Below are 56,686 nucleotides of genomic sequence, written 5' to 3'. Positions count from 1 at the left end.
CTGCCACGCGGCATGTGATCAGTCGCGCATCTGCCCTGGGGCGATGACTTCACGCGAGCCGTTGGTGTTCATAGCAGTCACGACGCCGGCATTTTCCATGGATTCGATCATGCGGGCGGCGCGGTTGTAGCCGATTTTCAGTTTGCGCTGCACTGCGGAGATAGAAGCACGACGACTTTCGAGCACGAACGCCACGGCTTCGTCGTACAGCGCGTCGGTTTCGGCATCATCGTCGCCACCGCTGCCGCCGTCGAAGCCGCTGCCAGCTTCTTCAACGCCCGCGAGGATCTCGTCGTTGTATTCCGGTGCGCCGCGCAGCTTCCAGGCTTCCACCACGCGGTGCACTTCGTCATCGGACACAAAGGCGCCATGGACACGAATCGGCAGGCTGGTGCCCGGCGGCATGTAAAGCATGTCACCGTGACCGAGCAATTGCTCGGCGCCGCCCTGGTCGATAATGGTACGCGAGTCGATCTTGCTGGAGACCTGGAACGCCATCCGCGTCGGGATGTTGGCCTTGATCAGACCCGTGATGACATCCACCGACGGACGCTGGGTAGCGAGAATCAAGTGAATACCGGCGGCCCGCGCCTTCTGGGCGATACGTGCAATCAGTTCTTCAACCTTCTTGCCGACGATCATCATCATGTCGGCAAATTCATCCACCACCACCACGATGGTTGGCAGCTTGGTCAGCAGCGGCGCTTCGTCGTGAATGCTTTCGCGCTTGTACAAAGGGTCAGTCAGCGGTGTGCCGGCGTCCTGGGCTTCCTTGACCTTGGCGTTGAAGCCCGACAGGTTACGCACACCCATCTTCGCCATGAGCTTGTAGCGGCGCTCCATCTCGGCGACGCTCCAGCGCAGTGCGTTGGCGGCGTCCTTCATGTCGGTCACGACCGGGCACAACAGGTGCGGAATGCCTTCGTAGATCGACAATTCCAACATCTTCGGGTCGATCATGATCAGCTTGGCGTCATCGGGGCCGGACTTGAACAGGATCGACAGGATCATCGCGTTCACACCCACCGACTTACCGGAACCCGTCGTACCGGCAACCAGCAAGTGCGGCATTTTCGCCAGGTCAGTAATCACCGGCTTGCCGCCGATGTCATGGCCCAGGGCCAAGGTGACCGGCGATTTGAAGTTGTCGTATTCCGGGGTCGACAGCACCTCGGAGAAGCGCACGATCTGGCGGTCTTCGTTGGGAATCTCGATACCGACGGTGGTCTTGCCGGGAATCACTTCCACCACCCGCACACTGGTTACAGCCAGGGAGCGCGCCAGGTCTTTCGCCAGGTTGGAAATACGGCTGACCTTGACGCCAGCGGCCGGCTGGATCTCGTAACGGGTAATGACCGGACCTGGGTGGATCGAATCCACGGTGACTTCGACGCCGAATTCCTTGAGTTTGATTTCCAGCAGGTGGCCTACGGCCGCCAGCGACTCCGGGGAATAGTTGAGCTGTTTCTTTTCGGCCGGGTCGAGAATCGAGATCGGCGGCAAGGTGCCTTCGACGGCGCTGTCGACAAACAACGGCGCCTGCTTCTCTTTCTGCACACGTGCACTGGGCTCGGGCGCCTTGGCCGGCGCTGGCGTAATCACTGGCGGCACCTGCTTTTCGCGGTCCGACATGTGCTTGCTCAGGGCCTGTTCGCGTTCGATCAGGCGCTCCTTGACCTTGGCTTGCTCACGTCGGTCCGGTGTGCTCGGGGCCACCACTTCGTTGACACGGGTATCGACCTCGCGCAGTTGCGCAACCATGCGTTTGCGATCAACCCGGGCCGACCACCAGCGGTTGGCGGCGCCCTGAAACAGCTCGAGCAGGTCGAGTGTGATCTTGCCGGTCACGTCCATCACCTTGAACCACGACAAGTCGGTGAACACGGTAAGACCAAACAGGAACAGCGCGATAAACATCAAGGTGCTGCCCTGGATATTCAGGGTCTTGCGCGCCAGGTCGCCAAGGCTTTCGCCCAGCGCCCCGCCCGCGCCCGCCGGCAGGCCGGTGGGTGCGTGGAAATGAATGTGCGCCAGCGCCGCGCCGGAGAGCACCAGGAACACCAGGCCGATCAGGCGCCAGGAGAACAGCCAGCCGCTCCACTGCCACGGCTCGTGACGCTGGCGGAAGATCTGCCAGGTCTTGATCGCCAGCAGCAGCGGGAAGATGTAGGCAAAGTAGCCCAGCACCATAAACAGAATATCGGCGCTGTAGGAACCGGCGGGGCCGCCGAAGTTCTGCACGTCTTCGATCTTGCTGTTGTGGCTCCAGCCCGGATCGTCCTTGCCATAGGTGAGCAAGGCCATCATCAGGAACAGGCACAGGGCGCCAATGGCGATCAGCGCACCTTCCTTGAGTCGGTAGTGCAGGTGCTGACGCCAGGCCGGCACGACTGCTGCTTTAGGTGTTGCGGCGGATTTCTTCAAAACGGGTCTTTTCCTGCGCCTTTAGCGCGTCCATCTGTTGAATGACTGCAAATACTGCCCAATCCGAGCAGCTGAAAAATGAACGAGCGTCGTTGAATCTACTTTTTAACACCGGATGATGGATCGATGAAATGACGATCACGCCATAATGGCCACATTGTACGGGTTTGCGTCGGCGATGCCACGTACTTGCCCTTCACCCGGCAGCCTAGACAATTGAAGCGTCACAGCCTGTTCAATTTGAGCATGCATTGCCTTTGCTGACAAAGGCTTATGAGCTGTATTTAGCAAACCAGGCAAGCTTGGCCATTGGCCTCCACGGCACAGACCCGATTACGACCGCGCCTCAGGCGTAGAGTTGCAGAAACACCCGCTCACGCTAATACCGTTCAATGCCCTATTCGGGCTGGCCCCACAGCGCTGTGTCGACAATAATCAGCACTCTTGCGGCAGGCGACTCACCTGCCACTCCCCTCCCCTTCCGTAAGCCTGGATGCCATGCTGACCTGGTTGCAACGCGACTCCCTGACTTTTCCGCCACTGGCCAAGGCCATGCGCGAACCCAATGGCTTGCTGGCCGCCGGTGGCGACCTGTCGGCCGAACGACTGGTCCAGGCCTATCGCCATGGCTGCTTTCCGTGGTTCTCTGAAGGCCAGCCCATTCTCTGGTGGTCTCCAGACCCGCGCACGGTGATATTCCCCGACGAATTGCATGTTTCACGCAGCCTCGGCAAATTATTGCGCCAGCAGCGGTATACCGTGACATTCGACCAGGACTTCGCCGCCGTCATCCAGGCGTGCGCCGCGCCGCGCAGCTATGCGGAAGGCACGTGGATCACCGAGGGCATCCAGAACGCCTACCTGGAGCTGCACCAGCGCGGCTACGCGCACTCGGTGGAAGTTTGGGATGAAGGGCAGTTGGTCGGCGGCCTTTACGGCCTGGCGATGGGCCAATTATTTTTTGGCGAATCCATGTTCAGCCGCGCCGACAATGCCTCCAAGTTCGGCTTTGCCACACTGACCCGTCAGCTACAGGCCTGGGGCTTTGTGCTGATCGACTGCCAAATGCCCAATGATCACTTGCACAGTCTTGGCGCCCGCGCCATACCGCGCAGTGATTTCGCTGAGTTCCTGCGCAACCATTTGGACCAAAGCAGCTCTGGACCGTGGGTTTCCTAGGCGACTTCCTTGCACCTGGCTTACACTTATTTCAAAGCTTATCCCGAGGGTTGATCATGACCGAGCTGGCGCGCTTGAAGTTTTATGCCACTCAAGCCCACTCCTGCAGCTATCTGCCCGACGAGCAGGCCACCACGCTGTTCCTCGACCCCAGCCAGCCCATGGATGTGCATGTGTATGCCGACCTTTCAGAGATGGGTTTTCGGCGCAGCGGTGATCACCTGTACCGTCCGCATTGCCAGAACTGCAATGCCTGCGTACCGGCACGCATCCCGGTCGCGCAGTTTTTGCCGGACCGCAACCAGAAACGCATCCTCAAGCGCAATGCCGACCTGACAGTCACCGCCACCAAACCGCACTTCAGCGAAGAATATTTCGATCTTTACCAACGCTACATCGAGCAGCGTCATGCCGACGGCGACATGTTTCCGCCCAGCCGTGATCAGTTTTCAACATTTCTGGTGCGCGACTTGCCCTTCTGCCGCTTCTACGAGTTCCGCCTGGACGGGCGCCTGCTGGCGGTCGCCGTAACCGACCTGCTGCCCAACGGCCTGTCGGCGGTGTACACCTTCTATGAACCCATGGAAGAACGTCGCAGTCTCGGGCGTTTCGCCATTCTCTGGCAAGTCGGTGAAGCCCTGCGTCTGGAACTGGAAGCGGTGTACCTCGGATACTGGATCAAGAACTGCAAAAAGATGAACTACAAGACCCAATATCGGCCCATTGAGCTACTGATTAATCAAAGATGGGTAACGCTTAACTAGAACCCCTTGGCTTGAACACCCTTTTTCGGGCACAATGCACGCCGCTTTTGCCTGGCGCAGTTGCACCGGGCCATTCACTGGATACCGAGGGCTTTACTGCATGTCGAAAGAAGACAGCTTCGAAATGGAAGGCACTGTCGTCGACACCCTGCCCAACACCATGTTTCGTGTGGAGTTGGAAAATGGGCACGTCGTAACCGCGCATATCTCCGGCAAGATGCGCAAGAATTACATTCGTATTCTTACCGGTGACAAAGTGCGCGTCGAGCTGACGCCCTATGACTTGAGCAAAGGGCGCATCACTTACCGCGCTCGTTAATCAAGTCAATACAAGACGCCCGGTTATGCCGGGCGTTTTTGTGTGCGAGCTATTTGCCTGACACTGCAAACCCTGTGGGAGGGGAGACTTGCTCCCGATAGCGGCAGGCCAGTCAATATATTCAGCGACTGACCCACCGTCATCGGGAGCAAGCCCCCTCCCACATTTGATTTTCAGTGGTTGGAACAGACAGCAAAAAGGCGCCTTTCGGCGCCTTTTTGCTGTGTTGCAGTCAGCTATCAGGCCATTTCGGCCGTGGTTTCGAACTCGAAGGTCAACTCGCCATCCTTCAAGTCGATGTGTACCACACCGCCATGATCGGAAAGCTCGCCAAACAGGATCTCTTCGGCCAGTGGCCGCTTGATCTTGTCCTGGATCAGACGCGCCATTGGGCGAGCGCCCATTGCCGAATCGTAGCCACCCTGTGCCAGCCAATTGCGCGCCGCGTCTGTCACGTCCAGCTGCACGCGCTTGTCTTCCAACTGCGCTTGAAGCTCGGTAAGGAACTTGTCCACCACGCTTTTGATGACCTCATGGCTGAGGCGACCAAACTGGATAATGGTGTCCAGACGGTTGCGGAACTCCGGCGTGAAGCTCTTCTTGATCACTTCCATCGCATCAGAGGAGTGATCCTGATGCGTAAAGCCGATAGAGGCTCGCGCAGCGGTTTCAGCACCCGCGTTGGTGGTCATGATCACGATGACATTGCGGAAGTCCGCCTTGCGCCCGTTGTTGTCGGTCAGGGTTCCGTGGTCCATGACCTGCAGCAGCAGGTTGAAGACTTCCGGGTGGGCCTTCTCGATTTCATCGAGCAGCAATACACAATGCGGCTGCTTGGTGATCGCCTCGGTCAACAGACCGCCCTGATCGAAACCCACATAACCTGGAGGCGCACCGATCAGGCGCGACACCGTGTGGCGCTCCATGTATTCGGACATGTCGAAGCGCACCAGCTCGATACCCATGGCCTTGGCCAACTGCCGCGCCGCTTCGGTCTTGCCGACGCCGGTAGGGCCTGCAAACAGGAACGAACCGACCGGCTTGTCCGGCGACTTGAGGCCCGCACGCGACAACTTGATCGCAGTGGACAGCGCGTCGATGGCCGCATCCTGACCAAACACGGTCAGCTTGAGGTCGCGCTCCAGATTACGCAGCAGCTCTTTGTCGGAACTGTTGACGTGTTTTGGCGGAATCCGCGCGATCTTCGCCACGATGTCCTCGACCTGAGGCACGTCGATGCGTTTCACGCGTTTCTCGACCGGCTGCAGGCGCTGGTAGGCCCCTGCTTCGTCGATCACGTCGATCGCCTTGTCCGGCATGTGGCGATCATTGATGTAGCGCGACGCCAGCTCAGCAGCCGCACGCAACGCCTCATCGGTGTACTCGATGCCATGGTGCGCTTCAAAACGCCCCTTGAGCCCGCGCAGGATGCTGATGGTGTCTTCAACCGAAGGCTCGGACACGTCGACTTTCTGGAAGCGACGCGCCAGGGCGCGGTCTTTTTCGAAGATCCCGCGAAACTCCTGGAACGTGGTCGAGCCAATGCAGCGGATATCACCCGACGACAACAATGGCTTGAGCAGGTTGGAGGCGTCCATCACCCCACCGGATGCCGCACCGGCACCAATGATGGTGTGGATCTCATCGATAAACAGGATCGCTTGCGGGCGTTTTTTCAGCTCGCCGAGCAGCGCCTTGAAGCGCTTCTCGAAATCGCCACGGTACTTGGTCCCGGCGAGCAACGCGCCGAGATCAAGGGAGTAGACGACGCTGTTGGCCAGCAAGTCAGGCACCTGGTTATCAACAATGCGCTTGGCCAGGCCTTCGGCGATAGCGGTTTTACCCACGCCAGCCTCACCCACCAGCAACGGATTGTTCTTGCGACGACGCGCGAGGATCTGCGCTACACGCTCAACCTCAAGCTCACGCCCCACCAGCGGATCGATCCGCCCCTGGCGCGCCAGTTCATTGAGGTTACTGGCATAGGCATCCAGTGGATTGCCCGAAGAAGAAGACTCACCGCCCTCGTCGTCCTGCATATCCTGCTCACCCTCGGAATGATCGCCGTGCCCAGGCACCTTGGAGATACCGTGGGCGATGTAGTTGACGACATCAATACGGGCAACGCTCTGCTGTTTCAGCAGGAACACTGCCTGGCTTTCCTGTTCGCTGAAAATCGCCACAAGCACGTTGGCACCTGTGACTTCACGCTTACCGGAGCTCTGTACGTGGAACACAGCACGCTGCAATACCCGCTGAAAGCCCAGCGTCGGCTGGGTCTCACGGTCCTCGTCATGCACGGGGATCAGTGGCGTGGTGGAGTCGATAAACTCCTGCAGGTCATGCTTGAGTTTGTCGAGGTTGGCGCCGCACGCACGCAGAACGGTGGCGGCAGCTTCGTTATCCAAAAGTGCCAGCAGCAGGTGTTCGACGGTCATGAATTCATGACGCTTCGAACGAGCCTCCTTGAAGGCAAGATTGAGAGTGACTTCGAGCTCGCGGTTTAACATAGCTTCACCTCATACCCAAGTGGTCGGCGTTAACCGTCCTTCTCGATTTCACAGAGTAGCGGATGCTGGCTTTCCCTGGCGTACTGGTTGACCTGCATGGCCTTTGTCTCGGCGATGTCGCGGGTAAACACTCCACATACTGCCCGTCCTTCTGTGTGAACGGCCAGCATTACCTTGGTCGCCAACTCGCGGTTCAGGTTAAAAAACACCTCGAGCACTTCGACCACGAAATCCATCGGTGTGTAGTCATCATTGAACAAAACCACCTTGTACATCGGCGGCGCCTGTAGAGCAGGCTTAGCCTCCTGAACAGCAATGCCTGCAGAACCGTCGTCATCGTGTTCCTGATCCGGGCGATCCTGATTGAATGTTAGTCGAATCTGGCTGATTGCATGCATGGAAAGAAAGGTTCGTCAGTGGTTCAAATACGGTGATGGGGGCGACCTGCCGGAATTTCAACTCTGACTATACGGTCGCCTTGACTATCGGCGAATCGGTGTTACAACCAATAGAACCCACAGTGGGTAAAAAAGGTCCGTGCAGTCAACCTTATTTATTCGGGTTAGGACGGATAAACTGGATGATACTCCAGTGATGGAGTCTGGTGCAGAGGGATATGGTATGTCTGGCGTCAAGATCAATGGCAAGGTCAAATGGTTCAATAATGCCAAAGGGTTCGGGTTCGTTAACGCGGAAGGAAAACCCGAAGAAGATCTTTTTGCGCATTACTCGGCAATTACCATGGACGGCTACAAGACACTGAAAGCAGGTCAAGCGGTGAGCTTTGAAACCATTCAGGGACCGAAAGGACTGCACGCAGTGAAGATCGAGGCAGTAAAAACCGAAGTACACGAAAACCCCGCAATCCCAGCGGCTCACAAAGAAAAGACAGTAATGGCCTGATCCGCCACTGAGCCTGCAGGTTGCAATAAAAAAACCGGCCACCTCAATCCACTTGAGACGGCCGGTTTTTTCTTGCCTGCTGTTTACATGTGCGAAATCAGCGCATCACCAAAGCCCGAAGACGACACCAGCTTGGCGCCCTCCATCAGGCGCTCGAAGTCATAGGTCACGGTCTTGGCCGAAATAGCACCATTGGTGCCCTTGATGATCAAGTCAGCCGCCTCCGTCCACCCCATGTGCCGCAGCATCATTTCTGCCGACAGAATCAATGAACCGGGGTTTACCTGGTCTTTGCCTGCGTATTTCGGTGCAGTGCCATGGGTGGCTTCGAACATTGCCACGGTATCCGACAGGTTGGCCCCCGGGGCAATACCGATACCGCCCACTTCCGCCGCCAAGGCATCGGAGAGGTAGTCACCGTTCAGGTTGAGGGTCGCGATCACATCGTATTCGGCCGGACGCAACAGGATCTGCTGGAGCATCGCATCGGCAATAGCGTCCTTGACCACCACATTCTTGCCGGTTTTCGGATTTTTGAACTGCATCCACGGGCCACCGTCGAGCAGTGTCGCACCGAACTCTTCAGCCGCCACTTCGTAGGCCCACTCCTTGAAGGCACCTTCGGTGAACTTCATGATGTTGCCTTTGTGCACGATCGTCAGCGAGTCGCGGTCGTTATCCACGACATACTGCAGGGCTTTGCGCACCAGGCGCTTGGTACCTTCCAGGGACACTGGCTTGATGCCGATGCCGCAGTCCTGATCGAAGCGAATCTTGGTGACGCCCATCTCTTCTTTCAGGAACTTGATCACCTTGATCGCTTCCGGCGAACCGGCCTTCCACTCGATACCGGCGTAAATATCCTCGGAGTTCTCGCGAAAGATGGTCATATCGACATCGCCAGGCTTCTTGACCGGGCTGGGCACGCCTTCGAACCAACGCACCGGGCGCAGACACACATACAGGTCGAGCTGTTGACGCAGGGCCACGTTCAACGAACGAATGCCGCCGCCAACCGGTGTGGTCAGCGGGCCCTTGATGGAAACCACGTAATCCTTGACCGCATCCAGGGTTTCCTGGGGGAGCCAGGTGTCCTGGTCGTAAACTTGAGTCGCCTTCTCGCCCGCATAAACCTCCATCCACGAGATTTTGCGCTTGCCGCCGTAAGCCTTTTCAACAGCTGCATCGACCACCTTGATCATCACAGGGCTGATGTCGACGCCAATACCGTCGCCTTCTATATAAGGGATGATCGGTTGGTCAGGAACATTGAGAGAATGGTCTGCATTGACGGTGATTTTGTCGCCGACTGCCGGAACCTGAATCTTCTTGTATCCCATGCTGAACTCCATCTATGGATTGAACATCTGGCTGCGTTCGAGCCTACTCCAGATAAATGGCGACCGAAACCTCGCGCCAGGCTCATTTGCATCGAAAACAGCATATTTGGTCGCCTACAAGCTTGAAAGCAAAGGCAAAATCGCCAATCTTGAGCACATCGTGCGACTTTGGTCGCAGTCCGGGCCCTGCGACCTTTAGACCAATGGACGACTCACCTTTTGTATGAAGGCTCGGCGTAAGCATAGCGACCTATGTATAATGCCGCCGCTGACCCAAGAGTCACGACAGCTGACCGCTCTAGACAGTAGCCTTCAGCCAGAAAGCAGGACTATTACAATAGTCCACCCGCTTGACGCTCGACTGATGCAACCCAACATCACCGCGAAGAAACCTCGACATTTCGCTCATGGATGACTTTGAACGAACGCGCTCCACCCGGCGCATCTCGAGTTTCTGCGCACGCTTTCAGCAAAGAAGAGAGTTAATCCGAATATGCCCACCCGCTCGAAGATCATCTACACCTTCACCGACGAAGCACCAGCCCTCGCCACCTATTCACTGCTGCCTATCGTAGAGGCCTTCACCGCTTCCGCTGATATTGCCGTGGAAACCCGCGACATCTCCCTGGCCGCGCGCATCCTCGCAAGCTTCCCCGAGCAACTGGGTACCCAGGCTGTCCCGGACCACCTCGCCGAACTGGGCGACCTGGCCGTTACGCCTGAAGCCAACATCATCAAGCTGCCTAACATCAGCGCCTCGACCCCGCAGCTGCAAGCTGCGATCAAGGAACTGCAGGCCCAGGGCTACGCCCTGCCGGACTACCCGGAAACCGTAACCACCGACGCGGAAAAAGAAACCCGTGCACGTTACGACAAGGTCAAGGGCAGCGCCGTGAACCCGGTCCTGCGCGAAGGCAACTCCGACCGCCGCGCACCGCTGTCGGTCAAGAACTACGCCCGCAAGCACCCGCACAAAATGGGCGCCTGGGCTGCGGACTCCAAATCGCACATCGCTCACATGAGCAACGGCGACTTCTACGGCAGCGAAAAAGCCGTACAGATCGAAGCCGCTGACGCTGTGAAGATCGAGCTGATCGCCAAAGACGGCACCGCGACCGTACTGAAAGAAAAGACCTCGGTACAAGCCGGCGAGATCATCGACACGGCCGTGCTGAGCAAGAAAGCCCTGCGCAGCTTCATCGCCGCTGAAATCGAAGACGCCAAGAAACAAGGCGTGCTGCTGTCGGTCCACCTGAAAGCCACCATGATGAAGGTCTCCGACCCGATCATGTTCGGCCAGATCGTTGCCGAGTTCTATAAAGATGCCCTGGCCAAGCACGCTGTCGTGCTGGAGCAGATCGGCTTCAACCTGAACAACGGCATCGGCGACCTGTACGCTCGCATCAAGGCACTGCCTGCCGACCAGCAAGCACAGATCGAAGCTGACATTCAGGCGGTCTACGCCGCTCGCCCTTCCCTGGCGATGGTCAACTCCGACAAAGGCATCACCAACCTGCACGTGCCGAGCGACGTGATCGTCGACGCCTCGATGCCGGCAATGATCCGTGACTCCGGCAAAATGTGGGGCACCGACGGCCAGTTGCACGACACCAAGGCGGTGATCCCGGATCGCTGCTACGCCACCATCTACCAAGCCGTCATTGAAGACTGCAAGGCGCATGGCGCTTTCGACCCAACCACCATGGGCAGCGTGCCAAACGTTGGCCTGATGGCGAAGAAAGCCGAAGAGTACGGCTCCCACGACAAGACCTTCCAGATCAAGGCTGACGGCGTCGTGCGCGTCACCGACAGCAAGGGCACCCTGCTGATGGAACAGGCTGTTGAAGCCGGCGACATCTTCCGCATGTGCCAGACCAAAGACGCACCGATCCAGGACTGGGTCAAACTGGCCGTCAACCGTGCCCGCGCCAGCAACACCCCAGCGATTTTCTGGCTGGACCCACAGCGCGCTCACGACGGCGTCGTGGTTGAGAAAGTTCAGGCTTACCTGAAAGACCACAACACCGAAGGCCTGGACATCCGCATCATGTCGCCGGTCGACGCGATGAAGTTCACCCTGGAGCGTACCCGCAAGGGCCAGGACACCATCTCGGTGACCGGTAACGTACTGCGCGACTACCTGACCGACCTGTTCCCGATCATGGAACTGGGCACCAGCGCCAAGATGCTGTCGATCGTACCGCTGATGAACGGCGGTGGCCTGTTCGAAACCGGCGCCGGCGGTTCGGCTCCCAAGCACGTGCAACAGCTGGTTGAAGAGAACTTCCTGCGCTGGGATTCCCTGGGCGAGTTCCTGGCCCTGGCCGCTTCCCTTGAGCATTTGGGTGTGACTTACAACAACCCGAAAGCCCTGGTGCTGTCCAAGACCCTGGACCAGGCCACCGGCCAGTTCCTCGACAACAACAAGTCGCCATCGCGCAAAGTCGGCAACATCGACAACCGCGGCAGCCACTTCTACCTGGCGCTGTACTGGGCTCAAGCCCTGGCCGCCCAGACCGAAGACACGGCACTGCAAGCGCAGTTCGGCGAGCTGGCTAAAACCCTGAGCGAACACGAGGCGACCATCGTTGCCGAGCTGAACGCCGTACAGGGCAAGCCAGTGGACATCGGTGGCTACTACGCGCCGAACCCGGAGCTGACCAGCAAAGCCATGCGCCCAAGCAACACCCTCAACGCGGCCATTGCCAAGTTGAAGTAAGGTTGTAAGGATGCAAAGAAGCCCCGGCCCCGTGCCGGGGTTTCTGTTTGTGCCCACTGCGCTTTTCGCTGAAGAAACCGGATTAAAATGTAGGAGCGGGCTTGCTCGCGAATGCGGCGTGCCAGTCGCCCGATGCATATCTGATGCATTGCATTCGCGAGCAAGCCCGCTCCCACACTGACTGCAATCCTGCCCAAAGACCGCCCCGCACCATGAATCGAGGTTTTGAATGACCTGGCAACCCCACATCACCGTCGCCACCCTCGTCGAAGACAACGGCCGCTTCCTGATGGTCGAAGAACTCAAGGGCGGCCGCGCCGTGCTCAACCAGCCCGCCGGCCACCTCGACCCGAACGAAACCCTGACCGAAGCCGCCGTGCGCGAGACCCTCGAAGAAACCGGCTGGGACGTCGAAGCCACCGGCATTGTCGGGATTTACCTGTACACCGCCCCCAGCAACGGCGTGACCTACCAGCGCGTGTGCTTCACCGCCAAGGCCCTCAAACACCATCCGGAGTATCAACTGGACGACGGCATCATCCGCGCCCGCTGGCTCACCCGTGACGAGCTGATGGCCGTGCGCGACGACTGGCGCAGCGAACTGATCATCCGCTGTATCGATGATTATTTGGCCGGCCAGCGCCACAGTCTCGAATTGATCCGCCCTTCTCTTTAGCCTTGAGGGCTTGGGCCTGATAGAATCGCGTCCTTTTTCAAGACACCCGTTGAAACCCTATGCGTGATCCAGCCCCTTCTGACACACAAAAGAAGCGCGTCATCGTCGGCATGTCCGGCGGCGTGGATTCTTCCGTTTCCGCCGTTCTGCTCATGGAGCAGGGTTATGAGGTGGAAGGCCTGTTCATGAAGAACTGGGAAGAAGACGATGGAACGGAATATTGCACCGCCATGGACGACCTGGCGGACGCCCAGGCCGTGTGCGACAAGATCGGCATCAAGCTGCACACCGCCAATTTCGCCGCGGAGTACTGGGACAACGTGTTCGAGCACTTCCTGGCCGAATACAAGGCAGGCCGCACGCCGAACCCGGACATCCTGTGTAACCGCGAAATCAAGTTCAAGGCGTTCCTCGACTACGCCATGATCCTCGGCGCCGACCTGATCGCCACTGGCCACTACGTGCGCCGTCGCGACATCGAGGGTCACACCGAACTGCTTAAAGGCCTGGACCCGAACAAGGACCAGAGCTACTTCCTGCATGCCGTCGGCGGCGAACAGATCGCCAAGACCCTGTTCCCGGTAGGCGAGCTGGAAAAGCCCGAGGTGCGCAAGATTGCCGAGAAACACGGCCTGGCCACCGCCAAGAAAAAGGATTCCACCGGGATCTGCTTTATCGGTGAGCGCCGTTTCAGCGACTTTCTCAAGCAGTACCTGCCGGCGCAACCGGGCGAGATCAAAACCACCGAAGGTGAAGTCATCGGCCGTCACCATGGCCTGATGTACCACACCATTGGCCAGCGCCAGGGCCTGGGTATCGGCGGCTTGAAAGACGCCGGCGAAGAGCCGTGGTACGTGCTGATCAAGGATCTGGAGCACAACGTACTGATCGTCGGCCAGGGCAATGAACACCCACTGCTGTTCTCCGGCGCCCTGCTCGCTTCGGAGATCTACTGGGTCAACCCTGTCGACTTGAGCACTCCGCGCCGCCTGACCGCCAAAGTGCGCTATCGCCAGAGTGATCAGCCCTGCACCCTGGAAAAAACCGCCACCGGCTATCGCGCCACCTTTGATGACCCGCAACGCGCGGTCACTCCTGGCCAGTCCGTGGTGTTCTATGACGGCGAAATTTGCCTGGGCGGTGGCGTGATTGAAGTCGCCGAGCCCTGGAGCAACCCGGCATGAGCCCGACCCAGGAGCAATTGACGGCACTCGGCGGGGTTTTCCTCGCTGCCGTACTGGTCGACAAGATCGCCAAGACCGGCCAGGTCACCGAAGCCGGCCTGACCTGCATGCTCGGCAGCTTGCTGATCCGCGACCCCAAGGACACCCTGGAAGTCTATGGCGGTGACGATTTGGCGCTGCGCGAAGGTTATCGCGCGCTGATCGGCGCCCTGGAGCGTGACCCGAGCACCTTGCAGCGCGAGCCATTGCGCTATGCGCTGTCCATGCTCGGCCTTGAGCGCCAACTGGCCAAACGCGAGGACATGCTCGAAACCATCGGCAAACGCCTGCCGCAGATTCAGTCCCAGGTGGAACACTTCGGCCCGGCCCACGAAAACGTGATCGCCGCCTGCGGCGCGCTGTACCAGGACACCTTGAGCACCTTGCGCCAGCGAATCCAGGTCCATGGCGACATGCGCAACCTGCAGCAACCCAATAACGCCTCGAAAATCCGCGCCCTGCTCCTGGCCGGTATTCGCTCGGCGCGGTTGTGGCGGCAATTGGGCGGCCATCGTTGGCAACTGGTGATCAGTCGTCGCAAATTGCTCAAAGAGCTTTACCCGTTGATGCGCAACGAATAAGTCGCACCGACAGGCCATTTTCAAGCCGTTACGCGTAATACGCCGGTCAGTTGGCAACGGACCGGCGGATTTTTTCATGTATGATACGCGCCCCATTTCGTTGCCCGACTGTCCGAGAACACCCCATGCAGCTCTCTTCGCTCACTGCGGTTTCCCCTGTTGACGGCCGCTACGCCGGCAAAACCCAGGCCCTGCGCCCTATTTTCAGCGAATACGGTTTGATCCGTGCTCGTGTTCTGGTTGAAGTGCGCTGGCTCCAGCGCCTGGCCGCTCACCCCGCCATCAGCGAAGTGCCGGCGTTTTCCGCCGAAGCCAACGCTGCACTGAACACCCTGGCGGAAAACTTCTCCCTGGAGCACGCCGAGCGTGTGAAAGAGATCGAGCGCACCACCAACCACGACGTCAAAGCCATTGAGTACCTGCTCAAAGAGCAGGCGGCCAAGCTACCGGAACTGGCCCAGGTCAGCGAGTTCATCCACTTTGCCTGCACCAGCGAGGACATCAACAACCTGTCCCACGCCCTGATGCTGCGCGAAGGCCGTGATGACGTAATGCTGCCGCTGATGCGCCAGACCGCCAACGCTATCCGCGAACTGGCCATCCGTTTCGCCGACGTGCCGATGCTGTCGCGCACCCACGGTCAGCCGGCCTCGCCGACCACCCTGGGTAAAGAGCTGGCGAACGTGGTGTACCGCCTGGAGCGCCAGATCGCCCAAGTCGCCGCCGTGCCGCTGCTGGGCAAGATCAACGGTGCCGTAGGTAACTACAACGCGCACCTGTCGGCCTACCCTGAAATCGACTGGGAAGAAAACGCCCGCGCCTTCATCGAAGACGAGCTGGGCCTGGGTTTCAACCCGTACACCACTCAGATCGAACCGCACGACTACATCGCCGAGCTGTTCGACGCCATTGCACGCTTCAACACCATCCTGATCGACTTCGATCGCGATATCTGGGGCTACATTTCCCTGGGCTATTTCAAGCAGCGCACCATTGCCGGTGAAATCGGTTCCTCGACCATGCCGCACAAGGTCAACCCGATCGACTTCGAAAACTCCGAAGGCAACCTCGGTATCGCCAACGCACTGTTCCAGCACTTGGCCAGCAAGTTGCCGATTTCCCGCTGGCAGCGCGACCTGACCGACTCCACCGTACTGCGCAACCTCGGCGTAGGCTTCGCCCACAGCGTGATCGCGTACGAAGCCAGCCTCAAAGGCATCAGCAAACTGGAACTCAACGCGCAGAAAATCGCCGCCGACCTGGATGCGTGCTGGGAAGTATTGGCCGAGCCGATCCAGACCGTGATGCGCCGCTACAACATCGAAAACCCTTACGAAAAGCTGAAAGAATTGACGCGCGGCAAGGGCATCACCTCCGACGCGCTGCAAACTTTCATCGACGGCCTGGATATGCCTGCCGCCGCCAAGGCCGAGCTGAAATTGCTCACCCCGGCCAACTACATCGGCAACGCGGTGGCGCAAGCCAAGCGCATCTGATTTAGCGCAAGCCCTCTTGAGACGCCCGGCCGCGCCGGGCGTTTTTATTCCTGTCTTAAAAGTGCTTTTTTTCAATAGGTTACACATGAATCCTGATATTCCTCTTCAACTTCTGGGCGGCATCACGGCACGCGAATTCCTGCGCGACTACTGGCAGAAAAAACCGTTGCTGATTCGTCAGGCCATCCCTGATTTCGAAAGCCCGATCGATGCCGACGAACTGGCCGGCTTGGCCCTGGAAGAAGAAGTCGAATCGCGCCTGGTGATCGAGCACGGCGAGCGCCCATGGGAACTGCGTCGCGGCCCCTTCGCCGAAGACGCCTTCAGCACCCTGCCTGAGCGTGAGTGGACGCTGCTGGTGCAGGCTGTCGACCAGTTCGTGCCGGAAGTGGCCGAGCTGCTGGAGCACTTCCGCTTCCTGCCAAGCTGGCGCATCGACGACGTGATGATCAGCTTTGCCGCACCTGGCGGCAGCGTCGGCCCGCACTTCGATAACTACGACGTGTTCCTGTTGCAGGCCCAAGGCAAGCGCAACTGGAAAATCGGCCAGATGTGCAACTCCGAGAGCCCGTTGCTGCAGCACGCCGACCTGCGCATCCTCGCCGAATTCGAGCAAAGTGAAGAATGGGTGCTGGAGCCCGGCGACATGCTCTACCTGCCGCCGCGCCTGGCGCACTTCGGCATCGCTGAAGATGACTGCATGACCTACTCGGTCGGCTTCCGCGCACCGAGCGCCGCTGAAGTATTGACCCACTTCACCGACTTCCTCAGCCAATACCTCACGGACGAAGAGCGTTACACCGACGCCGACGCCCAACCGGTCAGCGACCCGCACCAGATTCAAGGCGATGCACTTGACCGCCTGAAAGGCCTGCTGGCCGAGCACATGAGTGACGAGCGCATGCTGCTGACCTGGTTCGGCCAGTTCATGACCGAGCCGCGCTACCCGGAAATGGTGGCAGGCGAAGAGTTGGTCGAAGAAGACTTTATCAGCAGCCTGGAAGACGGCGCGATTTTGGTCCGCAACCCAAGCGCCCGCATGGCGTGGTCGGAAGTGGACGACGACGTGTTGCTGTTCGCCAGCGGCCAGAGCCGTTACCTGCCCGGCAAACTGCGCGAGCTGTTGAAACTGATTTGCTCGGCCGACGCCCTGCACAGCGAAAATCTCGGCACATGGCTCGCAGACGAAGACGGTCGCGACCTGCTGTGCGAATTGGTCAAGCAAGGAAGCCTGGGATTTGCCGATGAATAAGATTCACGTAAGTGTCGCGGACTGGCAAAAGGATATCGCTGAGATTCGGCGCATTCGTGAAGCGGTATTTATCGCTGAACAATCGGTTCCACCCGAGCTCGAGTGGGACGCAGACGACGCTGACGCCGTGCATTTTCTCGCGTTTGAAGGTGACTTTCCGATTGGCACCGCGCGCCTGCTGCCCAGCGGCGAAATCGGCCGCGTATCGGTGCTTAAGGACTGGCGCGGGCTGAAAGTCGGCGACAAGCTGATGGAAGCCGTGATTGGCATGGCCGAGCAACGTGGCCAGACCAAGCAGTTCCTCAGCGCGCAGGTGTATGCGGCGCCGTTTTATGAGCGACTGGGCTTCAAGATTGTCAGCGATGAATTCCTAGAAGTCGGAATTCCGCATGTCGATATGGTGCGCGAGGGCTAATTCGAGACCGAGTCGCCCTTATCGCAGGCAAGCCAGCTCCCACAGGGAAATGCATTCCAAATGTGGGAGCTGGCTTGCCTGCGATAGCGCCATCAGCAACACCCAAAAATGCCCTGCCATGCCAGGGCATTTTGCCGTCTACGATTCAACTTGCGACCCACCAGGCCGACAAACTGGCACTATCAAGCCTAAATGACTCGCAGAGATAACGGACATGTCCCTACGCACCCTGCTCACCGCCCTCCTCCTGACCGCCAGCGTCTCAGCAATGGCTGACACCGAAGTCGTCAACCTGAGCAATCGCAACAGCGCTGATTTACTGCCGGTGGCGCAGAATTTTATTGGCAAGGACGGCACCGTCAGCGCCTACGGCAACCAGCTGATTGTCAAAGCCGACCCTGGCAAGATCCAGGACCTGCGTGCATTGCTCGCCCAACTGGACACTCCCGCCAAGCGCCTGCTGATCACCGTCGACACCAACGAAAACAATCAGCAGAACACCGGCGACAGCCAGACGCGCATCATCAGCTACGGCACCGCCAGCCGCGACGGTGGCATCCAGCAGATCCAGGCCAGCGAAGGGGTGCCCGCACTGATCCAGGTGGGCCAAAGCGTGCCACTGACGACCACCCAGCCAGACGCCTATGGGCGCCCGCAAAACCAGACCCAGTATCGCAACGTGACCCAAGGCTTTTACGTCACTGCCAGCGTAACCGGCGAGACCGTACACCTGGCAATCAGTACCAACCGTGACCGCATGAGCCAGGAACGTCCCGATGTAGTGAACGTACAGAGTACCGACACAAGTGTCAGCGGGCGCCTGGGTGAATGGATCTCGCTGGCAGGCATCAATCGTGAGACTCAGGCCGACAAATCTTCTACAACCCGCAGCTACTCTACTCAGGGGCGTGATGACCTGACTTTGCGGGTCAAGGTCGACACCCTGAACTGAAGCACCAAAAACTGACTGGCAAGTCGTGTTAGACTAAAGATGTAGTGCTATAAAAAAAGCACTACAAAACGTTTGACGATCCAAAAAAGCATGGGCATGATGGCCTCGCTCCCGCTAATCAGGGGCCCTGGCAAGGGCCTTCGGATCGTCGCTCTAAGCTACCCATCTGAGCCGATTCGTGTCTGTACCGCCCACAAGGTGTGTTTGACGAGGTTGCGACTGGAACGAAGTTGTCCCGAGGGACGGAAGCTAACCAGGTAACCCGGCTACACACTGATGGATCGTACCAAGGCCCACGACGCCCGAAGACCGTTCGCAGTTCGCCCTTACCTGCTCAACTCCCCTCTCGCTACTCGTTCATCCCGTCGCCTTCCCCGCCGAACCTGACTTGACCGCCTAAGCTTCTGGTCAGCGAGCGCCACGCCTGTGCATTGAATGCAGGGCTGTAAAACGGATTTTTCCACACTGTTTTTCCACACGAAGACGCGACGAGGTTTTTCCCATGGCACTGACACGCGAACAGCAAATTGCAGCCCTTGAAAAAGACTGGGCTGAAAACCCACGCTGGAAAGGCGTGACCCGCGCTTATTCCGCTGCTGACGTCGTCCGCCTGCGTGGCTCGGTTCAACCTGAGCACACCTTTGCAAAACTCGGCGCCGAGAAGCTGTGGAACCTGGTAACCCAAGGTGCCAAGCCTTCCTTCCGTCCTGACAAAGATTTCGTCAACTGCATGGGCGCCCTGACCGGCGGCCAGGCAGTCCAGCAGGTGAAAGCCGGTATCCAGGCGATCTACCTGTCCGGCTGGCAAGTGGCAGCGGACAACAACTCCGCTGAATCCATGTACCCCGACCAGTCGCTGTACCCGGTGGACTCGGTGCCAACCGTGGTCAAGCGCATCAACAACTCGTTCCGTCGTGCCGACCAGATCCAGTGGAAAGCCGGTAAAGGCCCGGGCGACGAAGGCTACATCGACTACTTCGCACCGATCGTGGCGGATGCTGAAGCCGGTTTCGGCGGCGTGCTGAACGCCTACGAGCTGATGAAAAGCATGATCGAGGCTGGCGCCGCCGGCGTTCACTTCGAAGACCAACTGGCTTCGGTGAAGAAGTGCGGGCACATGGGCGGCAAGGTACTGGTGCCTACCCAGGAAGCCGTACAGAAGCTGACCGCTGCGCGCCTGGCAGCTGACGTGGCTGGCACCCCGACCATCATCCTGGCACGTACCGACGCCAACGCCGCTGACCTGCTGACTTCCGATTGCGACCCGTACGACAAGCCATTCGTAACCGGCGAGCGTACTCAGGAAGGCTTCTATAAAGTACGCGCCGGCCTCGACCAGGCCATCGCTCGCGGCCTGGCCTACGCGCCGTACGCCGACCTGATCTGGTGCGAAACCGCCAAGCCGGACCTGGACGAAGCGCGTCGCTTCGCCGAAGCGATCAAGAAGGAATACCCGGACCAACTGCTGTCCTACAACTGCTCGCCTTCTTTCAACTGGAAGAAGAACCTGGACGACGCGACCATCGCCAAATTCCAGCGCGAACTGTCCGCCATGGGCTACAAGCACCAGTTCATCACCCTGGCCGGCATTCACAACATGTGGCACAGCATGTTCAACCTGGCGCACGACTACGCCCGCAACGACATGACGGCCTACGTGAAGCTGCAAGAGCAGGAGTTCGCTGACGCCTCCAAAGGCTACACCTTTGTGGCGCACCAGCAGGAAGTGGGCACCGGCTACTTCGACGACATGACCACCGTGATCCAGGGCGGCAGCTCGTCCGTGACCGCGCTGACCGGTTCGACCGAAGAAGAACAGTTCCACTGATCAACTGAGTACACGGCCATTGCGGCATCACGGAAGACCTAACCGCAATGCCGCACAACAATCACGCCCCGACTGGTTCGGGGCGTTTTTTTTGGTCCAGGGAATAGCCCTCTGGCAGCACACGTATCAAATGTGGGAGCTGGCTTGCCTGCGATAGCGGTCAGTCAGCACCCTTTCAATGGCTGACACACCGCTATCGCGGGCAATCCCGGCTCCCACAGGAAATGGGCTGAACCTGTAGGTTTTGCGCAAAACATTGATCCAGAGCGGTATTTGCCTGGATAAAATCGGTTAAAAAATCCACGCCAGCAACTAGCGGCAATCTAGCAAGTAACAGCAACTTCCCCCGCTGCACCACACGCACCCACTTAAAACCCACCCAAACAATAGTCATTATCATTTAGCGCATGAAAACTTCTTTACAGCTTAAACAAAACATATTTGATAAAAAGCCCGCTAATGCCCGCCCCGCAAGGGCTGCAGCCCCACAAAGGTGCACTATGTGCTTATTCCATCGAATAATTTCGCTATCGGAATTTTACTTGCCCGGTGTTTAGCCATAAAATCACCGCGATTGATTGCAGTGCGACATATCGTCACTGCATCGTTACTTTTTCGAGCTCAGAGACCTTTGCTCTCTGTTAAGGATTTCCAGCATGACCGAAGCGACAGGACTCATGGCCCACAACTGGGGCTTTGCCATTTTCCTCCTCGGTGTTGTCGGCCTTTGTGCCTTCATGCTTGGTGTCTCCAGCCTCCTCGGGTCAAAAGCCTGGGGCCGCAGCAAAAACGAACCGTTCGAGTCCGGCATGCTACCTACAGGTGGCGCCCGCTTGCGGCTCTCAGCCAAATTCTATCTGGTCGCGATGCTGTTCGTGATCTTCGATATCGAAGCCCTCTTTCTCTTTGCCTGGTCTGTGTCCGTCCGCGAAAGCGGCTGGACCGGATTCGTCGAAGCCCTCGTTTTCATAGCAATTCTGTTGGCAGGCCTTGTCTACCTATTTCGAGTGGGCGCCCTTGACTGGGCTCCGGAAGCTCGTCGTAAGCGGCAAGCGAAGCTGAAACAATGAGGCTTTGGCGATGCAATACAATCTCACCAGGATCGACCCGGATGCTCCTAACGATCAGTACCCAATCGGCGAACGGGAAACCGTTTCCGATCCGTTAGAAGATCAAGTCCACAAAAACATCTACATGGGCAAGCTGGAAGACGTGCTGAGTGGCGCGGTCAACTGGGGACGTAAGAACTCCCTGTGGCCGTACAACTTCGGTCTGTCCTGCTGCTACGTGGAAATGACCACCGCCTTCACGGCGCCCCACGACATCGCGCGCTTTGGCGCCGAAGTTATCCGGGCATCACCGCGTCAGGCGGATTTCATGGTTATCGCCGGAACCTGCTTTATCAAGATGGCGCCGATCATTCAGCGTCTCTACGAGCAAATGCTCGAGCCAAAGTGGGTTATCTCCATGGGTTCGTGCGCCAACTCCGGTGGCATGTACGACATCTACTCCGTCGTTCAAGGGGTGGACAAGTTCCTGCCCGTGGACGTCTACGTGCCTGGCTGCCCGCCCCGACCTGAAGCATTTCTGCAAGGCTTGATGCTGTTGCAGGAATCGATTGGCAAGGAGCGTCGTCCACTTTCCTGGGTTGTCGGCGATCAAGGCGTTTACCGCGCCGAGATGCCTTCGCAAAAGGAACAGCGCCGCGAACAGCGAATCGCAGTCACCAACCTGCGCAGCCCCGACGAAGTCTGATCCAGCACCGCTTCTTTTATAGAACGAAAACCTGGCTTCATTCTTTACGTTGACCGAAAGCGATAAAAAACCATGACTACAGGCAGTGCTCTGTACATCCCGCCTTATAAGGCAGACGACCAGGATGTGGTCGTCGAACTCAATAACCGTTTTGGCCCTGACGCCTTCACCGCCCAGGCCACACGTACCGGTATGCCGGTGCTGTGGGTGGCGCGTGCCAAGCTCGTCGAAGTCCTGACGTTCCTGCGCAACCTGCCAAAGCCGTACGTCATGCTTTATGACCTGCATGGCGTGGACGAGCGGCTGCGCACCAAGCGCCAGGGGCTGCCGAGCGGCGCCGATTTCACCGTGTTCTATCACCTGCTGTCGATCGAACGTAACAGCGACGTGATGATCAAGGTCGCGCTGTCCGAGAGCGACCTGAGCGTGCCGACCGTGACCGGTATCTGGCCGAACGCCAGCTGGTACGAGCGTGAAGTCTGGGACATGTTCGGTATCGACTTCCCCGGCCACCCGCACCTGACGCGCATCATGATGCCGCCAACCTGGGAAGGTCACCCGCTGCGCAAGGACTACCCTGCGCGCGCCACCGAATTCGATCCGTTCAGCCTGACGCTCGCCAAGCAACAGCTTGAAGAAGAGGCTGCACGCTTCCGTCCGGAAGACTGGGGCATGAAGCGCTCCGGCACCAACGAGGACTACATGTTCCTCAACCTGGGCCCGAACCACCCTTCGGCTCACGGTGCCTTCCGCATCATCCTGCAACTGGACGGCGAAGAAATCGTCGACTGCGTGCCTGACGTCGGCTACCACCACCGTGGTGCCGAGAAGATGGCCGAGCGCCAGTCCTGGCACAGTTTCATCCCGTACACCGACCGTATCGACTACCTCGGCGGCGTGATGAACAACCTGCCGTACGTGCTCTCGGTCGAGAAGCTGGCCGGTATCAAGGTACCGGACCGCGTCGACACCATCCGCATCATGATGGCCGAGTTCTTCCGGATCACCAGCCACCTGCTGTTCCTGGGGACTTACATCCAGGACGTCGGTGCCATGACCCCGGTGTTCTTCACGTTCACCGACCGTCAGCGCGCCTACAAGGTCATCGAAGCCATCACCGGTTTCCGTCTGCACCCGGCCTGGTACCGCATCGGCGGTGTCGCGCACGACCTGCCAAATGGCTGGGAACGCCTGGTAAAAGAGTTCATCGACTGGATGCCCAAGCGTCTGGACGAATACCAGAAAGCCGCCCTGGACAACAGCATCCTCAAGGGCCGGACCATCGGCGTCGCGGCGTACAACACCAAAGAAGCCCTGGAATGGGGCGTCACCGGTGCTGGCCTGCGTTCCACCGGTTGCGATTTCGACCTGCGTAAAGCGCGCCCGTACTCCGGCTACGAGAACTTCGAATTCGAAGTGCCGTTGGCGGCCAATGGCGATGCCTACGACCGTTGCATCGTGCGCGTCGAAGAAATGCGCCAGAGCCTGAAGATCATTGAGCAGTGCATGCGCAACATGCCGGCCGGCCCGTACAAGGCGGATCACCCGCTGACCACGCCGCCGCCGAAAGAGCGCACGCTGCAACACATCGAAACCCTGATCACGCACTTCCTGCAGGTTTCGTGGGGCCCGGTCATGCCGGCCAACGAATCCTTCCAGATGATTGAAGCGACCAAGGGTATCAACAGTTATTACCTGACGAGCGATGGCGGCACCATGAGCTACCGCACCCGGATTCGTACTCCAAGCTTCCCGCACCTGCAGCAGATCCCTTCGGTGATCAAAGGTGAAATGGTCGCGGACTTGATTGCGTACCTGGGTAGTATCGATTTCGTTATGGCCGACGTGGACCGCTAAGCATGAATAGCACGCTTATCCAGACAGACCGTTTCACCTTGAGTGAAACCGAGCGCTCGGCCATCGAGCACGAGCTGCATCACTACGAAGACCCGCGTGCGGCGTCTATCGAAGCCTTGAAGATCGTCCAGAAGGAACGTGGCTGGGTGCCGGACGGCGCCCTCTACGCCATCGGCGAGATCCTCGGCATCCCTGCCAGCGACGTTGAAGGCGTGGCCACGTTCTACAGCCAGATCTTCCGCCAGCCGGTAGGTCGCCACATCATTCGCGTGTGCGACAGCATGGTCTGCTACATCGGTGGCCACGAGTCCGTGGTCAGTGAGATTCAGAACAAGCTGGGCATCGGCCTGGGTCAGACCACGCCGGACGGCCGCTTTACGCTGCTGCCGGTGTGCTGCCTGGGTAACTGCGACAAGGCGCCGGCGTTGATGATCGACGACGACACATTCGGTGACGTGCAGCCTGCTGGCGTCACCCAATTGCTCGAGGGCTACCCATGACCCTGACTTCTTTCGGCCCGGCCAACCTGATCAAGCGTTCGGCCGAGACTCACCCGCTGACGTGGCGCCTGCGTGACGACGGCGAGGCGGTATGGCTCGACGAGTACCAGGCCAAGAACGGTTACGCGGCTGCGCGCAAAGCCTTCGCCGACATGGCCCAGGACGATATCGTCCAGACCGTGAAAGACGCCGGCCTTAAAGGTCGCGGCGGTGCAGGCTTCCCCACGGGTGTTAAGTGGGGCCTGATGCCCAAAGACGAATCCATCAACATCCGCTACCTGCTGTGCAACGCGGATGAAATGGAGCCGAACACCTGGAAAGACCGCATGCTGATGGAGCAACTGCCCCATCTGCTGATCGAAGGCATGCTGATCAGTGCCCGCGCGCTGAAAACCTACCGTGGCTACATCTTCCTGCGTGGCGAATACACCACCGCCGCCAAGCACCTCACCCGTGCCGTGGAAGAAGCCAAGGCAGCCGGCCTGCTGGGCAAGAACATCCTCGGTTCGGGCTTTGACTTCGAACTGTTCGTGCACACCGGCGCCGGGCGTTACATCTGCGGTGAAGAAACCGCACTGATCAACTCTCTCGAAGGCCGCCGCGCCAACCCGCGCTCCAAGCCGCCCTTCCCTGCCGCCGTGGGCGTGTGGGGCAAGCCGACGTGCGTGAACAACGTCGAGACCCTGTGCAACGTGCCGGCAATCATCGGCGACGGCGTGGAGTGGTACAAATCGTTGGCCCGCGAAGGCAGCGAAGACATGGGCACCAAGCTCATGGGCTTCTCCGGCAAGGTCAAGAACCCTGGCCTGTGGGAACTGCCATTTGGCGTAACTGCACGCGAGCTGTTCGAGGACTACGCCGGCGGCATGCGCGATGGCTACACCCTCAAGGCCTGGCAGCCAGGCGGCGCTGGCACCGGCTTCCTGCTGCCCGAGCACCTCGACGCGCAAATGTATGCCGGCGGCATCGGCAAGGTCGGCACCCGTATGGGTACTGGCTTGGCGATGGCCGTGGACAACACCGTGAACATGGTGTCGTTGCTGCGCAACATGGAGCAGTTCTTCTCCCGCGAATCCTGCGGTTTCTGCACCCCGTGCCGTGACGGTTTGCCATGGAGCGTGAAGCTCTTGATGGCGATCGAGAAAGGCGAAGGCCAGCCAGGCGACATCGAGACCCTGCTGGGTCTTGTCGGTTTCCTCGGCCCAGGCAAGACCTTCTGTGCGCACGCACCGGGCGCCGTGGAGCCATTGGGCAGCGCAATCAAATACTTCCGCTCGGAGTTCGAAGCCGGCATCGCGCCTACCAGCGCCGCCGTCCCGCCTCTGGCGAGGCCGATCGTAGTCGGCGCGTAACGCTTAACCAGGCGAAGGGTCCGTGCCCTTCAACTGCTCATGTGCTGACGCCTTTATGGCTGTGTAGATGCACATGAATAACAAGATTCCATTAGCCACGCCCGCTGACAACGGGCCAACGAAGAACTTTGAACCATGGCCACTATCCACGTAGACGGCAAAGCGCTCGAAGTCGATGGGGCAGACAACCTGTTACAGGCATGTCTCTCACTAGGCCTCGACATCCCTTATTTCTGCTGGCACCCAGCCCTTGGTAGCGTCGGTGCCTGTCGCCAGTGTGCGGTCAAGCAGTACACCGACGAGAACGACACCCGTGGTCGTATCGTCATGTCCTGCATGACACCCGCCACCGACAACACCTGGATCTCCATCGAAGATGAAGAATCCAAGGCGTTCCGCGCCAGCGTTGTCGAATGGCTGATGACCAACCACCCCCACGACTGCCCGGTCTGTGAGGAAGGCGGTCACTGCCACCTGCAAGACATGACGGTGATGACCGGCCACAACGAGCGCCGTTATCGCTTCACCAAGCGTACCCACCAGAACCAGGACCTCGGCCCGTTCATTTCCCACGAAATGAACCGCTGCATCGCCTGCTACCGTTGCGTGCGTTTCTATAAAGACTACGCCGGCGGCACCGACCTGGGCGTATTTGGCGCCCACGACAACGTGTACTTCGGTCGCGTTGAAGACGGCGTGCTCGAAAGCGAGTTCTCCGGCAACCTCACCGAGGTCTGCCCGACCGGTGTGTTCACCGACAAGACGCACTCCGAGCGCTACAACCGTAAGTGGGACATGCAGTTCGCGCCGAGCATCTGCCATGGCTGCTCCAGCGGTTGCAATATTTCCCCGGGCGAGCGCTACGGCGAATTGCGTCGGATCGAAAACCGCTTCAACGGTTCGGTCAACCAGTACTTCCTGTGCGACCGTGGCCGTTTCGGCTATGGCTACGTCAACCGCGAAGACCGCCCACGCCAGCCGCTGTTGGCAGGTGGCGCCAAGCTGAACACCGACGAAGCACTGGATAAAGCCGCCGATCTGTTGCGCGGCCGCAATATCGTTGGTATCGGTTCGCCACGCGCCAGCCTCGAAAGCAACTTCGCGTTGCGCGAACTGGTCGGCGCCGAGCACTTCTACTCCGGTATCGAAGCCGCTGAGCTGGAGCGCATTCGCCTGGTCCTGCAGGTGCTGAACGACAGCCCGCTGCCGGTACCGAACATGCGCGACATCGAAGACCACGACGCGATCTTTGTCCTCGGTGAAGACCTGACCCAGACCGCCGCGCGTATCGCGTTGTCCCTGCGCCAGTCGGTCAAAGGCAAAGCCGAAGACATGGCCGAGGCTATGCGCGTACAGCCCTGGCTCGACGCCGCCGTGAAAAACATCGGCCAGCACGCGCTGAACCCGCTGTTTATCGCAAGCCTGGCTGAGACCAAGCTCGACGACATCGCCGAAGAGTGCGTCCACGCAGCGCCTGACGACCTGGCGCGCATCGGTTTCGCCGTGGCCCACGCCCTGGACGCCAGCGCACCTGCCGTCGAAGGCCTGGACACTGAAGCCGTTGAACTGGCCCAGCGCATCGCCGACGCCCTGCTGGCGGCCAAGCGCCCGCTGATCATTGCTGGCACCTCGTTGGGTTCCAAAGCGCTGATCGAAGCGGCTGCCAACATCGCTAAAGCCCTGAAGCTGCGCGACAAGAACGGTTCCATCAGCCTGGTCGTGCCGGAAGCCAACAGCCTTGGCCTGGCCATGCTCGGTGGCGAGTCACTGGACGCCGCGCTGCAAGCCGTCACTGACGGCAAAGCCGACGCCATCGTGGTACTGGAAAACGACCTGTACACCCGCACGGATTCGGCCAAGGTCGACGCCGCGCTGGACGCCGCCAAAGTGCTGATCGTTGCCGACCACCAGAAGACCGCGACCAGCGAGCGTGCCGACCTGGTGCTGCCAGCCGCCACCTTCGCCGAAGGCGACGGTACCCTGGTCAGCCAGGAAGGCCGCGCCCAGCGCTTCTTCCAGGTGTTCGATCCGAAGTACATGGACGCCAGCATCCTGGTTCACGAAGGCTGGCGCTGGCTGCATGCCCTGCGCTCGACCCTGCTGAACCAGCCGCTCGACTGGACCCAGCTCGACCACGTCACCGCAGCCGCCGCCGCAAGTGCCCCGCAACTGGCGCGCATTGTCGACGCTGCACCGTCCGCCGCGTTCCGCATCAAGGGCATGAAACTGGCCCGTGAACCGCTGCGTTACTCCGGCCGTACCGCCATGCGTGCTGATATCAGCGTGCACGAACCGCGTACGCCGCAGGACAACGACACCGCGTTCGCCTTCTCCATGGAAGGTTACTCGGGTTCGGTCGAGCCGCGTCAACAGGTGCCATTTGCCTGGTCGCCGGGCTGGAACTCGCCGCAGGCCTGGAACAAGTTCCAGGACGAAGTCGGTGGTCATATCCGCGCTGGCGACCCGGGCACCCGCCTGATCGAAAGCACCGGTGATTCGCTGAACTGGTTCGCCGCCGTACCGCGCCCGTTCAACCCGGCCCAGGGCACCTGGCAGGTTGTGCCGTTCTTCCACCTGTTCGGCAGCGAAGAAACCTCTTCCAAAGCCGCGCCGGTACAAGAGCGCATTCCGGCCGCCTACGTGTCCGTAGCCAAGTCCGAAGCCGACCGCCTGGGCGTCAACGACGGTGCCCTGCTCAGCTTGAACGTCGGTGGCAAGACCCTGCGTCTGCCGCTGCGCATCAACGACGAGTTGGGTGCCGGCCTGGTTGCACTGCCGAAAGGCCTCGCCGGTATCCCGCCTGCGATCTTTGGCCAAACCGTTGACGGTCTGCAGGAGGCAGCGCAATGACCTGGTTCACCCCTGAAGTGATCGACGTGATCATCTCGGTCGTCAAGGCCATCGTGATCCTGTTGGCCGTGGTCGTCGCGGGCGCCCTGCTCAGCTTCGTCGAACGTCGCCTGCTGGGCTGGTGGCAGGACCGTTACGGTCCGAACCGCGTTGGCCCGTTCGGTATGTTCCAAATCGCTGCCGACATGCTGAAAATGTTCTTCAAGGAAGACTGGACCCCGCCGTTTGCCGACAAGGTGATCTTCACCCTGGCACCGGTCGTGGCCATGAGCGCCTTGCTGATTGCCTTCGCCGTCATCCCGATCACCCCGACCTGGGGCGTGGCGGACCTGAACATCGGCTTGCTGTTCTTCTTCGCCATGGCCGGTCTGTCGGTCTACGCGGTGCTGTTCGCGGGTTGGTCGAGTAACAACAAGTTCGCCCTGCTGGGCAGCTTGCGGGCTTCGGCCCAGACCGTGTCCTACGAAGTGTTCATGGGCCTCGCGCTGATGGGCATCGTGGTGCAGGTCGGCTCGTTCAACATGCGCGACATCGTCGAGTACCAGGCGCAGAACCTGTGGTTCATCATTCCGCAGTTCTTCGGCTTCTGCACCTTCTTCATCGCTGGCGTCGCCGTGACTCACCGTCACCCGTTCGACCAGCCGGAAGCGGAACAGGAACTGGCCGACGGTTACCACATTGAATACGCCGGCATGAAATGGGGCATGTTCTTCGTTGGCGAATACATCGGCATCATCTTGATCTCGGCCCTGCTGGTCACGCTGTTCTTCGGCGGCTGGCACGGTCCGTTCAACATCCTGCCGCAACTGGCGTTCTTCTGGTTTTTCTTGAAGACGGCGTTCTTCATCATGCTGTTCATCCTGCTGCGCGCTTCTATCCCGCGCCCACGCTATGACCAGGTGATGGATTTCAGCTGGAGATTCTGCCTGCCGCTGACCCTGATCAATTTGCTGGTGACGGCTGCTGTTGTGTTGTTGAACACGCCAGCCGGCGCGGTTCAGTGAGGATTTGACCCATGTTCAAATATATTGGCGACATCGTTAAGGGTACTGGTACCCAGTTGCGAAGCCTGGTGATGGTGTTCGGTCACGGCTTCCGCAAACGCGACACCCTGCAATACCCGGAAGAAGCGGTGTACCTGCCGCCGCGCTATCGCGGCCGTATCGTGCTGACCCGCGACCCCGATGGCGAAGAGCGTTGTGTAGCCTGCAACCTGTGCGCCGTGGCGTGCCCGGTGGGTTGCATCTCCCTGCAGAAAGCTGAAACCGAAGACGGTCGCTGGTACCCGGACTTCTTCCGCATCAACTTCTCGCGCTGCATTTTCTGCGGCCTCTGCGAGGAAGCTTGCCCGACCACCGCGATCCAGCTGACACCGGATTTCGAGATGGCCGAGTTCAAACGTCAGGACCTGGTGTACGAGAAAGAAGATCTGTTGATCTCTGGTCCCGGTAAAAACCCTGATTACAACTTCTATCGTGTTGCAGGTATGGCCGTTGCCGGTAAGCCGAAAGGCGCCGCACAAAACGAAGCCGAGCCGATCAACGTGAAGAGCTTGCTGCCTTAAGGAAGAAAGATGGAATTCGCTTTCTATTTCGCATCGGGTATTGCAGTGGTGTCCACGCTTCGCGTGATCACCAACACCAACCCCGTGCACGCCCTGCTCTACCTGATCATTTCGCTGATCGCCGTGGCCATGACCTTCTTCAGCCTCGGCGCACCGTTCGCCGGTGTCCTGGAAGTGATTGCCTACGCTGGCGCCATCATGGTGCTGTTCGTGTTTGTGGTGATGATGCTCAACCTGGGGCCGGCTTCGGTCGCCCAGGAACGTGTCTGGCTCAAACCCGGCATCTGGCTTGGCCCGGTTGTCCTGGCAGCCCTGCTGCTGGGTGAACTGCTGTATGTGCTGTTCGCTCACCAGAGCGGCCAGGCCATCGGCCACACCACCGTAGACGCGAAGGCCGTGGGCATCAGCCTGTTCGGCCCGTACCTGCTGGTGGTTGAACTGGCTTCGATGCTGCTGCTCGCGGCAGCCATCACCGCCTTCCACTTGGGCCGCAACGAAGCCAAGGAGCAATGACGATGCCTGCTATCCCTTTGGAGCATGGTCTGGCGGTCGCCGGCATCCTGTTCTGCCTTGGCCTGGTCGGCCTGATGGTCCGCCGTAACATTCTGTTCGTGTTGATGAGCCTGGAAATCATGATGAACGCCGCAGCACTGGCGTTCATCGTTGCGGGTGCACGTTGGGGCCAGCCGGATGGACAAGTCATGTTCATCCTGGTGATCAGCCTGGCAGCCGCCGAGGCCAGTATTGGCCTGGCGATCCTGCTGCAACTGTATCGTCGCTTCCACACGCTTGATATCGACGCTGCCAGTGAGATGCGCGGATGAACATGATCTTTCTGACTTTCGTATTTCCCCTGATCGGTTTCCTGCTGCTGTCGTTCTCCCGTGGACGCTGGTCGGAAAACCTTTCTGCCCTGGTGGGTGTGGGTTCCATCGGCCTGTCGGCGATTGTCGCCGCCTACGTCATCTGGCAGTTCAACGTGGCGCCGCCGGAAGGCGGCCACTACACCCTGGTGCTGTGGCAGTGGATGTCGGTGGAGGGCTTCAAGCCCAACTTCGCCCTCTACGTCGACGGCCTGTCGATCACCATGCTCGGCGTGGTCGTGGGTGTAGGCTTCCTGATCCACCTGTTCGCGTCCTGGTACATGCGCGGTGAAGCCGGTTACTCGCGCTTCTTCGCCTACACCAACCTGTTTATCGCCAGCATGCTGTTCCTGGTGCTGGGTGATAACCTGTTGTTCCTGTACTTCGGCTGGGAAGGCGTGGGCCTGTGCTCGTACCTGTTGATCGGTTTCTACTACAGCAACCGCAACAACGGTAACGCAGCACTCAAGGCCTTTATCGTCACCCGCATCGGCGACGTGTTCATGGCTATCGGCCTGTTCATCCTGTTCCAACAAGTGGGCACGCTGAACATCCAGGAACTGCTGGTGCTGGCACCGCAGAAGTTCCAGGTCGGTGACTTCTGGATCACCCTGGCGACCCTGATGCTGCTGGGTGGCGCTGTCGGTAAATCCGCACAGTTGCCGCTGCAAACCTGGCTGGCGGATGCGATGGCCGGTCCGACTCCGGTTTCGGCACTGATCCACGCCGCCACCATGGTGACCGCCGGTGTCTACCTGATCGCCCGTACCCACGGCCTGTTCACCCTGGCACCGGAAATCCTGCACCTGGTGGGCCTGGTTGGCGGCGTGACCCTGGTACTGGCCGGCTTCGCCGCGCTGGTGCAGACCGACATCAAGCGTATCCTCGCCTACTCGACCATGAGCCAGATCGGCTACATGTTCCTGGCCCTCGGCGTCGGCGCTTGGGACGCGGCGATCTTCCACCTGATGACCCACGCCTTCTTCAAGGCCCTGCTGTTCCTTGCTTCGGGTGCAGTCATCGTTGCCTGCCACCACGAGCAGAACATCTTCAAGATGGGCGGCCTGTGGAAGAAACTGCCGTTGGCCTACGCCAGCTTCATCGTCGGGGGTGCCGCGCTGGCCGCCCTGCCGTTGGTGACCGCCGGTTTCTACTCCAAAGACGAAATCCTCTGGGAAGCCTTTGCCAGCGGTAACCAGAACCTGCTGTACGCAGGCCTGGTGGGTGCGTTCATGACCTCGCTGTACACCTTCCGCCTGATCTTCATCACCTTCCACGGTGAAGCCAAGACCGAAGCACACGCAGGCCACGGCATCTCCCACTGGCTGCCACTGTCGGTGCTGATCATCCTGTCGACCTTCATCGGCGCCATGATCACCCCGCCACTGGCCGGTGTATTGCCTGAAAGCGCTGGCCATGCCGGCGGCGCTGCCAAGCACAGCCTGGAGATCGCCTCCGGCGCCATCGCCATCGCCGGTATCCTGCTGGCGGCCCTGCTGTTCCTCGGCAAGCGTCGCTTCGTCACCGCCGTCGCCAACAGTGGCATCGGCCGCTTCCTTTCGGCCTGGTGGTTCGCCGCCTGGGGCTTCGACTGGATCTACGACAAACTGTTCGTCAAGCCTTACCTTGCGATCAGCCATGTACTGCGCAGAGACCCGCTCGATCAGACCATCGGTTTGATCCCGCGTGCCGCCAAGGCCGGTCACACCGCCCTGAGCCGCAGCGAGACTGGCCAATTGCGTTGGTATGCAGCTTCCATGGCCGTGGGTGCCGTGCTGGTGATCGGCGCCATCGTGGTGGTGGCGGTATGACTATGAACTTTGCGAACTTGCGAAAGGAAACGAGCCCGTCATGATTCTGCCCTGGCTAATCCTGATCCCCTTTATCGGCGGCCTGCTCTGCTGGATGGGTGAACGCTTCGGCGCCACCCTCCCCCGCTGGATTGCGTTGCTGACCATGTCCCTGGAACTCGCGCTCGGCCTCTGGCTGTGGGCCCATGGCGACTATTCATTTGCTCCGGCACCGGGTGCCGATCCCACCTTCGCGCTTGAGTTCAAGCACGTGTGGATCCAGCGCTTCGGCATCAACGTGCACCTGGCCCTCGACGGCCTGTCGCTGTTGATGATCCTGCTGACCGGCCTGCTGGGTATCCTCTCGGTACTCTGCTCCTGGAAAGAAATTCAGCGTCACGTGGGCTTCTTCCACCTGAACCTGATGTGGATCCTGGGCGGCGTTGTCGGCGTGTTCCTCGCCCTCGACCTGTTCATGTTCTTCTTCTTCTGGGAAATGATGCTGGTGCCGATGTACTTCCTCATCGCGCTCTGGGGTCACAGTTCTTCGGATGGCAAGAAAACCCGGATCTACGCGGCGACCAAGTTCTTCATCTTCACCCAGGCTTCCGGCCTGATCATGTTGGTGGCGATCCTGGGTCTGGTACTGGTCAACTTCAACAGCACGGGCGTGATCACGTTCAACTACGCCGACCTGTTGAAAACCAAGATGTCCCTGACCACCGAGTACATCCTGATGCTGGGCTTCTTCATCGCGTTCGCGGTGAAGCTGCCGGTGGTGCCGTTCCACTCCTGGCTGCCTGATGCTCACGCCCAGGCGCCGACCGCAGGTTCTGTGGACCTGGCCGGTATCCTGCTGAAAACTGCGGCCTACGGCCTGCTGCGTTTCGCCCTGCCGCTGTTCCCGAATGCCTCGGCCGAGTTTGCGCCGATCGCCATGACCCTGGGTCTGATCGGGATCTTCTACGGCGCGTTCCTGGCCTTCGCCCAAACCGACATCAAGCGTCTGATCGCCTTCTCGTCCGTTTCCCACATGGGTTTCGTACTGATCGGCATCTACTCCGGCAGCCAGCTGGCGTTGCAAGGCGCAGTGATCCAGATGTTGGCCCACGGTGTTTCGGCCGCCGCGCTGTTTATCCTCAGTGGCCAGTTGTACGAGCGTCTGCACACCCGCGACATGCGTGAAATGGGTGGCGTGTGGTCGCGTATCGCTTACCTGCCGGCGATCAGCCTGTTCTTCGCCGCCGCATCGCTGGGCTTGCCGGGCACCGGCAACTTCATCGGCGAGTTCCTGATCCTGATGGGTTCGTTCGTGCACACACCGTGGATCAGCGCCATTGCTACTTCCGGCCTGGTGTTCGGTTCGGTTTACTCGCTGATCATGATCCACCGCGCCTATTTCGGCCCGGCCAAGTCCGACACCGTCCTGCAAGGGATGGATGCTCGCGAACTGATCATGGTGCTCGGCCTTGCGGTGCTGCTGATCTACATCGGCGTGTACCCGCAACCGTTCCTGGACACTTCTGCCGCGACGATGCATGGCGTGCAGCAGTGGTTCAGCACCGCCTTCACTCAACTCGCTTCGGCACGGTAAGAGCGCTATGGAATTCACGATCCAACACTTTATCGCGCTTGCGCCGCTGCTGATCACCAGCCTCACCATTGTGGTGGTGATGCTGGCGATCGCCTGGCGCCGCAATCACTCGCAAACGTTCCTGCTGTCCTGCGCCGGTTTGAACCTGGCCCTGCTGTCGATCATCCCGGCCCTTAAAGTCGCGCCACTGGCCGTGACCCCGCTGATGATGATCGATGACTTCGCGCTGCTGTATATCGCGTTGATCCTCGTAGCTACCCTGGCCTGCGTGACCCTCGCGCATGCCTACCTCGGCGAAGGCGGCACCGGCTACCCGGGCAACAAGGAAGAGCTGTACCTGCTGATCCTGCTGGCTGCGGCCGGTGGCATCGTGCTGGTCAGCGCGCAGCACCTGGCGGGCTTGTTCATCGGCCTGGAACTGCTGTCGATCCCGACTTACGGCCTGGTGGCCTACGCCTTCTTCAACAAGCGCTCCCTGGAAGCCGGCATCAAGTACATGGTGCTGTCGGCCGCCGGTTCCGCGTTCCTGTTGTTCGGTATGGCCCTGCTCTACGCAGAAGCCGGCAGCCTGAGCTTCACCGGTATCGGCCACGCCCTGGCGACTACCAGCATGCCTGCGCCAATCGCCCAGTTGGGCCTGGCCATGATGTTGATCGGCCTGGCGTTCAAGCTGTCCCTGGTGCCATTCCACCTGTGGACCCCGGACGTGTACGAAGGCGCCCCGGCGCCAGTGGCTGCGTTCCTGGCCACGGCGTCGAAGGTTGCAGTGTTTGCGGTGATGGTGCGTCTGTTCCAGATCTCCCCTGCCGCCAACACCGGTGTGCTGAGCAACGTGCTGACCGTGATCGCGATTGCGTCGATCCTGTTCGGTAACCTGCTGGCCCTGACCCAGAACAACCTCAAGCGTCTGCTCGGTTACTCCTCCATCGCCCACTTCGGCTACCTGCTGATCGCCCTGGTGGCGAGCAAAGGCCTGGCCGTGGAAGCGATTGGCGTGTACCTGGTCACCTACGTCATCACCAGCCTCGGCGCATTCGGCGTCATCACGCTGATGTCCTCGCCGTACAAAGGCCGTGACGCCGACGCCCTGTACGAATACCGCGGCCTGTTCTGGCGCCGTCCGTACCTGACCGCCGTACTCACCGTGATGATGCTGTCCCTGGCCGGCATCCCGCTGACCGCGGGCTTTATCGGCAAGTTCTACATCGTCGCTACCGGCGTTGAAGCGCACGAGTGGTGGTTGGTTGCCTCCCTGGTACTGGGCAGCGCCATCGGCGTGTTCTACTACCTGCGCGTGATGGTCACCCTGTACCTGATCGAGCCAAACCTGCGCCGTGTGGACGCCGAGCTGCACTGGGAACAGAAAGCCGGTGGCGTGATGCTGCTGGCAATCGCCCTGCTCGCGTTCTTCCTGGGTGTGTACCCACAACCGTTGCTCACCCTGGTGCAGCACGCGGTGCTGGGCGTTTGATCGCCTAGCGGGACGTTAGTCAACAAAACGGCGCCTTCGGGCGCCGTTTTGCATTCTGCAACACCGTATTGAGTCAGCGAGCCGGTGGCGCTGATCGAGCGCAAATCAGCTCGCAGAGCACGCCGATTGCGTTGCTGCCAGCCGGGCCAGCGGTGAGCAACTATCCTGTGTTTCAACCTGCTGGGGGACGGTTGACGTGACACCCCGGACCGCAACAACTGACCACTGCCGAAAGAGGGCCATGCATGTTTGATGATCTGGATTACAGCCAACCCTACGGGTCCGCGCGCTCGCCTGTGATGGGCAACAACATGGTCGCCTGTTCCCAGCCCCTGGCCGCTCAGGCGGGCCTGGAGATGCTGCGCAAAGGCGGCAATGCCATCGACGCAGCCATCGCCGCCGCCATGCTGCTGACCGTGGTTGAACCCACCGGTTGCGGCATTGGCAGCGACGCGTTCGCCATCGTCTGGGACGGGCAACAGCTGCAGGGCCTGAACGCCTCCGGCCGCTCGCCGGCAGGCTGGACACCCGAGCATTTCGCTGGCCACGCCGAAATGCCGCAGCGCGGCTGGGGCTCGGTGACCGTACCGGGTGCGGTGTCAGCCTGGGTCGCGTTGTCCGAACGCTACGGTAAATTGCCCTTTGCCACCCTGGCCGAACCGGCGATTGCCTATGCGCAGGACGGTTATCAGGTCACACCCATCATCAGCGAATTGTGGCGCCTGGGTGCCGAGCAACTGAAGGACCAGCCGGGTTTTGCCGAGTGCTTTTTACCCGGCGGCAAAGTACCTGCAGCTGGTGAGAAAGTCCGGCTCAAGGATCATGCAAACACCCTGAAGAGCATCGCCGACACCCAGGGCGAATCGTTTTACCGTGGCGAACTGGCCCACGCCATCATTGCCCATGCCCGCGCCAATGGCAGTGTCATGAGCCTGGAGGATCTGGCGACTCACCGCGTCGAATGGGTTGAAACCCTGTCGGTGCCTTACGCCGGCGCAGTGGTGCATGAATTGCCGCCCAACGGACAAGGCATCGCCACCTTGGCGGGGCTGACCCTGCTCGACGCGCTGGGTGTCGGCAAGCATCCGGTGGACAGCGTCGAGACGCTGCACCCGGTATTGGAGGCAATGAAATTGGCGTTGGCCGACCTCCAGCATTACGTCACCGACAGCGAGCATATGCAGGTCAAGCCTGCGCAATTACTCGACCCGACCTATTTGGCGGAACGTGCATCGCGAGTCAGCGAACACGCCGCCAACCCCGGCCACGGCTCACCCAAAGCGGGCGGTACGGTGTGTTTATCGACGGCAGACGAAAACGGCATGATGGTGTCGTTCATACAGTCCAACTACATGGGGTTCGGCTCGGGCGTTGTGGTGCCAGGCACCGGTATCAGCCTGCAAAACCGCGGCGCAGCCTTCACCCTTGAGCCGGGCCATGTGAATGCCGTTGCACCGGGCAAGCGGCCGTTTCACACAATCATCCCTGGCTTCGTCATGAATGCCGATGGCACGCCGCTGATGGCGTTTGGCTTGATGGGTGGGCCGATGCAGGCACAAGGGCACTTGCAAATGATGCTGCGCATCCTGCGCTACAAACAGAACCCGCAAGCCGCCGCCAATGCACCCCGCTGGAGGATCGAAGCCGGCCTGCAGGTATCCGTGGAGCGTGAGTTCGATCAACTGCTGGCGCAGGCCCTGCGTGCCAAAGGCCAGCTCATCGACTTCGAAGACCCCAGCGGCGTGTTCGCATTTGGCGGCGCTCAGATCATCCAGCGCACCCGGCATGGCTATGTGGGGGGCACCGATCCGCGCAAAGATGGATTGATTGCGGCGTATTAGATCGCTTCACTGCTGTGCATACCTGAGCGCTGTCAAAAAACAGCGCTCAGGTCACTGGGTTGTGTGCATCGACCTGGAGGTAAAACGGTTCAGCGAAGGTTCTATCTCAAGACGCCTGTGAGTTTGCGAGCACCAAGCCATCAAGCGTCTCGCGAAGCTGCGGATGGGCCGGCAGGCGAATGCCGAAGGTTTCATGCAGCAATGTCATCAGCTCCTCGGCACTCTCGATGGCGCGCTTCTCGCTCGGCTGGTCGAGACTGTGAAGCGCATAGTTGGCATTGTTCAACGTATGCCGTTTGCCCGGTGCCAGGCGCGCGGCCTTCAACTGCCCGACAAAGACTGACGCCGGGTGCGTCGACACGTACCAGTTGCCGATGAGGTAGTCCATGTCCGCCTGCACTTGCAGGTCGAACACATACAAACCACGCCACTCCTCGCCCACTTGGGTCCACAGGGTGTAGTCGGCGCCGTTGAACGTCAGGCGATAAGGTTCATGAGCAGTGGCCTGGACCGCTTCAGTGTCCAACTGCAACGGGCTGCTCGGCACCATGCCGCCAAAGCCCACATCGGTCACGTAACGCACGCCATCCAGTGTCACCAGGCTCAGGCGATGGGTACGCCCGGTGCGCGCCTCAGGCGGCCCGCCCATCACCACCCAGCCGGTCAGGCCTCGCGCGTCAAAGCCCAAGTCCTGCAGCAGCGCCAGAAACAGGTGGTTCAGCTCGAAGCAATACCCGCCGCGACCCTCCAGCAGCACTTTTTGCTCGATACTGGGCAAATCAATCGGCACCGGGGAGCGCAGCAACGTCGACAGGCTCTCGAACGCGAAGGTACACACATGGCGCAATTGCAGCGCCTGCAAGGTTTGCAGTGTGGGCGGTGGCGGCGAGTCATAGCCCAGGCGTTGCAGATAGAGCTGGCTGTGAGTCAGACGGGGCATGGCGCGATCCTTTAGCGCAGGGCGAAGCCGTCACTATGCCGCGACAGTGTGCGACTTGTCATTTTGAGTGAACCTTTTTGAACGCTTGCCTATCCATCTATAACAAGACAGGGAGGCAACATGAGTACCGCAAAAATCTACACCATCCAGTATCAGCTGCACGGTCAACCGAAGTCCTTTGTAGTGCGCGCCGAGGTAATGAATAACGCCGAGGCCTGGCATTGGGCGGCGGTCGACGCCGACATCGCGCATGTCAGCCGCATTGGGCGCGTGGGTCACGAACAGGTGAAAAAAACCACCCGCCCCTGGGCGGAGAAGTTCGGCATTACCGACGTCATCTGGGTTGCACCCAAGTAAATACGTCCACGCAAGCACCCGCCCCGCAACAGCGGGGCTGGCTTTACTTCTTCAAGTCGCCCAACGGATCGTAGGGCGGCTTTTTTTCGGCCGGTTCTTTCTTGCCCTTGTCCAAGGGCGCGATAGCCGGGCCAATCGGGTCAACCTGAGGGTCGGCCACGTCGGGGGAATCCGGGTCGAAGCCCAGTTCATCCTTGCCGCTGGCGTGCTCGCTGGATCGCGGGCCTTTTGGGGGATTAGTCACGACAACCTCCTTAGTTAAAGCGGGCGCGCTTTGTCATGCAGGTTTTCCAGGTCTTGCTCAACCTGCTCCTCATCATCGTCCTGACGCTCCGCCGGGGCGTTGGGGCGCAACGCATCGTTGTCGCGCTCCTCCTCGCCGGGTGTGCGGTCAGGGTTGGGCGTGCCAGGTGGTGGTTGTTTGTAGTCGGGCATGGTGGTTCACCTCACGGGGGTTGGTGGCCTACCTGGAATTAGAGAAAGCGCCAGGCGCCATCGTTCAACTTGTTTGCCCAAAGCATGCGAAGATGCCACCCCGCTTCTTCTTGAGACCTGACCCGGATGTTCGAGCTCAAACCCTGCGACCCTGTTACCTACCGCCAACAAACGCGACGCAGCACGATTATCGTGGCCGTGCTGTTCATCGCCCTGGCGATGCTGTTGTCGAGCCTGGCAGTGATGCTGTTCGGCGAACCCGGCGGTGATAACTTTCGCTTCAATGTCGGCGGCGTGTTTGCCGGGGTATTGATCACGCTCGCGCTGGTCCGCGGCCCGTTCTGGACCCAGCCCTGGCTTGCACCCGCGGTATATGGCTGGCGGCTCAAACGCAGCCTGATGAGCGTGACCAATGTGATGCACAAGGTCACTGAACGCGTGCAAGCCAACGATCCGACGGCGATCAAGGTGCTGCGGTTCTACCACCTGGGGCTGACACAGATGCATGAGCTGGATGCCAATTCCAGCGCCCAGGCGCAACTGGTCGGTGAAATCGACGCACACAAGGCAAAGATGCAGGCGCTGGGGATCGACACCGAGCAAACCCGCTTCGACCCGGCATGGATGGACCGTTTTAAAAGCGCTTGAGCGCACACGCCTCAGTCAGGCGCTGACCTTTGCCCGCCAGCAGAACACCGCGCTCACCGCAATCGCTGCACCCGCCAGGCCAAACACCCAGGGCGCCGACGTCACCGGCAGCAACAGGCCCGCCATCAGCGGCCCGAGGCCAGCGCCGACATCGCGCCACACCGCATTGGACGCCAGGGCCGAAACGCGCATCGAGCCTGGGTTGCGCTCGGCCACCAAGGTGGTGACCAGCGGCAGTTGCAACGCGCGTAACACCAGCACTGCCGCCGCGCCGACGATCACCCAATAACTGCCGAACGCGGTCAGGGCCAAGGCACTCAAAAACGAGAACAGCAGCAGCATCGAGGTGGCGCCAAAGCGTTGCGCCGCCCGGCCACCCAGTGGGCTCAGGAGCATTTCCGAGGCATAGCGCAGGGCCATCAAGCCACCAGCGACCAGCACCGCGTCGCCGCCGAGCATCTTCTGGGCCTGGATCGACAGGCCAAAGATAAACAGCCCGTCCAGCGCCACGCCTTCGATAAATGACCAGGTCGCTACGCTGTCCGGCCACTTGAAGCGGCGCCCCGTGCTGTGCAAATCATGCCCGCTGGTGGGCAAACCGCGCGCCGCCCACACGCCCACCAGGCAGCAGCCTGCGAGAATCAGGAAGATCGGACGCGGCCCGGCCCATAAGGTCAACCAGCCGCCCAGCGGCAGCGCCAGCATCGGCCCCAGGGCAATCACCGCCCGTGAGCGCCCTGCCCTGCGCGCTGCGCCCGCAGGCTCCGAAGTCGCCAACACTTGCGTCGACAGGTTCAACGCGGCGAAACACAGGCCCCAGATCAGCCGCAACCCCAACAATGCGGCAAAACCCGACAACATCGAGTTGCCCAAGGCGCACACCGTCGCCGCGCCGGCGGCGATCATGCAGGTCAGGCGATCGCCGTTACGCGCATAGAAATTCAAGACATGTCGGTAGCCGAAAATCCGCACCAGGCGGTTGGCCGCCAGCAACACCCCGGCCTGGGCCAACGTGATGCCGAAGGCCTGGGACTCCATGGGCAGGAGCAGGTACAGCAACACGTCACTGGGCAGGCATAACGCAAGGGTCAGTGCGGCGCGTCGGGACGTGCTATCAGCAGTGCGTTGGGCCAGGCTGGACATAAATCTGAAATATCCCGAAACATTCAGGCCGCCACGTTAGCGTTGCCGACGCTGCTTTTACAACGACCTGTTACGCTTTTTTCCCATAGGGCAGCAAACGCAGACCGCTGGCCACACTGCCCACCAGCGCAAACACGCAACCCAGCCATAACGCATATTTCGGGCCGCTGGTCAGTGACAGATGGAAACAAAACGCCACTAACGACGCACCCAGCGTTTGCCCCAACAGGCGTGAAATCGCCACGATGCCACTGGCCCCGCCGCTGCGCGCGAGCGGTGCGCTGGTCATCAACGCCTTGAGGTTGGGCGATTGGAAGAAGCCGAAACCGGCGCCGCACAGGGCCATACGCCAGCCGATGTCAAAGGCTGACGCCTCATTACCCAAGGTCGCCAGCGCAGCCATACCCACGCTGAGCATCAACAGGCCAATACCGCACAACACGCCCAAAGACACCCGATCCGCCAGCCGCCCCGCCACCAATGCCATGACCGCAACCACGGCGGGCCAGGGCGTCATCAGAAAACCGGTTTCCACCTGGCTATGGCCAAGGACTGCCTGCAACAGGAACGGTAACGACACAAACGCCAGGCCCTGGGCGCTGAACGCACAGATGGCCGTGAGGGAAGACAGCGCAAACACCGGCCGCTTGAACAAGTCCAGGGCCAGCATCGGCGCCGGGTGTCCAGCCTGCCGACGCAACAACCACGCGCCGCATACCAGCGCCACGGCGATCAGGCCGAGGGTCAACGCGCCTTGGGCACCGTGCACTGCCGTACCCAGCCCGAGCACCAACAGGGCAAACAACCCGGCACACAGCAACGCGGCGAGGCGGTCGAATGCATGCCCGGTCATGGGCAGCGTCGGCAATGAACGCAGACCCAGGCCCAACGCCAACAAACCCAATGGCACGTTGATCAGGTACAACCAGTGCCAGGTCGCCACCGACAGAATCGCCGACGCGGCAGTGGGCCCGAGGGTGAACGCCAACCCCACGACCAACGAGTTATAGCCCAAACCGCGCCCGAGCATTTTTGAGGGGTAGATATGCCGCAGCAACGCCGTGTTCACGCTCATGACCGCCGCCGCGCCAAGCCCTTGCGCCACCCGCGCGGCCGTCAGGGTCAACAGCGACCCGGCCAGCCCGCAAAACAGCGACGAGACAATAAACAGCAGCAACCCGCCGAGATACACGCGGCGGTGTCCCAGCACATCACTCAACGACGCGAACGGGAGCACCGTGGCAATAATCGCCAACTGATAGGCGTTGACCACCCAGATCACTGAGGCCGAGTCGGTGCCGATACCTTCGGCCAAGGTCGGCAACGCCGTGTTGACGATGGCCGTATCGAGGGTCGCCATGCCGATCCCCAGGGAGATGGCGATCACGGCGGGCAGGCGTTTGTTGAGGGGCAACCCATCGGCAACAGAGGACATGAACAATCCGCACAGGTGACAAAGGCCTCTAGATTACGGGCAGCGGGGATTTTTTTCAGTGGCCAATTGCCTGGCTGTCGGAATTTTCATGTTCAACGAGGGTGTTCACTGACCCTCAACTCAACAATCAACGGCGGTCAATAACCGCCAAACCATCACCGTTTTAGTCGGCATCCCGAACGACACAATTAGAAATATTCGTGTTTCCGAACGAAGCCATCGCAACGTTGCCGACGACCCTAAAAATCACCATAAATTTCATGCGGTTGTTGTCATCTTTGTTACATGCCAACTGGCATACATTCTGCTTTATGCCTATTTCCGGTAATAAAATGTTTCAGGTTTGAGACAGTCTCATCCTCTGAAACAGGACGCGTGACACCCCCATAACAACGACCACGCCCCAAAGGAGGGCGGCCTTTCCGACTTTTTGATCGACATCAACTTTCCAAAACTGCTGCTGCACATCTGTACCCCAAAGAGGGCGAATGGCCTGATCGCCAATCACAAGCCCGACTATAAAAAGGACGAATTGATGAGCTCGAGCAAGAACCACGCAGTGTCCTGTACGGACGCAGACCACCCGACCCTGGCACCCGCCGAGAGTGTCCTCGGCTTTGGCCCCTTTCTGTTACTGGCAAGGCAGCACGTGTTGCTGCGCAACGGCGAACCCGTGACGCTGGGTAGCCGCGCGCTGTACCTGTTGATTGCGCTGGTGACCCGCGCCGGCGAATTACTGGAAAAAGCCGAACTGATCGCCTTCGCGTGGCCCAAGGTGGTCGTAGAGGAATGCAATCTGCGCGCGCAGATCGTCGCCCTGCGCCGGGCACTGGGCGACGACGGCAACTTCAGCTATATCGTCACCGTGCCGGGCCGAGGCTATCGCTTTGTGGCGCCGGTTACCGTGCAAACCAGCAATGAAGAAACCCTGCCGGTACCCTATGCCCGGGCAGAGGAACCCACGCTGCCGCGGCCGCCCTGCGAAGTGATAGGCCGCGACACGTTGATCGCCAGCCTTGCCGACCAGGTGCTCAGCCAGCGTTTCGTCACCCTCACCGGCCCCGGCGGCATCGGCAAGACCACCGTCGCCATGGCGGTGGCCCACCAGTTGGCCAGTGCGTTCAAGCTGGACACCTGCTTCGTCGACCTGGCGCCCGCCACCAGCGGGCAATGGGTGGCCGGCATGCTCGCCAGCGCCCTGGGCATCCAGACGATCAGCGATGACCCGCTGCACAGCATCACCGCAACCCTGGCCGAACGCCGCTTGCTGCTGGTGTTGGATAACTGCGAACACGTGTTGCCGGCCACCGCCGACGCCGTGGAAACCTTGCTGCGCAGTGCCCCGCAATGCTACGTGCTGACCACCAGCCGCGAACCGTTGCGCGCCGAGGGCGAACGGGTGCACGACCTGGCGCCGCTGCAAGTGCCCGACGAACAGGCCAACCTGTCCGCCAGCGAAGCCTTGGCCTGGTCCGGCGTGCGCCTGTTTGTAGAACGCGTGCGCGCCCTCGACCCCGACTTTGAGTTCAACGACGCCGATGTGTCGGCGGTCAGCGCCATCTGTCGCAAACTCGACAGCAATGCGCTGGCGATCGAGATCGCCGCCGCACGGGTACGCACCTTTGGTATTCAGGATCTGGTCGGCCTGCTCGACGGCAGCTTTCGGCTGCAAATGACCGGCCGGCGCACCGCCCTCGCCCGTCACCGGTCCCTCAGCGCCACACTGGACTGGACCTACTCGATGCTCACTGGCGACGAGCAGGCGATGTTGCGCCAACTGGCCGTATTTACAGGCTCCTTCACGCTGGATGCGGTCAAGGCCATGACGACCAGCAGCAGCCTGGACCCACGCAACGCCCTGCCGTTGCTCGAAAGCCTGATGGACAAGTCATTGCTGATCACCGGTGAAGCGCAGTTGCTCAAGCGCTATCGCCTGCTGGAAACCACCCGCGCCTATGCCCTGGAAAAACTGGCCGAACATGGCGAAGTCAATGCCACCAGCTTGCGTCACGCGCGGTATGCCCTCGGCATGTTGCAGGAAGCCGGGCAGACCCTGGATGGCCTGTCGCCGGAAACCTGGGTTGCCCTCTACGGCCCCGAGAACAGCACCATCCGCTCGGCCCTGGACTGGGCCTATTCACCCAGCGGCGACCTGCCCCTCGCGATCGAACTGACCCTGGTCAGCGTGCCGCTGTGGCTGCGCCTGTCGCTGGTCAGCGAATGCCGCACCTGGGTCGCCAAAGGCCTGGCGAGCAACGCCATCTCCCCCTTGCCGCTGCGCCAGCGCATGCTGCTGCACACTGCCCTGGCCAGTGTGCTGATGCTGACTTACGGCACCGGTGGGGAGATGCGCGAAGCCTGGCGCCAAGTTTGTGAAGACGCCCGCGACCTCGGCGATGCCGAACACAAAATGCGCGCCTTGTGGGGCCTGTGGACCGACCGCTGTGGTTGCAACCAATATGCCGAAGCCCTGGAACTGGCCGAGCGTTATATTGCCTTGAACAGCAGCGGCAACCAGCAATTGCTCGGCAAACGCATGCGCGCCGTGGCGCTGTTTCATATGGGCGATCTGCAGGGCGCGCGACAGAATATCGACGAAGCGCTCGGCTCACCGTCGGCGCCGCGCTCGCACATCATCGACGTGCATTTTGACCAGCGCATCGCCGCCCGTTGCCTCAAGGCCAAGGTGCAATTGCTGGAAGGCGATGTCGACCCGGCACTGCGCCTGATCGGCGCCTGCGTCGACGAAGCGGTCTCACTCGACCACCCGGCAACCCTTTGGTACACCCTGTGCCTGGGCGCAATTCCACTGGCACTGCTCACCTCCAACCTGCCAAAAATGCACTACTACCTTGGCCTGCTGCAAGACAGCACCACCCGCCAGGACCTGCATATCTGGCGGCAATTTCGACGGTGCTTCGAAAGCATCCTGCTGATCCGCCAAGGCTCGCCGGAAGAAGGCGTGCCGCAACTGGGCGAGGCACTGCACCATTTGCAAGGCCAGGGCGACACCCAGCTCTACAGCCTGCTGCGTTGTGAATACGCCCTGGGCCTGGCGCGGCTGGGCCTGGAGAAACTCGCCCTGGAAGTGCTGGAAGACACCCTGCAATTGGCTGTCGGCCGCCATGAGCGTTGGTTTGTGCCGCAGATGCTGCGGATCAAGGCGCAACTGATCCTGCGCCAGGGCGACTACGGTTCAGAGGACAAGGCCAAGGTCATGCTGCGCCAGGCCTGGGTGGATGCACAGTTGGCGGGTGCGCACTTCTGGCGCGCGCAGATTGCAACCGACCTGGCACGCCTGCAGGAGCCCAAATTGCGCGTGGCCTCGCTGCCCCGCTTCCAGCACCGCTAGGTATCTGAACTTGGACTGACTGGAATGAGCGGGGCAAGCCCGCTCACCACAACAGCCCTTCCACAGGTTGATTTAGGTTGGGTCAGATCAGGCGCGCAGCCACAAGCCAATCGGCCACGGCCTGGAACGACGCATCCGGCACGGGGTCGCCGGGCACGGTTTTTTTGGCGATAGCCGCCGCCAGGGATTTGTCCGGCGCATGGGGAATCCCCAGATCGTACGCTTCCTGCAACATCAACAAGGCCTCTTCCGGTGATGCGCGACACACAATCACCGGCACCGGCGTTTCCCCGCGTACATAGCGCACGCCAATCACCCAACCATCGGTGGTGCCAATCATCATCGACGCCCGGCCCAGGCCCAGCTTGGTGGCCAGCGCCTGCATCTCATTGCGCTGGCGGCGCCGTTCGCTCTTGATCAGCGGGTCGCCGTCGATGTCTTTACGCTCGCGCTTGGTTTCGCTGCGGGTCATCTTCATGTCGCGCCCGAACAACCAGCGCTGCATCAGCACGTCCACGGCGCCCACCGTGAGAAACGCGCACAGCACCGTGAACACCAGCGGTTTGAGCACCAGGAAAAACGTCGATTCCATGCACTCGGCACCACAGCGTGACGACTCCATCAGCGCCTGCAACGCGTGCTTGCCGACCACGTAAAACGCGATCGCCAATACATGCACCTTAACCAGCCCCTTGATGAACTCCACCAGGTTGCGCAGGGCGAAGATCTTCTTCATGCCCTCCGCCGGATTGATGCGCTTGAACTCGGGCTTGATCGGGTCCACCGAGAACACAAAGCCGCGCATGGTGATGAGGTTGGTCAGGATCACTACGCCGGTGGTCACCGCCATCACCGGCAGCGTGATCCCGATGATCAATTGTTCGGCATGGTCGAGCACCCGGGGCCACACCGTGGCGAACGGTTCGATATAGATGCGCGCGGTCAGGTCAATCAGCGCCGTTACCTGCGCCATGGCCCGGGGCGCGAGGATGGAGATGCACAAGGTGCAGAACAGAATGACCATGCCCGACACCAGGTCCTGGCTCTTGGCGACCTGGCCTTTCTTGCGGGCGTCGTTGAGCTTTTTGTCCGTGGCCGGCTGGGATTTCTCTTCGCTGGTATCGGCCATGGGCTACTCCATGCCTGCCAGGGTTTTGAGCAGTTCAACGGTGCCGCGAAACTCCGCCAACTGGTCGAGCATCAAGGGGATCAGGAAGCCGATATAGATCACCATCAGGATCGAGAAAAACAGGTTCTTCACCGGCAGCGACAAATCGAAAATGTGCAGGTTCGGCGCCATCCGCGACAGGTAGGCGAGCATCAAGTCGGTAATCAGCAGCGAGATCAGCAACGGGGAAACCATCAGCACGCCGACGCGCATGATCTGGTCGAGGATCGACAGCACCGCCAGCAGCGCCGAGCTGGCAAATACCGGGGTAAACGCCGTCACCGGCCACAACTGGTAGCTGTGGTAATAACCGTCGACCATCAGGATAAAACCGCCGGACATGAAAAACAGCGTGATCAGCATCACCGTCAACAAGGTCGACATCACACTCGATTCCCCGGTTGAAAGCGGGTCCACCAATTGCGCCATGGTCGAGCCGCGCTGCAGGTCGATCAACTCCCCCGCCACCTCTGCCGCCCAGAACGGAATGCCGAACAACAGGCCGATCAGAATGCCGATCAAAAACTCCTTGATCAGCAACCCGGCGATGAACACGCTGCCATGTTCGGGCATGGCGGTCAGTGCTTCGAACACCGGGAAGAACATCGGGATGGAAATGGCCACGGCCACACAGCCACGAATCATCCCGGTGAGGCCCAGGCGATTGAATGCCGGGGTGATCACCACCACGCCCATGGCCCGGCAGGCGGCGAGCGAGGCGGCGCTGATCACCGGGTAGGCGACTTCCAGGAACTGCGCGGTAAGGCTGGCATCCATGAGCGGTCAGCGCGTCCACAGCGGGAAGTTGTCGAGCACCTGGCTCCCCAACTCCGCGACTTGCCCGGCCAGGACCGGGCCGAGGAACACGATGGTCAAAAGGACCGCCACCAGCTTCACCACCTGCGGCAATGTCTGGTCCTGGATCTGTGTCAGCGCCTGGAACAGCCCCACGCTCAACCCCACGATAATCGCCACCCCCAGCGCCGGTGCCGAGAGCATCAGCACGGTCATCAGCGCCTGTTTCATCAATGACAGGAAAACATCCTGGCCCATGGGTCGTGCCTCAGCCGTAGCTCAAAATCAAACCGTGCATCAAGCGCGACCAGCCACTCAGCGACACGAATAAAAAAATCTTCAACGGGATCGAAATCAAATTCGGCGAGACCATCGACATGCCCATGGCCATCAGCACGTTGGACACCAGCAAGTCGACCACCAAAAACGGGATGTACAGCAAAAAACCGATCTCGAAGGCGCGCGTGAGTTCCGAACTGACAAACGCCGGGATCAGCACCACCAGGTCGTCATCGCGCAGGTCAGCACGGGCCTCGGGCGACCAGATGGTTTCCGTGGCCTGCACAAAAAAGCCACGCTCGGACTCATTCGCGAAGCGCTTCAGGTGCGCCTGCAACGGCGGGCGCAGCGCATCGCCCAAGTCCTTGAGTTGCTCCACATGTTCGATGTTGAGATCGCGCCCCTCCACCTGCCGGTACATATCGCCGATCAAGGGCGTGGTCACGTACACCGACAGAATCAGCGCGATGCCGTACAACACCAGGTTTGGCGGGGTCTGCTGTACCCCGAGGGCGTTGCGGATCAGGAACAACACCACCGAGATCTTCATGAAACCGGTGAGCGTCACCACCGCCAACGGGATCAACCCGATCGTCGCAACGACCAGGATAATCTCGATCAGATTCGGCTGATAACCGGTCATGGAGTGGCAAAACTCAGCAGCCGCACACCCAGGCCGTCACCGATTTTCACCAGTTGCCCCTGGCCGACGCGGCGCCCGTTAACCATCAGGTCGACGCTGTCGACGTCGGGCGTATTGAGCTGCAACAGGCTGCCCGCCCCCAGCTCACGCAATTGCGCCAGGGTCAGTTCCAGGCTGCCGACCTGGCACACCAGCTTGAGCGGAAGGTCATCCAGGGCCACAGCAGCATCAACCTCAGTCATCGTGTTCTCCATGTCCAAAAGGGGGGCTTTCAATTCTTCCTGCACACGCAAGGCTTCACACTGGTATTGGCAGCGGGCCTGCAGGCGCCCGTCCAGGTCGAGCAACAAGCCCGAGCCTTGTTCAAGCATCAACACATCGCCGGGGCGCAAACTGCGCAGTTCACCCAGGGTCAGCGACTGCCGCCCGGCGACCAGCGCCAGGGTCTGGCGCAGGGCGGGCAACGGGTCCGGTTCAAGCTGGCCATAGTGGTCGAGTAACTGTGCGATGAGCACGGCGGCGCCTTCGCTCAGATCGAGGTGCGCGCTCATGGCCGGCTGATTGCCAAAGGTCAGCTCAAGCGAAAGGTGCACGGCGTAATCTCGCGGCACGTCGGTGGCCTCCAGCAGCTGCACCGAATGACCGAGCAGCGGCTCGAGGCGCTCGATCAAGTCGAGCACCGCCAATTCCAGCAACAACGCACGCGGCAACGAGGGCAGCAACTGCACATCGAACTGCAGCGCCAGCGGCACCAGCACCTGCTCCAATGCAGCGGCCGAGAGGCGCAGGCGCACCGGGGCGCGGCCGAGCAAGAGCGGCACCTCGCACGGGCTATTGAACGTGGCTGCGGCTGCGGCCCAGCTCACCCGCAGGTCTTGCCCGGCGCATCGGCCCTGCCAGGCCCGACGGCGCCGGTGCAGTTGGTTATGCAGTGCGAGCAAGGCCGGGTCGTAGTGCGTCAGCCACGGCGTCAATGGAACGGCAAGGGCTGCAATCATGTGCCAACGCCTTCGTCACGCAGCTCGCCGATACGGCGTTCATCGCTTTCACGGCCGTCGAGCAGGCTTTGCCAGGCATCGGATTGGCGCTGGCGGCTCAGGCGTTCCTGGCGAAACAGGTCACGCTCGCGCTCCTGGCTTTGCAAGGTAGTGGACACGTGGGTCACGTCGTTTTCCAGCTGCTGCTGGTCATCCGACAGACCGCGCAAACGATCCTGGGCCGCCTGCCAACTGGCCACCGACAAGCCTTCGGTGAGGGACGCATACACCTGGCGGGCTTCCTCGGCGATGGCTTCACGGTGCCGGCGCAATTGCTCCTTGGCGTCGGTCAATACGCCATGGGTGTGCTCGCAGCGCTGCTGCTGGGCAGCCAACTGGCTGGCGGCCCGTTGTTCACGCAGTACCCGCAAGGTTTGCAGGGTGCGCAGTTGGTCGGTTTTCATGGGGTTCGCTCCTGTGTCATGCCAATACCTGGCGCATGCGGATCAAGGTGTGTTCCAGGTTGCTGGGTTCATCCGCGTTCTGGCGCAAGAAGGCTTCGATAGCGGCGTGGCGAGCGATGGCTTCGTCGGCCAACGGGTCGCTGCCGGCGGCGTACTCGCCCACGCGAATCAACATTTCGATCTCGCCGTAGCGCGCCATCAGCTCACGAATGCGCAGGGCCAGGCGCTTGTGTTCCTCACCGGCGACTTGCTCCATCAAGCGGCTGCGGCTGCGCAATACGTCGACTGCCGGGAAGTAGTTACGCTGGGCCAGTTCGGCACTGAGGGCGATGTGCCCGTCGAGGATCGAGCGGGCTTCCTCGGCCACCGGATCACTCGCGGCGTCACCTTCGGTGAGCACGGTGTACAACGCGGTGATGCTGCCGGTGGGGCCGGGGCCGGCGCGTTCCAGCAGACGCGGCAAGATCGAGAAAAACGACGGCGGGTACCCGCGACGGGTCGGTGGTTCGCCCACGGCCAAGCCAATTTCGCGCTGGGCGCGGGCAAAACGCGTCAGGCTGTCCATCAACAGCAACACGTTGCGGCCCTGGTCGCGGTGATATTCAGCCAGGGCGGTAGCGACAAACGCAGCCCGCACGCGCTCGGCCGCCGGGCGATCAGAGGTGGCAACCACCGCTACCGTGCGCGCACGTGCCGGGGCATCCAGTTGCACGTCGAGCAGTTCGCGCACTTCCCTGCCCCGTTCGCCAATCAAGCCAATCACGATCACATCGGCTTCGCTGTTGCGGATGATGCTGGCGAGCAACGACGACTTGCCCACGCCTGGCTCACCGAAGATGCCCATGCGCTGGCCTTGGGCCAGAGTCAGCAAGCCGTCGATGGAGCGAATGCCCAGGGCCATGGAGCGCACGATCAATTGCCGGGAAAACGGTGCCGGTGGTTCAGCGTGCAACGGGTAATGTTGCAAGGCCAGGGTCGGCGGTAGGCCGTCGCCGTCGAGGAAGTCGCCCATGGGGCTGATCACTCGACCGAGCTGCGCGTCACCGACGGCCACACCCAGGGTCTCGCCGGTGGCGGTGATTTGTGTGCGGGTGGACAGGCCCTCCATGGAACCGATGGGCGAAAGAATCGCCTCGTCACCCTCAAAGCCGATCACCTCGGCACTCAAGCTGCGGCCACTGACCGGGTCGCGCAATTGGCACAATTCACCGATGCTCGCCCCGGCGACACTGGCGCGCAACAGCACACCACGAATGCTCAACACGGTGCCATGCATCGGCCGCAGGCGTGTCTGGGTGAGGCGCTCAGTCAGGCGTGGCAGCAGCAGCTCCAGGTTCATGTCACACCTTCTTCGGCAAAGGGCAGCAGGCTGCGGCGCAGGGTTTGCAATTGGGCTTCCACGCCCAGTTCAACCGAGCCGGCCGGGCTGCTGAGGCGGGCCTGGCCGGCACTCAGCTGTTCATCCCCGGCCACGGCAATCGCCAGGCCTTCGAGCGTGAGGCGTTGGCGCAGGGCGTCGACCTCGGCCGGCGGCACCCAGAGGGTCAAGGCCTGGTCCTGGCGAAACGCGCTCAAGGCCTGACGCGTACACCGCGCCACACGATCGGCGCTGTCCAGGTCGCCCAGCACTTCGCGCACGATGCCCAACGCCAGGTCGGCCAGCGACGCCTCCAGGCTGCTCAAGTACTGCTGCACTTGAGACTGGGTGTGCACCAGCAATTGCGCGACGTGTTCGGCGCCCTCTTGCCGCGCGCTTTCAAAGCCTTCGGCGCGGGCGGCTTGCAGCCACTGGTCACTGTCGGCCTTGATTTGCTCGGCCTGCGCTTTGGCTACCTGCAGAAAAGCAAAACCATCGCTCCACAGCGCGGCGTCTTCAGCGCGCAAAATGCGCGCCGTGGGGCGGCTCGGTAATTCACTCATGGGATGATGTCCTCGGCCAGCAGGCACGCGGCGGCGGCCTGTACGATCTCCAGGTCACGCGGCAACCGCGCGCTGTAGCCCTTGGGGAAGTCGAAACGCAAACGCAGCCAACCCCGCCAATCGGCGTGCTGGGCGTGCAGCCACGCGGCAACACAGCCGTGGCCGTCACGGTCGATCGCCTCGATCAGTTCGGCAGGCTCACGCAGCAAATCCGCCGCGCCGCCGAGTTGGCGCAAGGCCAGGGCCTGAACGAAGACCTCCGCGCCCAGGCCTTCACGCAACGCCTGGACCACGTCGCGTCGGATCTCCCGGCTCAAGGTCGCGCCGTGCCAGATGGCGCCGCACAACCTCGGCAAGCGAGCAAATTGCGCAGATGACAGCAGCAATACCGGCAGATCAGCCACCTGTGGGGTGGCCAACTGCGCGAGGGGCGCCAATTGGTAATGACTGACCAGCAACTGCTCCAGGCGTTGACGAAAACGCGGCTGGCCCTGCAGGGCGTGCAGCACTTCATCCGGCAAATCAGCCGCGAAGCACGCGCCCAGGCTGGGGCCTCGCACAAACTGCAAAGGCTCGGCGATCAACCCTTGCCAGCGCTCCAACACGCTCATTCACCCTCCTTGAGCACATACAACGCCTGGGACTGGCGCCGCGCCCAGTGCTGGCGGGCGAGTACCCCGAGAGCGCCAAGGGCGACCAGCAGCAGGCTGCCAAACATAAAGCGTGCCTGGGGCAGGTTGTCTTCCAACAGCCACAAGCCCATAAAGCGGGCCAGCCGCGGTTGCGCCGGGTTCTGACTGATGGCGACGGCGGCTTTGATCGCGGTTACCGAGACGCCTTCGTAGCTCAGGCCGGAAATACCGTTGGCGACCAGCGTCTTGATCTGCGGGATCAGCGTGTTGATGTCGGTGCCCGGGTCGTAGCGCACCAGCACCGAGGCCGAAGACGGTGAAATCACGCGCTTGAGCAAGTCGTTGTCCGGCAGCACCACGTGCACACGGGCGGCGACGATGCCGTCGATCTGCGACACCGAGTGCGACAGTTCTTCGCTCAGGGCGTAAATCATCTGGGCCCGCTCCTGCACCGGCGAGGACACCAGGCCATTGCCCTTGAACACCTCGCCCATATTGGAAAAGCTCTGTTGCGGCAGACCGGCGTTATCGAGCAGCGTCATGGCTTCGGCGAAGCGCTCCTCGTCGACCACCACTTTGAGCTGGCCGTTGTCCTGGGTCTTGCGCTCCGCCGGGATCCCACCGCGCAGCAGCACCGCGACCATGGCGTTGGCATCGCGTTCGCTGAGGTTGGTATAGAGGTCGGTGTTGCACGCTTGCAGCAGGCTGGCGAGCAGGCCGATCAGCAACAGACGCAGTGCGCGGTTTGGGCTTGGCATGGTGTTATTGACCCTTGAGCAACGTGTTGGCGGAACCGGAAATCTGCGTCGCACCGCGCACTACCATCTGGGTTTCGATGGAGTAGTCGAACATCTTGCCCAGGGAATGGACGATCTGATCGACCTGTTGCTCGCCGACCTTTTTCCCAGGCTCAGCGGACGGTGAAGCACTCGCGGTGCGGATCTCAGCCGAGGCCGGCGGCGGTGCCGACGGGTTGTTGGTGAGCAGGTCGGCACGCTCGGAAAAGGCCCGCGTACGGTCGATGAAACTGTTCATGCGCTCCATCAGGCCCGAGCCGATCTGGTGCGGGCTCGCGCCCTCGGGCATGCCCTTGGCGGTGTTGGCCATGTGCTCGAACAGGTTCTGCGAGGCCCCGGCGGGCCCCGCACCGGCGGACGGCGGCAAGGCCGAGGCGCCGGCGGCGAGACTGATAGTCATAGGGGCTTCCTACTCTTCGTCGTCATCGGACATGGCGTCGTTCAGCAGTTCCTGCATCTTCGGCATGATGATGAACTGGCCGCCGATGGTGACGGCCTGGGTGATCAACGCATCGTTGAACTTGGCGTCGTCCGCGTCCGTGGTATCTGCCGGTTTATCCGCCGACTTGGCGTTATCCACTGCGGCGTTGAACTTGGCTTCAGGGGTGACGCCACCGGGGGCGAGGTTAGTGTCTACGGCCGTTACGGACATGGTGCTGCTCCTTTACTGGGTTGGGGTTTCGGTACTGACTTGCGCGCCGCGGAACACTCGCACACCGCGCTCGCGCGCCACCGGGGCGGCCACGGCCGTGGGTTGCAGGTGATCCACATGCTGTTGCACCAGCGCCAGGTACGGCGGCGGGCCGGTCACGAATACTTCATCGCCCTCGGGGCCGCTGCGCATCGACAGTTGCTGGCCGAATACATCGAGGGTATTGAGATAGCCCTGCAACTGGTCGAGGTTCAGCGCACTGGCCTTGAACAATTTGGTGCCGATCTCATCGCTGCTGTTGAGGTACAGAAGGTTGCCGTCGAAGTACCAGGTGAGGCCGTTGGTGCTGCACAGGGTTTGCAGAAACTCACCGGCGGTGGCGGCGCGAATAGTGCTGCGGGCCTTGCCGCGCACCTTCTCCGAGAGCACCAGGGGCACGTCGAGGTTGTGGCCGAATTCTTCCAGCGCACTGCGCACATCCTGATCGACCAGCACGTAGGCATAGGGTTTGGAAAACCATTCGGGCTCGTCGCCAGCGTGGGCAAAACCAGCGCTGAACAGACATAGGAGCGCCAGCAAAAATATGCTTACATGGCCTGCGCCTTCGCCCGACGAGTTGTGACGATGACCAAGAATTTCCTGCTTGCCAGTACCCTGCTGCTGGCTGCCTGTTCCAGCAAACCTGCGACCGATTCCGACAAGTCCCTGCAACTGGCCAACGACCTGAGCAAGCGCGGCGACTACGCCAGCGCGGCTGCGTTGTACGAGCGCGCCACCCAGCAACCGGGGGCCGGCATCGAGTTGTGGCTCAAGCTCGGCCAGGCCAGGCTCGATGCCAAGGACGCGCTGGGCGCAGAGCGCGCCTACCAGCAAGCGCTGGGCCTGGACGCCCACAACGCCGACGCCCTGCTCGGTCTCGGCACTGCGCAGTTGCAGTTGGGCAAAACCCAACGCGCCGTGACTGCCTTGGGCCAGGCTGCCGACATCAATCACCTGCCCGTCGCCTACACCCGCCTGGGCATCGCCCAAGTCCTGAACGGCCAGGCCACTGCGGCACAAACTGCCTTCGCCAAAAGCCTCAGCCTGCAACCCGACGACCTCGACAGCCGCTGCAACCTGGCCCTGGCCTATGCCCTCGGCGGGCAGTCGCAACAGGCGCTGGACACCATCGCCCCCGTCACTCAATCGCCCCGCGCCCTGCCCCGGCATCAGCGTAATGAGCTGCTGGTGATGGTGCTGGCGGGCTATGAGCAAAAGGTTGCCGGATTGCCGTTGGACGATATTCCCGCCGCCGAGCGCGCGCGATTGGTGATCGAAGCCAAGCGCATCAAGGCAATCAGTGATCCGATGGCGCAGGCCAAGGAACTGGGGCTGGTTGATCCGCGTTGATACAGGATTAGCCCGGCGGGACGCCGGGTTAGCCGCACTGTGCCAAGGATGGCCCAGTGCGGCGGCCCACGGACTCAAGCCTGCGTGAGGGCACACCGAGCCCTGGCGAGGTGCCGAGTGGTGGGGCGAAGACCTTTTGGTTACTTTTGGCGGGGCCGGCTTCCAGGCTTTCCAAAAGTGACCCGCTGTAAGGAAGGAGCCGCAGGCGGCCGTTACCGCAGCAGTGGATATGTACGCCGACCAAAGATCCCCGGCGCCCGACACATCGCTTTCGCGAGCAAGCCCGCTCCCACAGTTGGATCGCGGTGCATCAGTTGGAGAGTGATCGGCGATGAGGCCGCTATCGCAGGCAAGCCAGCTCCCACAGTTGGATCGAGGTGCATCAGTTGGAGAGTGATCGGCGATGAGACCGCTATCGCAGGCAAGCCAGCTCCCACAGTTGGATCGCGGTGCATCAGTTGGAGAGTGATCGGCGATGGGGCCGCCATCGCAGGCAAGCCCGCTCCCACAGTTGGATCGCGGTGCATCAGTTGGAGAGTGATCGACGATGGGGCCGCTATCGCAGGCAAGCCTGCTCCCACAGTTGGATCGCGGTGCATCAGTTGGAGAGTGTTCGGCGATGGGGCCGCTATCGCAGGCAAA

The 56,686-nt window shown here is 60.8% G+C and carries 53 protein-coding genes; 31 read left to right on the top strand and 22 right to left on the bottom strand.

Translation table 11 applies throughout. The annotated features are described in order from the left end of the window. Positions 1 to 18: 18 nt before the first annotated feature. The gene (locus ACI77D_RS20910) at positions 19 to 2,424 is read right to left on the bottom strand and encodes a DNA translocase FtsK (RefSeq protein WP_221295071.1); all 2,406 of its coding nucleotides are present in this window, start codon (positions 2,422 to 2,424) and stop codon (positions 19 to 21) included. A gap of 498 nt (positions 2,425 to 2,922) precedes the next feature. Here ACI77D_RS20910 and aat point away from each other — a divergent pair, with 498 nt between their 5' ends. From aat to infA, 3 genes are all read left to right on the top strand, one after another. Beyond that, the gene (aat, locus tag ACI77D_RS20905) at positions 2,923 to 3,603 is read left to right on the top strand and encodes a leucyl/phenylalanyl-tRNA--protein transferase (protein WP_407017393.1); all 681 of its coding nucleotides are present in this window, start codon (positions 2,923 to 2,925) and stop codon (positions 3,601 to 3,603) included. Between the two features lie 56 nt (positions 3,604 to 3,659). Then, entirely contained in the window at positions 3,660 to 4,367 is a 708-nt protein-coding gene (locus ACI77D_RS20900) for an arginyltransferase (protein ID WP_221295072.1), read from the top strand. 100 nt (positions 4,368 to 4,467) lie between these two features. Next, entirely contained in the window at positions 4,468 to 4,686 is a 219-nt protein-coding gene (gene infA / locus ACI77D_RS20895; protein ID WP_002553999.1) for a translation initiation factor IF-1, read from the top strand. 239 nt (positions 4,687 to 4,925) lie between these two features. Here infA and clpA read toward each other — a convergent pair whose 3' ends face one another. Together clpA and clpS are read right to left on the bottom strand one after the other, a co-directional pair. Next, entirely contained in the window at positions 4,926 to 7,196 is a 2,271-nt protein-coding gene (gene clpA, locus ACI77D_RS20890) for an ATP-dependent Clp protease ATP-binding subunit ClpA (protein ID WP_064452892.1), read from the bottom strand. A gap of 29 nt (positions 7,197 to 7,225) precedes the next feature. Then, positions 7,226 to 7,594, bottom strand: a complete 369-nt coding sequence (gene clpS / locus ACI77D_RS20885; protein WP_053256829.1) for an ATP-dependent Clp protease adapter ClpS — start codon at positions 7,592 to 7,594, stop codon at positions 7,226 to 7,228. A 223-nt stretch (positions 7,595 to 7,817) separates the two neighbouring features. Here clpS and cspD point away from each other — a divergent pair, with 223 nt between their 5' ends. After that, entirely contained in the window at positions 7,818 to 8,099 is a 282-nt protein-coding gene (gene cspD, locus ACI77D_RS20880) for a cold shock domain-containing protein CspD (RefSeq protein ID WP_064452893.1), read from the top strand. 83 nt (positions 8,100 to 8,182) lie between these two features. Here the strand turns inward: cspD and icd are convergent, their stop codons facing one another. After that, positions 8,183 to 9,439 carry an NADP-dependent isocitrate dehydrogenase gene (gene icd / locus ACI77D_RS20875; protein ID WP_064452894.1) on the bottom strand — a complete coding sequence of 419 codons (1,257 nt, stop codon included), beginning with the start codon at positions 9,437 to 9,439 and terminating at the stop codon, positions 8,183 to 8,185. Positions 9,440 to 9,932: 493 nt separating this feature from the next. Between icd and ACI77D_RS20870 the strand changes: the two genes are divergently transcribed. The 23 genes from ACI77D_RS20870 to ACI77D_RS20760 all read left to right on the top strand — a co-directional run bounded on the left by ACI77D_RS20870 (position 9,933) and on the right by ACI77D_RS20760 (position 38,018). Further along, entirely contained in the window at positions 9,933 to 12,158 is a 2,226-nt protein-coding gene (locus ACI77D_RS20870) for an NADP-dependent isocitrate dehydrogenase (RefSeq protein WP_221295074.1), read from the top strand. Between the two features lie 229 nt (positions 12,159 to 12,387). Then, entirely contained in the window at positions 12,388 to 12,834 is a 447-nt protein-coding gene (locus ACI77D_RS20865; RefSeq protein WP_053256833.1) for an NUDIX hydrolase, read from the top strand. Between the two features lie 59 nt (positions 12,835 to 12,893). Next, positions 12,894 to 14,018 (top strand): tRNA 2-thiouridine(34) synthase MnmA, encoded by a 1,125-nt coding sequence (gene mnmA / locus ACI77D_RS20860; RefSeq protein WP_221295075.1) that lies wholly within the window; start codon positions 12,894 to 12,896, stop codon positions 14,016 to 14,018. Then, on the top strand, positions 14,015 to 14,638 hold the full coding sequence (gene hflD / locus ACI77D_RS20855; RefSeq protein WP_016969254.1) for a high frequency lysogenization protein HflD: 624 nt from the start codon (positions 14,015 to 14,017) through the stop codon (positions 14,636 to 14,638). Before mnmA ends, hflD begins: the two co-directional genes overlap by 4 nt. Before the next feature lie 125 nt (positions 14,639 to 14,763). Continuing rightward, a complete protein-coding gene (purB, locus tag ACI77D_RS20850) occupies positions 14,764 to 16,134 on the top strand; it encodes an adenylosuccinate lyase (RefSeq protein WP_407017392.1) in 1,371 nt (456 codons plus the stop codon). A gap of 85 nt (positions 16,135 to 16,219) precedes the next feature. Then, positions 16,220 to 17,386, top strand: coding sequence for a cupin domain-containing protein (locus ACI77D_RS20845; protein ID WP_064452899.1), 1,167 nt, complete (start codon positions 16,220 to 16,222; stop codon positions 17,384 to 17,386). Beyond that, on the top strand, positions 17,379 to 17,801 hold the full coding sequence (locus tag ACI77D_RS20840) for a GNAT family N-acetyltransferase (protein ID WP_053256837.1): 423 nt from the start codon (positions 17,379 to 17,381) through the stop codon (positions 17,799 to 17,801). The genes ACI77D_RS20845 and ACI77D_RS20840 overlap by 8 nt, the downstream gene beginning before the upstream one ends. Positions 17,802 to 18,015: 214 nt before the next feature. Then, entirely contained in the window at positions 18,016 to 18,753 is a 738-nt protein-coding gene (locus ACI77D_RS20835) for a secretin N-terminal domain-containing protein (RefSeq protein ID WP_407017391.1), read from the top strand. 502 nt (positions 18,754 to 19,255) lie between these two features. Then, positions 19,256 to 20,581, top strand: coding sequence for an isocitrate lyase (aceA, locus tag ACI77D_RS20830; RefSeq protein ID WP_064452901.1), 1,326 nt, complete (start codon positions 19,256 to 19,258; stop codon positions 20,579 to 20,581). 656 nt (positions 20,582 to 21,237) lie between these two features. Next, positions 21,238 to 21,651 (top strand): NADH-quinone oxidoreductase subunit A, encoded by a 414-nt coding sequence (locus ACI77D_RS20825; protein ID WP_003219575.1) that lies wholly within the window; start codon positions 21,238 to 21,240, stop codon positions 21,649 to 21,651. A gap of 10 nt (positions 21,652 to 21,661) precedes the next feature. Next, positions 21,662 to 22,336: an NADH-quinone oxidoreductase subunit B family protein gene (locus ACI77D_RS20820; RefSeq protein WP_012724951.1), complete on the top strand. Its 675-nt coding sequence runs from the start codon at positions 21,662 to 21,664 to the stop codon at positions 22,334 to 22,336. Positions 22,337 to 22,408: 72 nt separating this feature from the next. Next, a complete protein-coding gene (gene nuoC / locus ACI77D_RS20815; RefSeq protein ID WP_064452902.1) occupies positions 22,409 to 24,193 on the top strand; it encodes an NADH-quinone oxidoreductase subunit C/D in 1,785 nt (594 codons plus the stop codon). 2 nt (positions 24,194 to 24,195) lie between these two features. Continuing rightward, complete coding sequence (nuoE, locus tag ACI77D_RS20810) at positions 24,196 to 24,693, top strand: NADH-quinone oxidoreductase subunit NuoE (RefSeq protein ID WP_003174721.1); 498 nt, start codon at positions 24,196 to 24,198, stop codon at positions 24,691 to 24,693. Further along, positions 24,690 to 26,045, top strand: coding sequence for an NADH-quinone oxidoreductase subunit NuoF (nuoF, locus tag ACI77D_RS20805; protein ID WP_064452903.1), 1,356 nt, complete (start codon positions 24,690 to 24,692; stop codon positions 26,043 to 26,045). Before nuoE ends, nuoF begins: the two co-directional genes overlap by 4 nt. 135 nt (positions 26,046 to 26,180) lie before the next feature. Continuing rightward, positions 26,181 to 28,895 carry an NADH-quinone oxidoreductase subunit NuoG gene (gene nuoG, locus ACI77D_RS20800; RefSeq protein ID WP_221295077.1) on the top strand — a complete coding sequence of 905 codons (2,715 nt, stop codon included), beginning with the start codon at positions 26,181 to 26,183 and terminating at the stop codon, positions 28,893 to 28,895. Continuing rightward, complete coding sequence (gene nuoH, locus ACI77D_RS20795) at positions 28,892 to 29,899, top strand: NADH-quinone oxidoreductase subunit NuoH (RefSeq protein ID WP_053256843.1); 1,008 nt, start codon at positions 28,892 to 28,894, stop codon at positions 29,897 to 29,899. The genes nuoG and nuoH overlap by 4 nt, the downstream gene beginning before the upstream one ends. Before the next feature lie 11 nt (positions 29,900 to 29,910). After that, entirely contained in the window at positions 29,911 to 30,459 is a 549-nt protein-coding gene (nuoI, locus tag ACI77D_RS20790; protein ID WP_003174725.1) for an NADH-quinone oxidoreductase subunit NuoI, read from the top strand. Between the two features lie 9 nt (positions 30,460 to 30,468). Continuing rightward, on the top strand, positions 30,469 to 30,972 hold the full coding sequence (gene nuoJ, locus ACI77D_RS20785) for an NADH-quinone oxidoreductase subunit J (RefSeq protein ID WP_003174726.1): 504 nt from the start codon (positions 30,469 to 30,471) through the stop codon (positions 30,970 to 30,972). Between the two features lie 2 nt (positions 30,973 to 30,974). Continuing rightward, positions 30,975 to 31,283, top strand: coding sequence for an NADH-quinone oxidoreductase subunit NuoK (nuoK, locus tag ACI77D_RS20780; protein ID WP_003174727.1), 309 nt, complete (start codon positions 30,975 to 30,977; stop codon positions 31,281 to 31,283). After that, entirely contained in the window at positions 31,280 to 33,133 is a 1,854-nt protein-coding gene (gene nuoL, locus ACI77D_RS20775) for an NADH-quinone oxidoreductase subunit L (protein WP_064452905.1), read from the top strand. Before nuoK ends, nuoL begins: the two co-directional genes overlap by 4 nt. A 40-nt stretch (positions 33,134 to 33,173) precedes the next feature. Then, positions 33,174 to 34,706, top strand: coding sequence for an NADH-quinone oxidoreductase subunit M (gene nuoM / locus ACI77D_RS20770; protein ID WP_064452906.1), 1,533 nt, complete (start codon positions 33,174 to 33,176; stop codon positions 34,704 to 34,706). Between the two features lie 7 nt (positions 34,707 to 34,713). Further along, positions 34,714 to 36,177, top strand: a complete 1,464-nt coding sequence (nuoN, locus tag ACI77D_RS20765) for an NADH-quinone oxidoreductase subunit NuoN (RefSeq protein WP_053256846.1) — start codon at positions 34,714 to 34,716, stop codon at positions 36,175 to 36,177. 245 nt (positions 36,178 to 36,422) lie between these two features. Further along, the gene (locus tag ACI77D_RS20760) at positions 36,423 to 38,018 is read left to right on the top strand and encodes a gamma-glutamyltransferase family protein (protein ID WP_407017390.1); all 1,596 of its coding nucleotides are present in this window, start codon (positions 36,423 to 36,425) and stop codon (positions 38,016 to 38,018) included. Positions 38,019 to 38,124: 106 nt separating this feature from the next. On the opposite strand, the gene ACI77D_RS20755 is transcribed toward ACI77D_RS20760, so the two are convergent. Next, a complete protein-coding gene (locus ACI77D_RS20755; protein ID WP_262665232.1) occupies positions 38,125 to 38,958 on the bottom strand; it encodes an arylamine N-acetyltransferase in 834 nt (277 codons plus the stop codon). A gap of 120 nt (positions 38,959 to 39,078) precedes the next feature. On the opposite strand from ACI77D_RS20755, the gene ACI77D_RS20750 reads away from it, so the two are divergent. Continuing rightward, on the top strand, positions 39,079 to 39,315 hold the full coding sequence (locus ACI77D_RS20750) for a DUF6555 family protein (protein WP_064452909.1): 237 nt from the start codon (positions 39,079 to 39,081) through the stop codon (positions 39,313 to 39,315). 43 nt (positions 39,316 to 39,358) lie between these two features. Here the strand turns inward: ACI77D_RS20750 and ACI77D_RS20745 are convergent, their stop codons facing one another. Beyond that, positions 39,359 to 39,559, bottom strand: coding sequence for a DUF6021 family protein (locus tag ACI77D_RS20745; protein ID WP_128587971.1), 201 nt, complete (start codon positions 39,557 to 39,559; stop codon positions 39,359 to 39,361). Between the two features lie 14 nt (positions 39,560 to 39,573). After that, positions 39,574 to 39,750 carry a hypothetical protein gene (locus ACI77D_RS20740; RefSeq protein WP_407017389.1) on the bottom strand — a complete coding sequence of 59 codons (177 nt, stop codon included), beginning with the start codon at positions 39,748 to 39,750 and terminating at the stop codon, positions 39,574 to 39,576. A gap of 126 nt (positions 39,751 to 39,876) precedes the next feature. Here ACI77D_RS20740 and ACI77D_RS20735 point away from each other — a divergent pair, with 126 nt between their 5' ends. After that, positions 39,877 to 40,398: a DUF3087 domain-containing protein gene (locus ACI77D_RS20735; protein ID WP_064452911.1), complete on the top strand. Its 522-nt coding sequence runs from the start codon at positions 39,877 to 39,879 to the stop codon at positions 40,396 to 40,398. Between the two features lie 15 nt (positions 40,399 to 40,413). Here ACI77D_RS20735 and ACI77D_RS20730 read toward each other — a convergent pair whose 3' ends face one another. Together ACI77D_RS20730 and ACI77D_RS20725 are read right to left on the bottom strand one after the other, a co-directional pair. Further along, positions 40,414 to 41,541: an MFS transporter gene (locus tag ACI77D_RS20730; protein WP_407017388.1), complete on the bottom strand. Its 1,128-nt coding sequence runs from the start codon at positions 41,539 to 41,541 to the stop codon at positions 40,414 to 40,416. 70 nt (positions 41,542 to 41,611) lie between these two features. Beyond that, entirely contained in the window at positions 41,612 to 42,976 is a 1,365-nt protein-coding gene (locus ACI77D_RS20725) for an MFS transporter (protein ID WP_064452913.1), read from the bottom strand. A 535-nt stretch (positions 42,977 to 43,511) separates the two neighbouring features. Here ACI77D_RS20725 and ACI77D_RS20720 point away from each other — a divergent pair. Beyond that, positions 43,512 to 46,328 carry an ATP-binding protein gene (locus ACI77D_RS20720; protein WP_407017387.1) on the top strand — a complete coding sequence of 939 codons (2,817 nt, stop codon included), beginning with the start codon at positions 43,512 to 43,514 and terminating at the stop codon, positions 46,326 to 46,328. An 82-nt stretch (positions 46,329 to 46,410) separates the two neighbouring features. Here the strand turns inward: ACI77D_RS20720 and ACI77D_RS20715 are convergent, their stop codons facing one another. Genes ACI77D_RS20715 through ACI77D_RS20655 form a run of 13 tightly spaced genes read right to left on the bottom strand, consistent with a single transcriptional unit; the run spans position 46,411 to position 55,231 of the window. Continuing rightward, a complete protein-coding gene (locus ACI77D_RS20715) occupies positions 46,411 to 47,457 on the bottom strand; it encodes an EscU/YscU/HrcU family type III secretion system export apparatus switch protein (RefSeq protein WP_064452914.1) in 1,047 nt (348 codons plus the stop codon). A gap of 3 nt (positions 47,458 to 47,460) precedes the next feature. Further along, positions 47,461 to 48,273 (bottom strand): type III secretion system export apparatus subunit SctT, encoded by an 813-nt coding sequence (gene sctT, locus ACI77D_RS20710; protein WP_064452915.1) that lies wholly within the window; start codon positions 48,271 to 48,273, stop codon positions 47,461 to 47,463. A gap of 6 nt (positions 48,274 to 48,279) precedes the next feature. After that, positions 48,280 to 48,549, bottom strand: coding sequence for a type III secretion system export apparatus subunit SctS (gene sctS, locus ACI77D_RS20705; RefSeq protein ID WP_003208314.1), 270 nt, complete (start codon positions 48,547 to 48,549; stop codon positions 48,280 to 48,282). A gap of 10 nt (positions 48,550 to 48,559) precedes the next feature. Beyond that, entirely contained in the window at positions 48,560 to 49,213 is a 654-nt protein-coding gene (gene sctR / locus ACI77D_RS20700) for a type III secretion system export apparatus subunit SctR (protein ID WP_017137580.1), read from the bottom strand. Further along, positions 49,210 to 50,211, bottom strand: a complete 1,002-nt coding sequence (gene sctQ / locus ACI77D_RS20695; protein WP_407017386.1) for a type III secretion system cytoplasmic ring protein SctQ — start codon at positions 50,209 to 50,211, stop codon at positions 49,210 to 49,212. The genes sctR and sctQ overlap by 4 nt, the downstream gene beginning before the upstream one ends. Beyond that, on the bottom strand, positions 50,208 to 50,654 hold the full coding sequence (locus tag ACI77D_RS20690; protein ID WP_064452917.1) for a hypothetical protein: 447 nt from the start codon (positions 50,652 to 50,654) through the stop codon (positions 50,208 to 50,210). Before ACI77D_RS20690 ends, sctQ begins: the two co-directional genes overlap by 4 nt. Before the next feature lie 16 nt (positions 50,655 to 50,670). Further along, positions 50,671 to 51,993 (bottom strand): FliI/YscN family ATPase, encoded by a 1,323-nt coding sequence (locus ACI77D_RS20685; RefSeq protein ID WP_064452918.1) that lies wholly within the window; start codon positions 51,991 to 51,993, stop codon positions 50,671 to 50,673. Next, complete coding sequence (gene sctL / locus ACI77D_RS20680; RefSeq protein ID WP_407017385.1) at positions 51,990 to 52,574, bottom strand: type III secretion system stator protein SctL; 585 nt, start codon at positions 52,572 to 52,574, stop codon at positions 51,990 to 51,992. The genes ACI77D_RS20685 and sctL overlap by 4 nt, the downstream gene beginning before the upstream one ends. Further along, positions 52,571 to 53,185: a type III secretion protein gene (locus tag ACI77D_RS20675; RefSeq protein WP_407017384.1), complete on the bottom strand. Its 615-nt coding sequence runs from the start codon at positions 53,183 to 53,185 to the stop codon at positions 52,571 to 52,573. Before ACI77D_RS20675 ends, sctL begins: the two co-directional genes overlap by 4 nt. Beyond that, entirely contained in the window at positions 53,182 to 53,964 is a 783-nt protein-coding gene (gene sctJ, locus ACI77D_RS20670) for a type III secretion system inner membrane ring lipoprotein SctJ (protein ID WP_259762370.1), read from the bottom strand. The genes ACI77D_RS20675 and sctJ overlap by 4 nt, the downstream gene beginning before the upstream one ends. A gap of 4 nt (positions 53,965 to 53,968) precedes the next feature. Next, positions 53,969 to 54,403, bottom strand: a complete 435-nt coding sequence (locus ACI77D_RS20665; RefSeq protein ID WP_407017383.1) for a hypothetical protein — start codon at positions 54,401 to 54,403, stop codon at positions 53,969 to 53,971. Positions 54,404 to 54,412: 9 nt separating this feature from the next. Further along, positions 54,413 to 54,655 (bottom strand): hypothetical protein, encoded by a 243-nt coding sequence (locus ACI77D_RS20660; protein ID WP_262665246.1) that lies wholly within the window; start codon positions 54,653 to 54,655, stop codon positions 54,413 to 54,415. 12 nt (positions 54,656 to 54,667) lie between these two features. Then, positions 54,668 to 55,231 carry a type III secretion protein gene (locus ACI77D_RS20655; protein ID WP_407017421.1) on the bottom strand — a complete coding sequence of 188 codons (564 nt, stop codon included), beginning with the start codon at positions 55,229 to 55,231 and terminating at the stop codon, positions 54,668 to 54,670. Positions 55,232 to 55,279: 48 nt separating this feature from the next. Here ACI77D_RS20655 and ACI77D_RS20650 point away from each other — a divergent pair, with 48 nt between their 5' ends. Beyond that, a complete protein-coding gene (locus ACI77D_RS20650) occupies positions 55,280 to 56,044 on the top strand; it encodes a tetratricopeptide repeat protein (RefSeq protein WP_221295088.1) in 765 nt (254 codons plus the stop codon). Positions 56,045 to 56,686: the final 642 nt, after the last annotated feature.

The organism is Pseudomonas sp. O39 (assembly GCF_045447295.1).
Taxonomy (GTDB): domain Bacteria; phylum Pseudomonadota; class Gammaproteobacteria; order Pseudomonadales; family Pseudomonadaceae; genus Aquipseudomonas; species Aquipseudomonas antarctica_A.
The sequence above is the reverse complement of the archived record's forward strand: the minus strand, read 5'-3'. Positions and strand labels throughout refer to the sequence as shown.

What these genes read in the sequence shown, in the direction of transcription:
- aat (WP_407017393.1), top strand. Translation starts at nt 2,923, where the DNA reads ATGCTGACCTGGTTGCAACGCGACTCCCTGACTTTTCCGCCACTGGCC.
- ACI77D_RS20900 (WP_221295072.1), top strand. Translation starts at nt 3,660, where the DNA reads ATGACCGAGCTGGCGCGCTTGAAGTTTTATGCCACTCAAGCCCACTCC.
- infA (WP_002553999.1), top strand. Translation starts at nt 4,468, where the DNA reads ATGTCGAAAGAAGACAGCTTCGAAATGGAAGGCACTGTCGTCGACACC.
- clpA (WP_064452892.1), bottom strand. Translation starts at nt 7,196, where the DNA reads ATGTTAAACCGCGAGCTCGAAGTCACTCTCAATCTTGCCTTCAAGGAG.
- clpS (WP_053256829.1), bottom strand. Translation starts at nt 7,594, where the DNA reads ATGCATGCAATCAGCCAGATTCGACTAACATTCAATCAGGATCGCCCG.
- cspD (WP_064452893.1), top strand. Translation starts at nt 7,818, where the DNA reads ATGTCTGGCGTCAAGATCAATGGCAAGGTCAAATGGTTCAATAATGCC.
- icd (WP_064452894.1), bottom strand. Translation starts at nt 9,439, where the DNA reads ATGGGATACAAGAAGATTCAGGTTCCGGCAGTCGGCGACAAAATCACC.
- ACI77D_RS20870 (WP_221295074.1), top strand. Translation starts at nt 9,933, where the DNA reads ATGCCCACCCGCTCGAAGATCATCTACACCTTCACCGACGAAGCACCA.
- ACI77D_RS20865 (WP_053256833.1), top strand. Translation starts at nt 12,388, where the DNA reads ATGACCTGGCAACCCCACATCACCGTCGCCACCCTCGTCGAAGACAAC.
- mnmA (WP_221295075.1), top strand. Translation starts at nt 12,894, where the DNA reads ATGCGTGATCCAGCCCCTTCTGACACACAAAAGAAGCGCGTCATCGTC.
- hflD (WP_016969254.1), top strand. Translation starts at nt 14,015, where the DNA reads ATGAGCCCGACCCAGGAGCAATTGACGGCACTCGGCGGGGTTTTCCTC.
- purB (WP_407017392.1), top strand. Translation starts at nt 14,764, where the DNA reads ATGCAGCTCTCTTCGCTCACTGCGGTTTCCCCTGTTGACGGCCGCTAC.
- ACI77D_RS20845 (WP_064452899.1), top strand. Translation starts at nt 16,220, where the DNA reads ATGAATCCTGATATTCCTCTTCAACTTCTGGGCGGCATCACGGCACGC.
- ACI77D_RS20840 (WP_053256837.1), top strand. Translation starts at nt 17,379, where the DNA reads ATGAATAAGATTCACGTAAGTGTCGCGGACTGGCAAAAGGATATCGCT.
- ACI77D_RS20835 (WP_407017391.1), top strand. Translation starts at nt 18,016, where the DNA reads ATGTCCCTACGCACCCTGCTCACCGCCCTCCTCCTGACCGCCAGCGTC.
- aceA (WP_064452901.1), top strand. Translation starts at nt 19,256, where the DNA reads ATGGCACTGACACGCGAACAGCAAATTGCAGCCCTTGAAAAAGACTGG.
- ACI77D_RS20825 (WP_003219575.1), top strand. Translation starts at nt 21,238, where the DNA reads ATGACCGAAGCGACAGGACTCATGGCCCACAACTGGGGCTTTGCCATT.
- ACI77D_RS20820 (WP_012724951.1), top strand. Translation starts at nt 21,662, where the DNA reads ATGCAATACAATCTCACCAGGATCGACCCGGATGCTCCTAACGATCAG.
- nuoC (WP_064452902.1), top strand. Translation starts at nt 22,409, where the DNA reads ATGACTACAGGCAGTGCTCTGTACATCCCGCCTTATAAGGCAGACGAC.
- nuoE (WP_003174721.1), top strand. Translation starts at nt 24,196, where the DNA reads ATGAATAGCACGCTTATCCAGACAGACCGTTTCACCTTGAGTGAAACC.
- nuoF (WP_064452903.1), top strand. Translation starts at nt 24,690, where the DNA reads ATGACCCTGACTTCTTTCGGCCCGGCCAACCTGATCAAGCGTTCGGCC.
- nuoG (WP_221295077.1), top strand. Translation starts at nt 26,181, where the DNA reads ATGGCCACTATCCACGTAGACGGCAAAGCGCTCGAAGTCGATGGGGCA.
- nuoH (WP_053256843.1), top strand. Translation starts at nt 28,892, where the DNA reads ATGACCTGGTTCACCCCTGAAGTGATCGACGTGATCATCTCGGTCGTC.
- nuoI (WP_003174725.1), top strand. Translation starts at nt 29,911, where the DNA reads ATGTTCAAATATATTGGCGACATCGTTAAGGGTACTGGTACCCAGTTG.
- nuoJ (WP_003174726.1), top strand. Translation starts at nt 30,469, where the DNA reads ATGGAATTCGCTTTCTATTTCGCATCGGGTATTGCAGTGGTGTCCACG.
- nuoK (WP_003174727.1), top strand. Translation starts at nt 30,975, where the DNA reads ATGCCTGCTATCCCTTTGGAGCATGGTCTGGCGGTCGCCGGCATCCTG.
- nuoL (WP_064452905.1), top strand. Translation starts at nt 31,280, where the DNA reads ATGAACATGATCTTTCTGACTTTCGTATTTCCCCTGATCGGTTTCCTG.
- nuoM (WP_064452906.1), top strand. Translation starts at nt 33,174, where the DNA reads ATGATTCTGCCCTGGCTAATCCTGATCCCCTTTATCGGCGGCCTGCTC.
- nuoN (WP_053256846.1), top strand. Translation starts at nt 34,714, where the DNA reads ATGGAATTCACGATCCAACACTTTATCGCGCTTGCGCCGCTGCTGATC.
- ACI77D_RS20760 (WP_407017390.1), top strand. Translation starts at nt 36,423, where the DNA reads ATGTTTGATGATCTGGATTACAGCCAACCCTACGGGTCCGCGCGCTCG.
- ACI77D_RS20755 (WP_262665232.1), bottom strand. Translation starts at nt 38,958, where the DNA reads ATGCCCCGTCTGACTCACAGCCAGCTCTATCTGCAACGCCTGGGCTAT.
- ACI77D_RS20750 (WP_064452909.1), top strand. Translation starts at nt 39,079, where the DNA reads ATGAGTACCGCAAAAATCTACACCATCCAGTATCAGCTGCACGGTCAA.
- ACI77D_RS20740 (WP_407017389.1), bottom strand. Translation starts at nt 39,750, where the DNA reads ATGCCCGACTACAAACAACCACCACCTGGCACGCCCAACCCTGACCGC.
- ACI77D_RS20735 (WP_064452911.1), top strand. Translation starts at nt 39,877, where the DNA reads ATGTTCGAGCTCAAACCCTGCGACCCTGTTACCTACCGCCAACAAACG.
- ACI77D_RS20730 (WP_407017388.1), bottom strand. Translation starts at nt 41,541, where the DNA reads ATGTCCAGCCTGGCCCAACGCACTGCTGATAGCACGTCCCGACGCGCC.
- ACI77D_RS20725 (WP_064452913.1), bottom strand. Translation starts at nt 42,976, where the DNA reads ATGTCCTCTGTTGCCGATGGGTTGCCCCTCAACAAACGCCTGCCCGCC.
- ACI77D_RS20720 (WP_407017387.1), top strand. Translation starts at nt 43,512, where the DNA reads ATGAGCTCGAGCAAGAACCACGCAGTGTCCTGTACGGACGCAGACCAC.
- ACI77D_RS20715 (WP_064452914.1), bottom strand. Translation starts at nt 47,457, where the DNA reads ATGGCCGATACCAGCGAAGAGAAATCCCAGCCGGCCACGGACAAAAAG.
- sctT (WP_064452915.1), bottom strand. Translation starts at nt 48,273, where the DNA reads ATGGATGCCAGCCTTACCGCGCAGTTCCTGGAAGTCGCCTACCCGGTG.
- sctS (WP_003208314.1), bottom strand. Translation starts at nt 48,549, where the DNA reads ATGGGCCAGGATGTTTTCCTGTCATTGATGAAACAGGCGCTGATGACC.
- sctR (WP_017137580.1), bottom strand. Translation starts at nt 49,213, where the DNA reads ATGACCGGTTATCAGCCGAATCTGATCGAGATTATCCTGGTCGTTGCG.
- sctQ (WP_407017386.1), bottom strand. Translation starts at nt 50,211, where the DNA reads ATGATTGCAGCCCTTGCCGTTCCATTGACGCCGTGGCTGACGCACTAC.
- ACI77D_RS20690 (WP_064452917.1), bottom strand. Translation starts at nt 50,654, where the DNA reads ATGAAAACCGACCAACTGCGCACCCTGCAAACCTTGCGGGTACTGCGT.
- ACI77D_RS20685 (WP_064452918.1), bottom strand. Translation starts at nt 51,993, where the DNA reads ATGAACCTGGAGCTGCTGCTGCCACGCCTGACTGAGCGCCTCACCCAG.
- sctL (WP_407017385.1), bottom strand. Translation starts at nt 52,574, where the DNA reads ATGAGTGAATTACCGAGCCGCCCCACGGCGCGCATTTTGCGCGCTGAA.
- ACI77D_RS20675 (WP_407017384.1), bottom strand. Translation starts at nt 53,185, where the DNA reads ATGAGCGTGTTGGAGCGCTGGCAAGGGTTGATCGCCGAGCCTTTGCAG.
- sctJ (WP_259762370.1), bottom strand. Translation starts at nt 53,964, where the DNA reads ATGCCAAGCCCAAACCGCGCACTGCGTCTGTTGCTGATCGGCCTGCTC.
- ACI77D_RS20665 (WP_407017383.1), bottom strand. Translation starts at nt 54,403, where the DNA reads ATGACTATCAGTCTCGCCGCCGGCGCCTCGGCCTTGCCGCCGTCCGCC.
- ACI77D_RS20660 (WP_262665246.1), bottom strand. Translation starts at nt 54,655, where the DNA reads ATGTCCGTAACGGCCGTAGACACTAACCTCGCCCCCGGTGGCGTCACC.
- ACI77D_RS20650 (WP_221295088.1), top strand. Translation starts at nt 55,280, where the DNA reads ATGACCAAGAATTTCCTGCTTGCCAGTACCCTGCTGCTGGCTGCCTGT.